The organism is Mesorhizobium sp. M0136 (assembly GCF_040322515.1).
In the GTDB taxonomy this organism is placed as follows: Bacteria; Pseudomonadota; Alphaproteobacteria; order Rhizobiales; family Rhizobiaceae; genus Mesorhizobium.
In genome coordinates, this window is the sequence record NZ_JAMYTP010000013.1 from 110806 (window position 1) to 167326 (window position 56521).

51 protein-coding genes and 11 pseudogenes (2 of these 62 running past the window's edge) are annotated in these 56521 nt (G+C 59.7%); 30 read left to right on the plus strand and 32 right to left on the minus strand.

Translation table 11 applies throughout. The features are described from left to right. Nucleotides 1-238: the 5' portion of a LysR substrate-binding domain-containing protein gene (locus tag NKJ35_RS17475; protein WP_352648771.1), read on the minus strand. The gene continues 758 nt to the left of window position 1, outside the view; 238 of the gene's 996 nt are visible here — the first part of the coding sequence; it begins with the start codon at nucleotides 236-238; its stop codon lies off the left edge, out of view. A 104-nt stretch (nucleotides 239-342) separates the two neighbouring features. On the opposite strand from NKJ35_RS17475, the gene NKJ35_RS17480 reads away from it, so the two are divergent. The 8 genes and pseudogenes from NKJ35_RS17480 to NKJ35_RS17515 all read left to right on the plus strand — a co-directional run bounded on the left by NKJ35_RS17480 (nucleotide 343) and on the right by NKJ35_RS17515 (nucleotide 9529). Next, nucleotides 343-1875: an ATP-binding cassette domain-containing protein gene (locus NKJ35_RS17480; RefSeq protein WP_352648773.1), complete on the plus strand. Its 1533-nt coding sequence runs from the start codon at nucleotides 343-345 to the stop codon at nucleotides 1873-1875. Further along, nucleotides 1872-2876 (plus strand): ABC transporter permease, encoded by a 1005-nt coding sequence (locus NKJ35_RS17485; RefSeq protein ID WP_352648775.1) that lies wholly within the window; start codon nucleotides 1872-1874, stop codon nucleotides 2874-2876. The genes NKJ35_RS17480 and NKJ35_RS17485 overlap by 4 nt, the downstream gene beginning before the upstream one ends. A gap of 52 nt (nucleotides 2877-2928) precedes the next feature. Beyond that, entirely contained in the window at nucleotides 2929-3861 is a 933-nt protein-coding gene (locus tag NKJ35_RS17490) for a substrate-binding domain-containing protein (RefSeq protein WP_502904649.1), read from the plus strand. A 132-nt stretch (nucleotides 3862-3993) separates the two neighbouring features. Beyond that, a pseudogene (locus NKJ35_RS17495) lies at nucleotides 3994-4804 on the plus strand (amidohydrolase family protein). 35 nt (nucleotides 4805-4839) lie between these two features. Then, complete coding sequence (locus tag NKJ35_RS17500; protein WP_352648779.1) at nucleotides 4840-5592, plus strand: SDR family NAD(P)-dependent oxidoreductase; 753 nt, start codon at nucleotides 4840-4842, stop codon at nucleotides 5590-5592. Nucleotides 5593-5611: 19 nt separating this feature from the next. Next, nucleotides 5612-6451, plus strand: coding sequence for a transketolase (locus tag NKJ35_RS17505; RefSeq protein ID WP_502904306.1), 840 nt, complete (start codon nucleotides 5612-5614; stop codon nucleotides 6449-6451). Beyond that, nucleotides 6448-7473, plus strand: coding sequence for a transketolase family protein (locus NKJ35_RS17510; protein WP_502900079.1), 1026 nt, complete (start codon nucleotides 6448-6450; stop codon nucleotides 7471-7473). The genes NKJ35_RS17505 and NKJ35_RS17510 overlap by 4 nt, the downstream gene beginning before the upstream one ends. Nucleotides 7474-9193: 1720 nt before the next feature. Further along, nucleotides 9194-9529 carry a hypothetical protein gene (locus NKJ35_RS17515; protein ID WP_352648781.1) on the plus strand — a complete coding sequence of 112 codons (336 nt, stop codon included), beginning with the start codon at nucleotides 9194-9196 and terminating at the stop codon, nucleotides 9527-9529. A 12-nt stretch (nucleotides 9530-9541) separates the two neighbouring features. Here NKJ35_RS17515 and NKJ35_RS17520 read toward each other — a convergent pair whose 3' ends face one another. After that, nucleotides 9542-9820, minus strand: a complete 279-nt coding sequence (locus NKJ35_RS17520; protein ID WP_023722441.1) for a hypothetical protein — start codon at nucleotides 9818-9820, stop codon at nucleotides 9542-9544. A 313-nt stretch (nucleotides 9821-10133) separates the two neighbouring features. Between NKJ35_RS17520 and NKJ35_RS17525 the strand changes: the two genes are divergently transcribed. Then, on the plus strand, nucleotides 10134-10415 hold the full coding sequence (locus tag NKJ35_RS17525) for a hypothetical protein (protein ID WP_023722439.1): 282 nt from the start codon (nucleotides 10134-10136) through the stop codon (nucleotides 10413-10415). A 179-nt stretch (nucleotides 10416-10594) separates the two neighbouring features. Next, entirely contained in the window at nucleotides 10595-10783 is a 189-nt protein-coding gene (locus tag NKJ35_RS17530; protein WP_023722438.1) for a hypothetical protein, read from the plus strand. Between the two features lie 7 nt (nucleotides 10784-10790). Here NKJ35_RS17530 and NKJ35_RS17535 read toward each other — a convergent pair whose 3' ends face one another. The 10 genes and pseudogenes from NKJ35_RS17535 to NKJ35_RS17575 all read right to left on the minus strand — a co-directional run bounded on the left by NKJ35_RS17535 (nucleotide 10791) and on the right by NKJ35_RS17575 (nucleotide 15983). Next, on the minus strand, nucleotides 10791-10934 hold the full coding sequence (locus tag NKJ35_RS17535) for a hypothetical protein (protein WP_352648783.1): 144 nt from the start codon (nucleotides 10932-10934) through the stop codon (nucleotides 10791-10793). Between the two features lie 117 nt (nucleotides 10935-11051). Continuing rightward, nucleotides 11052-11744, minus strand: coding sequence for a hypothetical protein (locus tag NKJ35_RS17540; RefSeq protein WP_352648785.1), 693 nt, complete (start codon nucleotides 11742-11744; stop codon nucleotides 11052-11054). Beyond that, complete coding sequence (locus NKJ35_RS17545; protein ID WP_352648787.1) at nucleotides 11647-12417, minus strand: hypothetical protein; 771 nt, start codon at nucleotides 12415-12417, stop codon at nucleotides 11647-11649. The genes NKJ35_RS17540 and NKJ35_RS17545 overlap by 98 nt, the downstream gene beginning before the upstream one ends. Nucleotides 12418-12812: 395 nt before the next feature. Continuing rightward, nucleotides 12813-12992, minus strand: coding sequence for a hypothetical protein (locus NKJ35_RS17550; protein WP_031195317.1), 180 nt, complete (start codon nucleotides 12990-12992; stop codon nucleotides 12813-12815). Nucleotides 12993-13233: 241 nt separating this feature from the next. Then, entirely contained in the window at nucleotides 13234-13791 is a 558-nt protein-coding gene (locus NKJ35_RS17555) for a hypothetical protein (RefSeq protein WP_352648789.1), read from the minus strand. A 76-nt stretch (nucleotides 13792-13867) separates the two neighbouring features. Then, nucleotides 13868-14095 (minus strand): hypothetical protein, encoded by a 228-nt coding sequence (locus tag NKJ35_RS17560; RefSeq protein WP_352648791.1) that lies wholly within the window; start codon nucleotides 14093-14095, stop codon nucleotides 13868-13870. A 31-nt stretch (nucleotides 14096-14126) separates the two neighbouring features. Then, nucleotides 14127-14333, minus strand: coding sequence for a helix-turn-helix transcriptional regulator (locus NKJ35_RS17565; RefSeq protein ID WP_352648793.1), 207 nt, complete (start codon nucleotides 14331-14333; stop codon nucleotides 14127-14129). A 296-nt stretch (nucleotides 14334-14629) separates the two neighbouring features. Continuing rightward, a complete protein-coding gene (locus NKJ35_RS17570) occupies nucleotides 14630-15091 on the minus strand; it encodes a tyrosine-type recombinase/integrase (RefSeq protein WP_352595194.1) in 462 nt (153 codons plus the stop codon). Further along, nucleotides 14982-15323 (minus strand): annotated as a pseudogene (locus tag NKJ35_RS30920) (phage integrase central domain-containing protein); the annotation flags it as partial. The pseudogene NKJ35_RS30920 and the gene NKJ35_RS17570, both read right to left, overlap by 110 nt. Nucleotides 15324-15716: 393 nt before the next feature. Continuing rightward, nucleotides 15717-15983 (minus strand): DNA -binding domain-containing protein, encoded by a 267-nt coding sequence (locus NKJ35_RS17575; protein WP_031195313.1) that lies wholly within the window; start codon nucleotides 15981-15983, stop codon nucleotides 15717-15719. A 649-nt stretch (nucleotides 15984-16632) separates the two neighbouring features. On the opposite strand from NKJ35_RS17575, the gene NKJ35_RS17580 reads away from it, so the two are divergent. Beyond that, nucleotides 16633-17103: a Ros/MucR family transcriptional regulator gene (locus NKJ35_RS17580; RefSeq protein WP_352648795.1), complete on the plus strand. Its 471-nt coding sequence runs from the start codon at nucleotides 16633-16635 to the stop codon at nucleotides 17101-17103. A gap of 235 nt (nucleotides 17104-17338) precedes the next feature. On the opposite strand, the gene NKJ35_RS17585 is transcribed toward NKJ35_RS17580, so the two are convergent. The 3 genes from NKJ35_RS17585 to NKJ35_RS17595 all read right to left on the minus strand — a co-directional run bounded on the left by NKJ35_RS17585 (nucleotide 17339) and on the right by NKJ35_RS17595 (nucleotide 19729). Then, nucleotides 17339-17551, minus strand: coding sequence for a cold-shock protein (locus tag NKJ35_RS17585; protein ID WP_352615685.1), 213 nt, complete (start codon nucleotides 17549-17551; stop codon nucleotides 17339-17341). A gap of 334 nt (nucleotides 17552-17885) precedes the next feature. Continuing rightward, on the minus strand, nucleotides 17886-18128 hold the full coding sequence (locus tag NKJ35_RS17590; RefSeq protein ID WP_352648797.1) for a hypothetical protein: 243 nt from the start codon (nucleotides 18126-18128) through the stop codon (nucleotides 17886-17888). A 1058-nt stretch (nucleotides 18129-19186) separates the two neighbouring features. After that, nucleotides 19187-19729 (minus strand): DUF309 domain-containing protein, encoded by a 543-nt coding sequence (locus NKJ35_RS17595; RefSeq protein WP_352648799.1) that lies wholly within the window; start codon nucleotides 19727-19729, stop codon nucleotides 19187-19189. Between the two features lie 546 nt (nucleotides 19730-20275). Between NKJ35_RS17595 and NKJ35_RS17600 the strand changes: the two are divergent. From NKJ35_RS17600 to NKJ35_RS17615, 4 genes and pseudogenes are all read left to right on the plus strand, one after another. Beyond that, a pseudogene (locus NKJ35_RS17600) lies at nucleotides 20276-20719 on the plus strand (transposase); the annotation flags it as partial. A 231-nt stretch (nucleotides 20720-20950) separates the two neighbouring features. Further along, nucleotides 20951-22210, plus strand: a complete 1260-nt coding sequence (gene tyrS, locus NKJ35_RS17605) for a tyrosine--tRNA ligase (protein WP_352648801.1) — start codon at nucleotides 20951-20953, stop codon at nucleotides 22208-22210. 80 nt (nucleotides 22211-22290) lie between these two features. After that, complete coding sequence (locus tag NKJ35_RS17610; protein ID WP_352648803.1) at nucleotides 22291-22737, plus strand: hypothetical protein; 447 nt, start codon at nucleotides 22291-22293, stop codon at nucleotides 22735-22737. A gap of 128 nt (nucleotides 22738-22865) precedes the next feature. Beyond that, the gene (locus NKJ35_RS17615; RefSeq protein WP_352648867.1) at nucleotides 22866-23963 is read left to right on the plus strand and encodes a hypothetical protein; all 1098 of its coding nucleotides are present in this window, start codon (nucleotides 22866-22868) and stop codon (nucleotides 23961-23963) included. 41 nt (nucleotides 23964-24004) lie between these two features. Here NKJ35_RS17615 and NKJ35_RS17620 read toward each other — a convergent pair. Continuing rightward, nucleotides 24005-24926, minus strand: a pseudogene (locus tag NKJ35_RS17620) (ISL3 family transposase); the annotation flags it as partial. Between the two features lie 298 nt (nucleotides 24927-25224). Here NKJ35_RS17620 and NKJ35_RS17625 point away from each other — a divergent pair. The 5 genes from NKJ35_RS17625 (at nucleotide 25225) to NKJ35_RS17645 (ending at nucleotide 32200) form a co-directional block, all read left to right on the plus strand. Next, nucleotides 25225-27741 (plus strand): ATP-binding protein, encoded by a 2517-nt coding sequence (locus NKJ35_RS17625; RefSeq protein ID WP_352648805.1) that lies wholly within the window; start codon nucleotides 25225-25227, stop codon nucleotides 27739-27741. Between the two features lie 3 nt (nucleotides 27742-27744). Further along, nucleotides 27745-29064, plus strand: a complete 1320-nt coding sequence (locus NKJ35_RS17630) for a hypothetical protein (protein ID WP_352648807.1) — start codon at nucleotides 27745-27747, stop codon at nucleotides 29062-29064. Between the two features lie 201 nt (nucleotides 29065-29265). Further along, nucleotides 29266-30531 (plus strand): DNA (cytosine-5-)-methyltransferase, encoded by a 1266-nt coding sequence (gene dcm, locus NKJ35_RS17635; protein WP_502904647.1) that lies wholly within the window; start codon nucleotides 29266-29268, stop codon nucleotides 30529-30531. After that, complete coding sequence (locus tag NKJ35_RS17640; protein ID WP_352648811.1) at nucleotides 30524-30979, plus strand: very short patch repair endonuclease; 456 nt, start codon at nucleotides 30524-30526, stop codon at nucleotides 30977-30979. The genes dcm and NKJ35_RS17640 overlap by 8 nt, the downstream gene beginning before the upstream one ends. Nucleotides 30980-30982: 3 nt before the next feature. Continuing rightward, entirely contained in the window at nucleotides 30983-32200 is a 1218-nt protein-coding gene (locus tag NKJ35_RS17645; RefSeq protein WP_352648813.1) for a type II restriction endonuclease, read from the plus strand. Between the two features lie 3 nt (nucleotides 32201-32203). Here the strand turns inward: NKJ35_RS17645 and NKJ35_RS17650 are convergent, their stop codons facing one another. From NKJ35_RS17650 to NKJ35_RS17670, 5 genes are all read right to left on the minus strand, one after another. Beyond that, nucleotides 32204-33064 carry an HNH endonuclease gene (locus NKJ35_RS17650; RefSeq protein ID WP_352648815.1) on the minus strand — a complete coding sequence of 287 codons (861 nt, stop codon included), beginning with the start codon at nucleotides 33062-33064 and terminating at the stop codon, nucleotides 32204-32206. After that, nucleotides 33054-34664 (minus strand): ATP-binding protein, encoded by a 1611-nt coding sequence (locus NKJ35_RS17655; protein WP_352648817.1) that lies wholly within the window; start codon nucleotides 34662-34664, stop codon nucleotides 33054-33056. Before NKJ35_RS17655 ends, NKJ35_RS17650 begins: the two co-directional genes overlap by 11 nt. Beyond that, the gene (locus NKJ35_RS17660; protein ID WP_352648819.1) at nucleotides 34661-35089 is read right to left on the minus strand and encodes an EcoRII N-terminal effector-binding domain-containing protein; all 429 of its coding nucleotides are present in this window, start codon (nucleotides 35087-35089) and stop codon (nucleotides 34661-34663) included. The genes NKJ35_RS17655 and NKJ35_RS17660 overlap by 4 nt, the downstream gene beginning before the upstream one ends. Before the next feature lie 10 nt (nucleotides 35090-35099). Further along, nucleotides 35100-36989 carry a DEAD/DEAH box helicase gene (locus tag NKJ35_RS17665; protein ID WP_352648821.1) on the minus strand — a complete coding sequence of 630 codons (1890 nt, stop codon included), beginning with the start codon at nucleotides 36987-36989 and terminating at the stop codon, nucleotides 35100-35102. Between the two features lie 314 nt (nucleotides 36990-37303). Continuing rightward, nucleotides 37304-38536, minus strand: coding sequence for an RHE_PE00001 family protein (locus NKJ35_RS17670; protein ID WP_352648823.1), 1233 nt, complete (start codon nucleotides 38534-38536; stop codon nucleotides 37304-37306). 257 nt (nucleotides 38537-38793) lie between these two features. Between NKJ35_RS17670 and NKJ35_RS17675 the strand changes: the two genes are divergently transcribed. Continuing rightward, nucleotides 38794-39726: a recombinase family protein gene (locus NKJ35_RS17675; RefSeq protein WP_352648825.1), complete on the plus strand. Its 933-nt coding sequence runs from the start codon at nucleotides 38794-38796 to the stop codon at nucleotides 39724-39726. A 314-nt stretch (nucleotides 39727-40040) separates the two neighbouring features. Here NKJ35_RS17675 and repC read toward each other — a convergent pair whose 3' ends face one another. The 4 genes and pseudogenes from repC to NKJ35_RS17695 form a co-directional block, all read right to left on the minus strand. Next, entirely contained in the window at nucleotides 40041-41384 is a 1344-nt protein-coding gene (repC, locus tag NKJ35_RS17680; protein ID WP_352648826.1) for a plasmid replication protein RepC, read from the minus strand. A 154-nt stretch (nucleotides 41385-41538) separates the two neighbouring features. Beyond that, entirely contained in the window at nucleotides 41539-42576 is a 1038-nt protein-coding gene (gene repB / locus NKJ35_RS17685) for a plasmid partitioning protein RepB (protein WP_352648827.1), read from the minus strand. After that, nucleotides 42573-43754, minus strand: coding sequence for a plasmid partitioning protein RepA (gene repA / locus NKJ35_RS17690; RefSeq protein ID WP_352648829.1), 1182 nt, complete (start codon nucleotides 43752-43754; stop codon nucleotides 42573-42575). The genes repB and repA overlap by 4 nt, the downstream gene beginning before the upstream one ends. Before the next feature lie 891 nt (nucleotides 43755-44645). After that, nucleotides 44646-45688: pseudogene (locus NKJ35_RS17695) on the minus strand (site-specific integrase). Between the two features lie 309 nt (nucleotides 45689-45997). Between NKJ35_RS17695 and NKJ35_RS17700 the strand changes: the two are divergent. The 4 genes and pseudogenes from NKJ35_RS17700 to scpB all read left to right on the plus strand — a co-directional run bounded on the left by NKJ35_RS17700 (nucleotide 45998) and on the right by scpB (nucleotide 48803). After that, complete coding sequence (locus NKJ35_RS17700; RefSeq protein ID WP_352648831.1) at nucleotides 45998-46294, plus strand: hypothetical protein; 297 nt, start codon at nucleotides 45998-46000, stop codon at nucleotides 46292-46294. Continuing rightward, complete coding sequence (locus tag NKJ35_RS17705; protein ID WP_352648859.1) at nucleotides 46281-46877, plus strand: type II toxin-antitoxin system VapC family toxin; 597 nt, start codon at nucleotides 46281-46283, stop codon at nucleotides 46875-46877. The genes NKJ35_RS17700 and NKJ35_RS17705 overlap by 14 nt, the downstream gene beginning before the upstream one ends. Before the next feature lie 246 nt (nucleotides 46878-47123). After that, nucleotides 47124-48078, plus strand: a pseudogene (locus NKJ35_RS17710) (DUF1403 family protein). 2 nt (nucleotides 48079-48080) lie between these two features. Beyond that, nucleotides 48081-48803: an SMC-Scp complex subunit ScpB gene (gene scpB, locus NKJ35_RS17715; protein ID WP_352648833.1), complete on the plus strand. Its 723-nt coding sequence runs from the start codon at nucleotides 48081-48083 to the stop codon at nucleotides 48801-48803. Between the two features lie 38 nt (nucleotides 48804-48841). Here the strand turns inward: scpB and NKJ35_RS17720 are convergent, their stop codons facing one another. The 3 genes and pseudogenes from NKJ35_RS17720 to NKJ35_RS17730 all read right to left on the minus strand — a co-directional run bounded on the left by NKJ35_RS17720 (nucleotide 48842) and on the right by NKJ35_RS17730 (nucleotide 50455). Then, on the minus strand, nucleotides 48842-49366 hold the full coding sequence (locus NKJ35_RS17720) for an RES family NAD+ phosphorylase (RefSeq protein ID WP_352648835.1): 525 nt from the start codon (nucleotides 49364-49366) through the stop codon (nucleotides 48842-48844). Beyond that, nucleotides 49363-49749, minus strand: coding sequence for a hypothetical protein (locus tag NKJ35_RS17725; protein ID WP_352648837.1), 387 nt, complete (start codon nucleotides 49747-49749; stop codon nucleotides 49363-49365). Before NKJ35_RS17725 ends, NKJ35_RS17720 begins: the two co-directional genes overlap by 4 nt. Before the next feature lie 245 nt (nucleotides 49750-49994). Then, a pseudogene (locus NKJ35_RS17730) lies at nucleotides 49995-50455 on the minus strand (cupin domain-containing protein). Nucleotides 50456-50944: 489 nt separating this feature from the next. Between NKJ35_RS17730 and NKJ35_RS17735 the strand changes: the two are divergent. The 4 genes from NKJ35_RS17735 (at nucleotide 50945) to NKJ35_RS17755 (ending at nucleotide 53007) form a co-directional block, all read left to right on the plus strand. Next, nucleotides 50945-51541, plus strand: coding sequence for a hypothetical protein (locus NKJ35_RS17735; RefSeq protein ID WP_352648869.1), 597 nt, complete (start codon nucleotides 50945-50947; stop codon nucleotides 51539-51541). 471 nt (nucleotides 51542-52012) lie between these two features. Continuing rightward, on the plus strand, nucleotides 52013-52135 hold the full coding sequence (locus tag NKJ35_RS17745; RefSeq protein WP_292654615.1) for a hypothetical protein: 123 nt from the start codon (nucleotides 52013-52015) through the stop codon (nucleotides 52133-52135). A gap of 138 nt (nucleotides 52136-52273) precedes the next feature. Further along, nucleotides 52274-52474, plus strand: coding sequence for a DUF2905 domain-containing protein (locus tag NKJ35_RS17750; RefSeq protein WP_352648839.1), 201 nt, complete (start codon nucleotides 52274-52276; stop codon nucleotides 52472-52474). 407 nt (nucleotides 52475-52881) lie between these two features. Continuing rightward, nucleotides 52882-53007, plus strand: coding sequence for a hypothetical protein (locus NKJ35_RS17755; RefSeq protein WP_023722793.1), 126 nt, complete (start codon nucleotides 52882-52884; stop codon nucleotides 53005-53007). Between the two features lie 48 nt (nucleotides 53008-53055). On the opposite strand, the gene NKJ35_RS30925 is transcribed toward NKJ35_RS17755, so the two are convergent. From NKJ35_RS30925 to NKJ35_RS17770, 4 genes and pseudogenes are all read right to left on the minus strand, one after another. Further along, nucleotides 53056-53247: a hypothetical protein gene (locus NKJ35_RS30925; protein WP_352846168.1), complete on the minus strand. Its 192-nt coding sequence runs from the start codon at nucleotides 53245-53247 to the stop codon at nucleotides 53056-53058. Between the two features lie 190 nt (nucleotides 53248-53437). Further along, nucleotides 53438-53719: pseudogene (locus NKJ35_RS30930) on the minus strand (NADH dehydrogenase ubiquinone Fe-S protein 4); the annotation flags it as partial. Nucleotides 53720-53792: 73 nt separating this feature from the next. After that, a pseudogene (locus NKJ35_RS17765) lies at nucleotides 53793-54158 on the minus strand (Hsp20/alpha crystallin family protein); the annotation flags it as partial. Between the two features lie 84 nt (nucleotides 54159-54242). Next, nucleotides 54243-54419: pseudogene (locus NKJ35_RS17770) on the minus strand (thermonuclease family protein); the annotation flags it as partial. A gap of 1369 nt (nucleotides 54420-55788) precedes the next feature. Between NKJ35_RS17770 and NKJ35_RS17775 the strand changes: the two are divergent. After that, nucleotides 55789-56521: pseudogene (locus tag NKJ35_RS17775) on the plus strand (IS110 family RNA-guided transposase) (its annotated part continues 236 nt past the right edge of the window); the annotation flags it as partial.

Genomic DNA, 56521 nt, shown 5'->3' on the forward strand with positions numbered 1-56521 from the left:
CGCGTATGGATTCGAAAGCCTGGGTGGTGGTCTGGAAGAGCCGCTCACCGTCGATCGTGAGCGAGAGATGGCGCTTTTCGCGCTGAAAAAGCCGCACCCCGAGTTGGTGTTCGAGCAGCCGCAGCTGCTGGCTAACCGCCGAAGGTGTCACCTGCAATTCCTGCGCGGCCTTTGCCACACCGCCGAGCCGCGCGACCGCCTCGAAATGCGTCATCGAATTGAACTTGATGTCTGACATCGTCCTCGTCGGTTAAGCTCAGCTACACAGAATGTTTAAGAAACGAGAATTGAGCCGAATGTCAATCGGTCGCATCATCCTGTGGTCTCGGGAGGAGATACAGAATGGAACCGGGTGCAGCCCAAAGCTTGGGTAGTGCCGGCTATGTGCCGGCAGATGGACAGACGTTGAGCAGGAAGCCCCTGATCGAGGCTTCCAATGTCGAGAAGAACTACGGCGCAACGCGGGTCCTTCGGGGCGTGAGCTTTCAGGTCCGGCCTGGCGAAATCCACGCGCTCCTGGGCGGCAACGGCGCCGGCAAAAGCACTCTGATCCGCATCATCACCGGGCTGATCTCACGCGATGCCGGCGATATTAGCTTCGCCTCGTCGAAGGCCTGCCACACCAGCCCGATCATCGCGGTGGTGCATCAGGAGCTGGCGCTATTGCCCGAGCTGTCGGTCGCGGAAAATATCGGCATCGTGCATGCAAAGGCGGGCTGGTTCCAGATCAGCCGTCGCTGCATGCGGGAAATCGCGCTCGGAGCGCTCCGGCTGATCGACCCAGCGATCGGCGAAGAGATCATCGATCTGCCGGCACGCAAATTGTCCCTCCACGAAGGCCAGATCGTGGAGATTGCCCGCGCACTTTCGACTGGAGCGGAAGTGCTGCTTCTCGATGAGCCTACCGCGAACCTGACAGCCGCCGAGACGGTCAAACTCTTCTCGGTGCTAAAGCGGCTTGTGCGAGAAGAAGGCATTGGTATCGTCTTTGTTTCTCACCGTATGCGCGAAATCCGCGCGCTCTGCGATGTCTGCACGATCTTGCGCGATGGCGTCACGATCGCGAATGCCACGCCCCTGACCTCGCTCAGCGACGCGGACATCATCCAGCAGATGGGCCAACACGCGCAGCGTCCAGCAACCCACCGCAAACCGCAAAGGGGCCTCCCCCAGAGCCCACCGATCGAGCTGCTGGGCCCAAACAACGTCAGGATCGCAATTTTGTCCGGGACCATTTTGGGACTGGCCGGCGCACCGGCGGGCCCGACCGGCCTCATTGCTCCCCTTGTAGGTGCCGGACCCGGAGCTGGCTGGCGCCTTTCGGGCGGGGGTTTTGGGGACCGTTTCTCGTCCCCAGCGGCAGCGGCGCGGGCCGGTATCGGCTTTGTTTCGGGCGACCGCGCAACCAAGGGGGTCCTTTCGCAACTGCCCATCGTCGATGACGTGCTTGCAGCACGCAGGGTTCGCGAAAGGCGGCGGATCGTGGCCGCAGCCGAGCGGCAGGAATGTCACGATCTCATTTCAGCGCTGAAGTTGAAAGCCAGCTCGATCTGGGATCTGCCGGCCTCGTTGTCCGGCGGCAACCAGCAGAAGCTTCTCGTCGCACGGTGGCTTGGACTGCCGCTCCGGATGGTGGTGCTGGAAGAGCCGACGCGTGGCGTCGACATCGGCACCAAGCATGACATTTACGGTTTGATCCGGGAGATGGCCGACGCTGGCGCGATCATCATCTGGTGGTCGACCGAGAACGTCGAACTGCTCGAGCTTTGCGACGCCATTTTCGCCTTTGACACCGATGGGCGGCCAAAGGGCTTTCTGCCTGAAGAGCACTTCACCGAGGAGGGGCTCGCCGAACTGACGGGGATGGCGGCATGACCGACGCAACCGACGGCACCACCACAACGAAAAAATTTCGGACCACCACGTCGCGCGTCCCAGTAGTTCTTTTGTCCTACCGCACGGAAGTCGCGATTGCCGCTGCGATCGTCGTCCTGCTGCTGGCCGTCGGCATGTTGGTGCCCGCAGCACTCAGCATGGGCAATGTGCAAAACATCATCCAGGCCGCCGCGCCTCTCATAATCATGTCGCTCGGTGTTTTGCTGGTCGTCATTACCGGCGGAATCGATCTTTCGGTCGGTTCAGTCTTTTCCTTGACCGGTATGGTGACCGCGCTGGCGATGGCCAGTGGCGCCGACGGACTGACCGCCAGTGCTGCCGGCCTGGCCGTCGGCCTTGTCTTCGGCTCGATCAATGGTCTTCTGGTCACGGTCGTTGGGCTCGCGCCTTTCGTCGTCACGCTCATCACCTACGCGGTGGCGGGCAGTCTGGCCTTCATCGTCACGAATGGTCGTTCGATGCCGATCGGCGCGCCGGATTTCTGGCTCCTGAATTCGGGCGAGATTATCCCGGGCGTCCCCAACCATCTTCTGTTCTGCATCATATTGATGATCGCGCTGGAATACATCCTGCGCAAGGTCGTGGTGGGACGCTGGTTCTATGCCGTCGGCTCGTCGGCAGTTGCAGCCCGGCTGCTCGGCATCCCGGTGCTGCGCATCAAGTTCGCGGCCTATGTCGTATCGAGCCTGCTTGCTTCTTTCGCCGGGCTGTTGACCGTCAGCTACATCCTCAACGCCGAAGCGATGGCAGGGGCCAGCCTTATGCTGCAGGCCATTGCCGCCGTCGTCATCGGCGGGGCCAGCCTCTTTGGCGGAACAGGCAGTGCCATTGGCGCTGTGCTGGGCGCTCTGATGATCACCTGCATCCAGAACGGCGTGAATCTCATCGGCGTGAACAGCTTCTGGCAAGGCTCCGTCACAGGCGCCGCAATCCTGCTCGCGGTTCTGATCGACCGCTTCAGCAACAAGAACCGCATCTAGATCATCAACGGGAGGAACCAAGATGAAGTTGAAGACCATCCTGCTTGCGGCAATGGCCGCGGCCGCACTAACCAGCGCGTCATACTCTGAAGACAAGAAGACCGTAGCCTACATCGCCCCATCGCTGGACATCTCCTACTGGCAATGGGTCGGCTACGGCGTGAAGGAGAAGGCCAAGGAACTTGGCATGGACTATGTCGAGTACACTTCGGAAAACTCACCCGCCAAGCAGATGGACAATGCTCGGATCGCCGTGACCAAAGGCGTCGCGGCCATCGTGATCGGCCCCGTCAGCTCGACCTCGACACCGCCGCTGCTCGACTATCTGGCGAAGCAGAAAGTGCCGATCGCCTTCGCCGGCATCGGGCCGCAGCCGGGCCTCACCAACTATACGTCCTCGGTCACCGCGAACAACTATGAGACCGGCAAGGCGCAGGGGAAATTCACCTGCGAGCTTGCCAAGGAGCGTGGCGGCAACAAGGTTGGCATGCTGTCGCTGCCGCAGGACCGGGAGAATGCCCAGAAGTACCTCAAGGGCGCCAAGGAGGCGTTTGCCGCCGACGGCTGCGACCTCGTCCAGATGCTGGAAACGCGGGGTCTGACCATAAACGAGGCCGTCACCCAGGCAAACGACCTGTTGACCGCCAATCCCGACATCAAGGCCATCTACGGCATGTATGACGAAGCCGGCACCGGCGCCGCCAAGGTGGTCGAGACCCGGGGCCTCACCGGCAAGATCGGCATCACCGTGGCCGACGGCTCGCCGACCACGATCGCGCTGCTCAAGAAGGGAGCGCTCCAGGGCATCTTCTTCCAGGAGGCAGTAGGCCAAGGCATCGACGGAACTCAACAGGTCTACAACGCACTGACGGGCGCGGCGGTGACCCAGGATCTGGCCTTGGTCATGCCTCTTGTTACGGCCGACAAGGTTGATAGTCCCGAGGCCAAGAAGGTCATCGCCCGCGTCTTTCCCCCGAGCAACTGACCGCCACCCAATGGACCCGCCGGCTTGGCCGGCGGTCCAGACCTCAAGCAAGGAATCCCGACCGTGGCCGAGCTGCCGTTCATCGATCCGCACCATCATCTGTGGGATCTGGAGACCAATTTTTATCCGTGGCTGACCGACGGGGTTAAGCCGTCAGCCTTCGGTGACTACGAGGCGATCCGAAAAAGTTACCTTCTCGAGGACTATCTTGAGGATGGCAAGAACCAGAACCTGGTGAAATCGGTGCACCTGGATGTGGGGTTCGATCCCAGCGATCCGGTTGGGGAGACGCGCTGGCTGCAGGAGATCGCCGACAAGCGGGGGTTTCCGCATGGCATCGTCGGCTATGCCGACCTGTCTAGACCCGATGTTGGCGAGCTCCTCGACCGCCACATGGAACATCAGAACTTCCGCGGCATTCGGCAGTCGATGAACTACCATCCCGACGCCGCTAAGACATATCAGGCGCGGCCGGAGGTGAGCCGGACACCCGAATGGCGGCGTGGTTTCCGGGAGCTGGCGAAGCGACGGCTGAGCTTCGACCTGCAGCTCTACTATCCCCAGATGGGCGAGTTCCTCGAACTCGCGCGCGACTTTCCCGACGTCCAGATCATTCTCAATCACACCGGCATGCAGGTCGACGGCGCCGAGCATTTTGGCGCCTGGAAAAAAGGCATGCACCAGTTGGCGCAAGCGCCGAACGTCGCCTGCAAGATATCGGGCCTGGGCATGGGCGACTGGAAATGGACCGCGGCGACGATCCGTCCCTATGTCGAGGTTCGGCGTCGGCCGCTCGATGTTCGCGACGAACTTCCCCGTCGACAAGCTGTTCTCGAGCTTCGACGCCATTTTGAACGCCTTCAAGGAAATTACGATCGCCTACCCGCACGAGGAGCGGCTCGCGCTGTTCCATGACAACGCTGCCCGGTTCTACCGACTTTAGATCACCGGCAAACAGAAATAGCAGGAGAGTTCGACATGTTGCTGAAGGGCAAGGCCGTGGTGATTTCAGGGGCCGCGAGCCCTCGGGGGATAGGCCGCTCCACGGCAACGCTGATGGCGGAGCACGGGGCGCGCATTGCTATTCTTGACCTCGATGAGCAACAGGCCCGTGACGCCGCCGAGTCGCTTGGGCCCGAGCACATTGGCCTCGCCTGTAACGTCGCCGACCTCGATGCGTGCAAGAGGGCTGCTGCCGAAGTGGCCGAAGCCTTCGGCAAGGTCGACGTGCTGTGCAACATTGCCGGGATCACGCAGCCCGCAAAGACACTGGATATCGGCGCGGCTGACTGGGACCGCATCCTCGATGTCAACCTACGCGGCGTGCTCCATCTCAGCCAGGCATTCATCCCGAACATGCGCGAAAATGGCGGCGGCTCGATCATCTGCATGTCGTCGGTTTCGGCCCAGCGCGGCGGCGGCATCTTCGGTGGCCCGCACTATTCGGCTGCCAAGGCGGGTGTTCTGGGGCTTGCCAAGGCCATGGCGCGCGAATTCGGGTCCGACCGCATCCGCGTCAACTGTGTCACACCGGGCCTGATCCAGACCGACATCACCGGCGGCAAACTGACCGACGCCATGCGCGCCGACATCATCAAGGGAATCCCGCTCAGCCGGCTGGGCGACGCACGCGACGTCGCCGGCGCCTATCTCTTTCTGGCGTCCGATCTGGCCAGCTACATCACCGGCGCCGTGATCGACGTCAACGGTGGGATGCTGATCCATGGCTGAGAGGACACCGGATCTTGAGATGCCTCGCGCTGGCAGCAATGTCAGCCTGGCCGAACGAGCCTATCGTATCCGCCGACATGCCGTCCGGATGGGTCAAGTCCAGGGCCAAGGTTACGTCGGACAGGCGCTGGGTATCGCCGACGTGCTTGCCGTCGCCTATTTCCATGCGCTTCACTACCGGCCGGACGACACGCTGTGGGAGGGACGCGACCGCTTCCTGCTGTCGATCGGACACTACGCCATCGCGCTCTACGCGGCGCTGATCGAAGCGGGCGTGCTACCGGAGGAAGAGCTCGAGACCTATGGCAGCGACGATAGCCGCATGCCGATGTCCGGCATGGCGGCATACACGCCCGGCATGGAGATCACCGGCGGCTCGCTCGGTCACGGCCTTGGCATCGCTGTCGGTATGTGCATGGGGCTGAGGCGCAAGCAGAGCGACAGTTTCGTCTATAACCTCCTGTCCGACGGCGAACTCGGCGAGGGTTCGACCTGGGAAGCCGCGATGTCGGCCGCCCACCACAAGCTCGACAATCTCATTGCCATTGTCGACTTCAATAATCAGCAGGCCGATGGTCCGTCGACGGCCATGCTCTCCTCCGAACCGGTGACCGACAAGTTCGAGGCGTTCGGCTGGCATGCGCAGCGCGTCGACGGCAACGACATCGAGGCGGTCCGCAAGGCCTTCGACATGGCGCGCGGCCTGAAGGAACCTCGTCCGCGTGTGATCGTTTGCGATACGCGCATGGCCAAGGGTGTGCCATTCCTGGAAACCCGCGACATCACGCATTTCATCCGCGTCGAACCGCACGAATGGACGTTAGCGCTCGAAGCTTTGGAAAAGGGACGTCCGCGTTGAGGTTGTCAAAGTTCGCGCCGCGCCACGCCGCCAATGCGGGCGAGCGCAAGACCACATCGGCGATGATCGCGTCGATCGCGCCCGATGGCGTACCGACACGCAATGCGCCGTTCGGGCACACACTGGCCAGACTGGCGCACCAGCGGCCCGGGATAGTTGGCCTGACGGCGGACCTCGCGAAATACACCGATCTCCATGTCTTCGCACAGGAGCATCCGGACCGCTTCTATCAGATGGGCATGGCGGAGCAGGTGCTGATGAGCGCCGCCGCCGGCTTGGCGCGGGAGGGTTTTACGCCCTTCGCCACCACCTACGCCGTCTTCGCATCGCGACGTGCCTACGATTTCATCTGCATGGCGATCGCCGAGGAGAGACTCAATGTGAAGATCGTCTGCGCCTTACCGGGGCTGACGACCGGCTACGGCCCCAGCCACCAGGCGACGGAGGACATCGCGATCTTCCGCGGGATGCCGAACCTGACGATCATCGACCCTTGCGACGCGCTCGACATCGAACAGGCGACGGAAGCAATCGCGGACTACAACGGGCCGGTCTACATGCGGCTGTTGCGCGGCAAGGTCCCTGTCGTGCTCGACGAGTACGATTACACATTCCAAATCGGCAAGGCACGCCTGTTGCGCGAGGGTGAGGATGTGCTGTTCATTTCAAGCGGCCTGATGACCATGCGCGCGCTGGAGGCGGCGAAGGCGCTTGAAGCCGACAGGATCGGCTGCGCCGTTCTGCACGTTCCGACGATCAAGCCTCTGGACACGGAGACGATACTTGCCGCGGCGCGCCGTCCGGGACGGCTAATGATAGTGACCGAGAACCACACCATCATCGGTGGGCTGGGCGAAGGTGTCGCCGCGCTGCTGATGCGGGAGGGAGTGGCCCCAGTCTTTCGGCAGATCGCCCTGCCGGACGAGTTCCTCGACGCTGGCGCGCTGCCGACGCTTCACGATCGCTACGGGATCTCAACTTCCGAGCTCGTGCGCCGCGTCCGCACTTGGAGCGAGAAGTAAGAGCTCTCCCCATGCAACAGTTGAGCCATCGACTTGAACTGTGAGCTGGCTAACCCCGCCGCGGTTGTCGCGCTCGTCACAGCGTTGTGGACTAAGGACCTGGGCTTCCCTGATGCCTGTCAATCGGGCACATCCTGCGCGGCACTGATTGAGCACCGGCCTCCTGTTCAGATGCGGCTGGACGAGCTGTCTTCCAGTGGTAAGGAGAGAACTTCCTAGGATCTTGAACACACATCGAGGGCATTCGAGGACTTGGTGTCAGGCCCCCTGGTGCCGGTCTCCCGCGAGTTCGACGTAAGCAAGTTTCGGGATGTTGGCTCGTCTGTCCTTCGCGGCATATGGACCGGCGCGCGGCTCGCCTGTTCTCGGAACGGGTGTCACGGCACCGGTTTGGTCGAAGGTTGGTGGCGCGAAGCGAAAGAAGCTGGCCGCAACTACCTCGCCCGCCAGCAGGGCGACGCCGTCCTGGCCGCCGCCGGCTACAACTTCTCGCTCCTGCTCCGGTAGCGGAAGGCTCTTTTGGGGCTACTCATCGCCGCCCTCAAAAGTCAGCCGAAGGAACTCGAAGCCTGACGGCCGATTACGGACATCTGCTGTTCGAGCAGGCAATCCCGAGCGACAACGGTGTCGTTGACGAACTGCGGCCTCATTTCGAGTCCGCCCATCTCGACGCACGGGAAGTGTATCATCGTACATCAGGATCGACTTCCATCCTGCGCCAACGGGCCCAGACTCCGGTATCATGCAGAGGTGGAAAGCTCATCTTCGATCTGGCTCGCGATCCGGCTCGCGTTCGTGAGGTTTCCCTGCGCCACCGGTCGCCGGGCTGAAGCGTCAGGATATCGGCGAAGACGCGGCATTCTTGAGCGTCCAGCTTGGGCGCGAGCCAAAGAGTAAATTCGGATCGCAGCAATGTTACGATCGCAAGCGGTGACACTCGGTCCGTAGGCCCAACTTTGATCAATCGCGGCCGGGCGCCAATCTTTCACCGCAGGTCCCCGAGCGCGCGCATGCAGTGCCTCCCAGCATTTGTCGGCCGGCGAGCAACGAATTTGCCCTGCAGTGGATGACATTTAGCTGGCCAATCTGCTTGCGGTGATCGATGCGGGGGCAGCATTGTTGGGGTTTGCACGAAATCCGCGTCGCACTGAGCCGGCATCAGCCGCCCCGATCTCGCCAAGCAACAAGGACAGGCCGCACCTAACCCAAGGCCACCGAAGCGGCACGGACGTTCAGTCGATGTTTACCATTCGCTATTATCTTTCGCGAAGCGGCAAGGTTCTGAGTACCGCGCAAGTCAAAGGGCCTGCTCCAGACAATGGGGCGGGCCTTTTTGCGTCACTTAGGAGAACGGACTCCAACGAATTGCCGGTTAGCTGAAAAATAGGCCCCAGGCTGTGAAACGTCCAACGTGGCCGGGTTGTTGGTGCATCCGCAATCGGTTGGAAGGCAGGCCCCATTCTCGCGATACTCTGCCAGCGTCAGGGCTGGGCCAGCGGTAGGTTAGGGCGTCACGACCCGCAACATGGCGGCTTCATAGACGAACGAAACACGATTTCGTCCATGTTGTTTCGCTTCAAAAAGGCACCGTCCGGCAGTGCGAAGGACGTCCTGAGCATCTGGGAGAGATTTCCGCGCCTCCAATGCTGACAGTCACTTTCACGCCATGAGAGCGCGTTTAATTAAGTTGGGGTCAATTCGTGGCAGCAGGGTTCGTGCTATGAAGAAGGGACCGGTTCCCAACCGCGGCGAGGCACTTGCCTTCATCAGTGCCAGTCTCAAAGAACTGCAGGCACTGCGCGGCGGGTCTCGTGTATTGTCGCGTCGACTGACCAGTGCGCTTGATGCGCATGGTGGATGCGGTGGGTTCACTTGGGTGACCGCGAGCCCCATCGATGTTTCCTGGTCCAGGGAACCAAAACCTTTAACCGGTGCGAAGAAAAGGCATGACGTCGGCGCGAAAAAACAGCCGGACGGTCACTCCCCTCCGCCAGATGCCGTTGATTCCATTGAACCTTTTGTCGGTATCTTCTTGCGGCCCCAATTTCGGCCCTAACGGACAGACTCGTCAGTGAGTCGTGGGGCTCGGGAACAGGAACTTGTACCCTTCCTTGAGAATCCACCGGGCGCGGGCGAGATGAGTTTCCCAGGCTCGGTGCGCCCGCTTCGGTTCCTTCTCGGGATCGATATGCAGCACAGTCCTGGCAACCACGCGCCAATCCTCGTCGTCATAGGCGGCGTCCAGCAGCCACATATACATGGCGACGCGTTTATTGTCGTATGGGGTGAGGTAGGGCTCGCTTGGCGCTTCGTCCGCGACCTCGGGATCCGGAAGCGGGCTGACCACTACGCCGCCTTCTTCGGGTCGCCGATGACGCGCGCCGGCAGATACGCTGGAGCCGGGGGCGGCAGCAAAAAATTGTTGTCAGCTGCAGTGCTCATGGGCGCAATATACATTGCGAATAGTGCCCATTCAACGCTGCGATCAAGATGGACGCGGCACGAGTCTTGCATGGCGCTCAGCACGGCGAAGACCAAAGAAAACCGCGTGCGCTCCCTCGGCCATATCAATCGATTTTGTCCGACGTGTCACATCCGCGTGATCTAGCGACACCTAATGAAAGCGGCTAAGGGGGACCGTGGTTTGGGGAAAAATTCTTATGAACAGCCAAAAAGACGCAGAGCGTATCCGTGCCGAAATGTCGATCGCACAGGCGATTTACGACGCCATTTGCGAGATGAACGGATCTTCGTACAGGCAAGACAAAGTACCTTTGCGGTGGGATACTTCGTCAGGCACACCGTTGAGCCTGATGAGTATTGACGGCTTTTTCGAATTGCGGGAACTGGCCCGGCGGATAGCGTCGAAGATCGACACGCCTGCGCTCATCAGTCTCAAAAGCCACACCGCGCAGCCGTCGAAAAAGATTGACTTCCACTAGGGTAGATTTGCGATCGCCGTGAAAAGGTTGCTCGAGATCACGTCGAGGATGGCATCCACCTGGCCCGTGGCGCGGTTGTCGCGCTGGTCGACGCCATCCGCGCCTGCGAGGTCGGTGACGCTTGCGCCGGCCCAAGCACGCGCGCATTCTGCCCCGAACCAAAAACTGGGGAGGGCCGAATGTTCGAAATCGGAAGAGATTACCGCATCACCATGATTGTAGCGGTTCCGGGCGACTGGAGCGACGAAACTGGCGTCTGGACGGTCGCGGAAGTTGATGGGACGCTAGTGAAACTCACCAATCCCTACACCCCGGACACGATCATTAACACGGCGTCATGGCATTTCGTCCGCGCCGAGATTGTCTAGGCGCAACTTAGAAGTTGTCGAACAGCCCCGCCGCCATCATGCCGCCGATCAGGTCCTGTCCAAGATTGTTGGGGTGAGTTCCGTCTCCAGGACCCATCCAATGAACGTAGTTGAACTGGTTGATGATGCAGCGGCGGTACAGATCGACCACTGGCACCCTGTTTAGGGCGCAGACCTCAAGCATGGCGTTGGTAGTCGATCAGCTGGCTTCCGGCCCCTCCCGCAGTGCCGTCCAGCGTCCGCCATATCGGCGTCGTGAAGATGAGCTTCAGGTTCGGCGGGCGGTCATGATCGTCTGGATGCCGTAGTTGATGGCTCCCTTGAAGGTCGCCCCGGTTATGTCCGCATTGGTGCCGATGGGGCACGTCGGGCCGGCGCCGGTGAAGTCGTTGGTGCCGAACGAGGGGATCAGGTAATCCAGCAGGCTGTAATCCACCGATGCCATGCGCGCTGCAATCGCTGGAAAGGTGCCTCCGATGACCGTTGCTGCGGCTATCTGTTGGGAAAAATCACCGGAGGCAATGGCATCGGCCAGCCCGTAAAACGAGAACTTGTCATAGTTCGCAGCATGGTTGGCCATGCGGGTACCGCCGCCGCAGTTGGTGATCGTCATGCCGGTGCGCTGGGCAATCTTGGCGGTCGGCGTGATGCCCGGCCAGATGACACTTTCGATGATGCTATCGCCGAAGTGCGCACCGATCTTGCCGGCGAACTGCGAGGCCGGCACGTAGGCAACGTCCTTGGCCAGTTTGTCAAACCGGCCATGGTTATCGATCACCCGGCCCGGTGCCTTCTGGATGGCCCAGCCGAGAAGGTAGGCATCCGCGGCCAAGGCCCCTGTCGGAAGAATGCGGAGCTGGTGATTAAGGCCGTAGGTAACGTCGTTCTGGGTGACCACGATGGGCAGCGAAATATACGTCAGGCCATTGACCGTTTTGGTTATCTGAGCGGTCTGGGTCACCCCGGACGACGCCGGAATGTAGTGGATGAACTGGATGGACTGGGCACTCCCCGCCATGAAGGCGAAGATACACCAGACAGTTTCTCCCACCGTCAACCCTGCTTCGGCTACGGGCGTCTTGATGTCGTGCAGCGTGGCCGGCCGGCAGCTTGATGGCCTTGGTGCCGAAGGGCGAGCCTGCCGGCGCGTTGACCAGAACAGGAGGAAACCCGCCAGCCGATGCTCCGATCAGGGGGTTGCCAGCATAGTCGTTGGTGACGCCGCTGGCCGCAATGCGGAAGAACGGGTCGATGTTAAGCTTCGGGTGCGCATCCTCCGCCACCATGGCCGCAGATTGGAGAGCCCCGCCGATGTAGGTCAGGCGTGACTTGGCCTTCTGGACAGCCCAGCCGAGCACGAACAGGCCATTCGCACCGACGCCGGCAGCGATGTTGAGCCGAACCAGCAGGCTCGTGCCAAACGTGACATCGTTCTGGGTCGGCGTGACGGTCACCCCAACGCTCATGTAGCCCAGCCCGCCCGCCACTGCCGGGTTGACCGTGTTGCTCTCGTTGTGCGCCACCCCGGATGACACCGCGATGCTGCCGATGATCTGAAGGCTTTGTGCGGCGATCAGATCAACGATGATTTCAACGGGTTCACCAACCCGCAGGCCGAGGTCGGCAGCGGACACTTTGAGTCCAAAAGCTGGGCAGCGCTATGCAGGCATCCAACGAACGTGGATCTGGATTCTTCCCTCTTGGCCTGCCGTCCTTTCGGCTCCGGTCGACATGCAGTCCCGCGTCAGTGGGCAGGTTGTCGTTGGCGGCCTGCGGAAGGCGCTCTCGAACGATGAGCCACAATGCGGCGGCCCCCTTCCCGTCGTGCTTTTTCAGCCAATTCCAAGCTGGCCGACCGCCACGAAAACGAATCCGTACAGCGGTGCGCTTCTCCGCCGGGTTGGCCTTCAGGAAGGCGTCTGTTGCTTCTAGTATTTTCCTTGCGGGTGGTCTTTGTCATGGGTGGTCATCCCAATTCGAGAAACCGGCCAGGCCGGTAGTCCGTTTCCGCAATGCGCGGGACGGGTAGTCAGTCGTCATCCTTTAAATCTTCGGCTTCGTCCTTGAGCTTCTGCCAGTCAGCGCCGTGCTTCCGCAATAATGTGCGCGCCTGTTTGGCCGATAGGTCCGTGACTTCGGTAAGGTGCTCTACCTCAAGTTCTGCGCCCTTCTTAACGCGGCTATCGTCGCTCTTTTTCTTCACGGCCATGTCTCCGCGCTCCTCGCCCATCGATCAGAGGCAACGAGCGCTAGTGAGCATTGTTCCGGACCTGTGGAACTATCTGCCCGCCGCATTGGTTTCTCCATTGAAAGGAGGACGATCATGCTAAAATTTTTACTTGGTCTTGGCGCGCTCATGCGGTGTTCCAAATCGGCCGAGACTTACAACGACAATCCTCCTAAGTCCCGCTTCAAGATGACCTGGTTTGACGACATTGCTGATAGCCGCCCTAAGAACTTTCTCTCAAGGGCGTCTCTCTCTCTCTCTCGATGTAAATAATCCCGGCCGTGTCGGCGTCACATTCTGGAATGTTGTCGACCACAACGCACCAGCGGAGGGCCTCACTGATATCTGCAGGTTCGTTGTCGGATCGCGGCTGTAACAGTTCGCGCTTGAACGTGTAGTGGTCCCAGGCCACGTCTTCCGGCGCAACCATGATCGATCCGCCTGTCCTGGCCATATTGCCGTAGTGAAAACTGGCCAGCCTCTCTGCGTCGCCATTGTTGATAAGGTCGAGGAACGTTTCTGCTTCAGTGTGGGTGCGGTCATTCGGCGTCGGCTCCATGAGCGCGGCAACAGCGGCGCTGGCAATTTCGGCAACAAGAGAACGAGAAAACGTGACGACGCGCCCACCATGAGCGTTCGGCGCGAAAACGGCGAAGCCGCCATCGGGTCGCTTGGACACCTTCAGATAATAGATTTTCACGGCATCATTCAGTGCTACGTCGACGCGCGCAATGACGTTGCCGCAGCCTGGCGGTTCCGGTCGGGCATCAAGGATTTTCAAGGGGAGCGGTCCAGTCTTGGAGTGCCGCCGTTGGTCGGCGGTGTTTTTTGAAGAAACGCGCGGCCCGTCAGTGTGCTCACTCTCGAGCGATGCGCATTGCTGTCATTTCAATCAATTCGCCAAGGAAGCGGATGCCGACTAAGCCCTGCGCTTCTCGATCTTTGTCTGTTCGGTCGATGGGCCACTCCTCTTGCAGTAGGTGCAAGCCGGTTGCGAACTTTTCCCTATTGAAGTCCGGAACATCCTCTATCAAGCGGATCAGAAGATGCTGCAGGAACGCCTTCTCGGTAGCCTTCCAAAGCATAAACATTTCGCAACAGTTTCGGCATTGTGGCTCATGCTGCCGCGCTCGCGGCGATACGCTTATCAATCCACTCTTCGACCTCGGCACGCATATATGCACTAGGTCGTTCGGATAGCGAAACGGGCTTCGGGAACCCCCCGGCTTCGGCCATCAAAATCAATAGTGTACGAGAAAGAGACGTGGCTGCCGCCGCGTCTTTTGGTGCGATCAGGCGCGGTCGGTTGTCGTTTGCTGTCATCGGAATCCCCATTGCAACCCGGCGCAAAAAGAGCGTGCGGAAAATCCAACGTGCGAAGGGGCACGTTCAAAATCTGAATCTTTAGAGAGGGATTCGGGTCGCCGTTAACTTAGGCGAGGTAAGCCAAGGTAAAGAACAATATGCGTTTTCGCCTGTAATGTCAATATGGTCAACGGGCTTTATTTTCACAATACTGTGCCAGTCTACCATCAAGCCGCGTCTTTTTTGCGACGCGGTGCCACGTCTGTATGCGGCTTCGGTCTTGTCCTTGAGCACATGAGCCAAGGCCGCCGCGGCTACATCGCGCGGGTAATCGGTCTATCGCCAGCCCAATCACGGAACGATGAGCGCAGACCATGCAAGGTCGCATCGCCCGCACCAGCGGCCCTAAGCGCCTTCGTCATCGCTGTGTCGCTGATTGGCCTTCCGTCGCGTCCACCTTCGAACACCAGATCGCTGGTCGACTGCTGCTGTGTAGCGCGGAGGATTGTCACGGCGCGCTCGGAAAGCGGAACCTCATGGTCGCGCGCAGCCTTCATCTTTGCGGCGGGTACCGTCCACAAGGCCGCATCAAGGTCGATCTCCGGCCACACTGCGCCGCGAACCTCACTGGAACGCGCTGCGGTCAATGCGGCGAACTCCACAGCCCTAGCTGACACGCCAGCGGCGGCTCGTAGGCGCTTGATGATGGCAGGCAGTTCCTTGTAGCCGACTGCTGCGTGATGGCCGCGCGTGAGCTTCTGTCGAGCCGGAAGCATATCCTTCAGGCCTCTCCGCCAGTCGGCAGGGTTGTCGCCGACATAAAAGCCGCCTCGCCTTCGCGTGATCCATTACTGCTGCAATGCACATGCGGAGGCGGTCAGCAGTCTCTGGTATCTTCTCCCAGATCGGCTTCAGCGTCTCGACCACGTCGTCGCGCGCGATCTCGGCGATCGGCCTCTTGTGCAGCGGCTTGGCATATTCACGCAACGTCATCGACCACTGCGCCTTGTGCTTCCCATTGCGGAAGACTTCTCCTTCACCGCTATCTTCATCGGAAAGCGAGCCGGGAAAGTGTCTCGCTTGACGATTCGAAAGACCCGCTGTTTATAGCTTTTTCATCGGCTACTTTCGTTATCGTTGGCGTCGGAATTGTCCTGCCTGCATGGTTGGGTTTTCATGTTGGCGGTTCGGGTTTGGTTGGCCTCGTGTTGCTGTCGTCCAGCGTGGCGGGTCTGGTGCTCGCACCGGTCGCCGGCCATCTGGTCGATCGTCATGATGGAGCAAAGAACTGAGGTCTTTCAATTTGAACCTAATTCCCGCAGCCCCGACCGTGAGACCGCTCTTTTCGCGGACGCCGTAACCACATCTGAACAGGCGGAGCGTGTCGCCGCCTGTTCGCCCTCATCCGGCGAACAATTCCTTGTAACCGGTCGTCACCATCCAGTTCGCCCGATCGAGATGGCTTCGCACGGTTTTCCGGGCCCGCTCCGGCTCTTGCACCGGATCGATGCCGAGGATGACCTGCGCCATCTCCTCATAGCTTGCCTCGTCGGCACCTGCATCCAGGAGCCTCAGGTAGGTCGTGAAGTGCTGACGGTCGTAGCTGGTCAGGCTGTCAGACCAGGGCACTTCTTCTTTAAGACCTGGTTTAACGTCTGGATATTTCATCATGATATCGGGCTCCGGAAGTAAGTGATCGAAGAGCGATTGTTTCTTTTCGACAGCCTAACCAAGCGGATGGGAAACATCGTAGCTAAGACAACATCGCGATCATGACCCGCAACCGCCCGCTCGAGGCGATATGCGCATCTTCTGAGCGGTTCGACCCAGGTTAGGGATGAATTGCAAAAAGCTCAAGACCGTGCGGCGCGCACATCGGGTTTCGCATTGTTGGCCATCAAGGTCGTTTGTGACCACAGGATTAACAGGCAAAGCTCGTGTTGAATTACCGTGATGCTCAGCATCGGTTCAACCACCGTATTCGAGTTCGTAGCGCCTGCCGAGGGCGCGCTGGCCGGGGCGCAGATCAAATCGAAAGTCAAGAACCGAAGCCTAGCCACCGCAGCCGTGAGGGCTTCATGAGCTGCGAAAGGACAACTTTGGGGCTTCATGGGTGGCGCAAAGCATCTTTGGCGCTTCCGTGTTGCCCGCCCGCCAGCGCGCAGATCAACACGCCCACGACGGCGGATGCAGCGCTATGGTCCTCGGTGCCGACGAGCATCGCGATAGTCCTGCCGAGCTGTATTTGCTTTCAGCGACAACCGCCACTATGAAGCGACGCTTCGCCGACTGTGTTTCACGCCGCCTGGAGAATTTCATGACAGAAGAAGCCGAAAAAAACATCGACACCCTCATCGAGCTCACCGCCGATGTCGTCTCAGCCTATGTCTCCAACAATCCGGTCCCGGTGGGGGATCTCCCTGCCTTGATCGGCCAAGTGCACGCGGCGCTGAAAGGCACGGCCGCAGGCGTCACCGCACAAAAGCCGGTTGCGCTTACGCCTGCTGTCGCAATCAGGAAGTCGGTGACACCGGACTACATCATCTCCCTTGAGGACGGCAAGAAATTCAAATCGCTAAAGCGCCATCTGTCGACCCACTATGGGCTGACGCCAGATGAATATCGCGCCAAATGGGGCCTGCCGGCAGATTATCCCATGGTCGCGCCGAATTACGCTGCCGCACGCTCGACGTTGGCCAAGACGATGGGGCTCGGCCGCAAACCGAAAGAGCCGGAAACGCCGGAGCCGGCAGTGGCGAAGCGGACCCGCAAGAAGGTCGCAGCTTGATTTCAGCGTTCGAGGTTCGTTCTGGAGCGCGCAGCTGCGGTCGGCATCTGCGCAGAATACGAGAAGGCGGGGACAGCCCGCCTTCAACTGCAAACATCCTTGTTTCACAAGAAGCGCGTCCGCTTGCAGCAATCTGCTGCGCCGAGCCCTATTCTCGCCCGCTCTTGTCGAGCGGCCGTCAGTACATCCGGACTTGCCGCGTACTTCCGGCTCTTGCCGGGGGGCAGGAGAAAAATCAGCCAGCTTTGCTGAGGCTGCCAGCGGAGGATTTGCCAGTGCGGCGGTCCTGCTCGATCTCAAAGTTGATCTTCTGGCCGTCAGCGAGGGTCGAGAGGCCCGCGCGTTCGACAGCGGAAATGTGGACGAAAACATCCTGACCGCCATTGTCGGGCTGGATAAATCCAAATCCCTTGGTGCTGTTGAACCACTTCACGGTTCCAGTCGCCATATGCGTATTCCTTGTAAAGTTTGCAACACGTTCTGGTTCGGCGGTCATGCCGGGCCGGTTCATAGTATAACGCAGCAAATGCGAAAGACTGCAAGGCCCGGAGCGACACGCCGTGGTAGGCGCATCGTGCAGCCAGTGGACTGGCCGCGACCAAGCGGCAGTCGCAAAGGCAGACGAAACTTAACGCACCACGTGGTGAACCTTGCAATGAAGAGGCGGGGGCCGGCACCTCGTACGATCGCCATCGTCAAGAGGAGTCGAAGCATTAATCACTCCGGCCAGTGCGGATGCGATCGATCAGGCGAGCGTTTTGCTGGATCAGTTCAAAGGTGAGTCAGGAACAACCGCCCAAGCGACCGACGACTTCCTGCTTGATCTGATGACCCTGGTGGTTGTTGTATAAAACACCCGCAAGAGGCTCTACAATCTGGCAGGCGCGCGTGAGATTGACCAGGATCAGGCTTGTTCTAGGCTGATTAGAGCGCCCACTCTCGCGAAGAAGGGGGCCGATCTGATCATCGACAAAATCGAGCGCAGCAAAGCTGACCTGTGGGTGATCGCTGCTGCGCTTCCTCATGCGCCACCCAGCGTCTGGATCAACGACAACGAGGGCTGCGGAACAAGCCTCGTCAGCGCCACCTCTTGCGACTTCTCAACCCACTCTAAGGGTTGATCGGTGGAGGGAAGCCGATGCGATGTGCACCAAGTGCAGCTTTGGGATTGCCGAGCGCTTGCGAGTGCAATCCGTGCCCGGCCACCCATGACATCCGGCATGCGTACCATCAGCGGCATAATCAGTCGCAGGTGACCGATTTCAAAAATGCGTTGGACGGGTCGATTTACTCGGGAACATGCGAGCATGGAAAAGGTGGCGGCCATCCTCATTGCATTTTGAGTATTTTGCGGCTTCGCGATGGGCCTAATAAAGGCGACTGCGTGGGCGATATGGCCGTTATGGCGGTCAGGCTGACAGCAAGACAACAGATTGGGGGCCTGGGCCTAGGCTCCGGCGGTGAGCCGCTTTAGTCGTGGCTTGGACGATAGCAACGTCTTCGAAAACCGTTGGAAAATGCGTGGGGGCGGGTGGACGAAGCGTGCGATCGGCCTAGACGACATTCGCACTCCCCCAAATCCGCCGAGAGCACTATGAAGCAGCAGCGACCTTTTGTTGTCGAAATCAAACAGAAGCGTGGGCTCATGAAGCGGCCACAGTCAATCTGGGGCGGCATCGACCTGGCCGCCATCGCGAACGATATCGCGGAAGCGAAGACTGAAGGTGAGATCGCTGAAGTGCCGATTCTTCCTTGTGAAGATATCCGTTCTCGGCCCATGGCCGCCGTCGGTGAAGGGGTCCCCGATGCTAAGGACGTGACCATTCCCGACGGATCGCTTCCTAAGCAGCCGACGGTTGAGAAACCGCCGGTTCCGAAGGCATCGAACCCACCGACTGAAGACAGACGGACCCGCCAGAAAAAGCGGTGGCAGAAAGATGTTGCTTTGCCGAGAGGTGACCGATGGAAGCGGCGCCTGCCATGGGTGCTCCGCCAGCGCCGGGCTGTGCCGTTGGTCAACCGCACCAGGATTGAAGCTGCCCTTGTCGAACTGTCCATGACGGGCCGGCAGTGCACTTGCCTATCAGACGCCCTCGGATTTAGGGGCGAGAATGAAATCGAAAACGGGCTCAGGCTGGCCAGGCATCGGCTCTCTCAAAACAGCCGGGAAAGTTGTGGCCGTTTCGGCGTGTACCGCGAGCGCGGCAGGTGTCATTCCGAGTGCGGCCTCAAAGGGCCGGCTCGGCAGAGGCGCCACCCGACGAAAAAGCGCTGCAGCTCTCGCCGCATGGCGCGCGGCAGCGACCCGCTTTCCCTCGCGGATCTTCACCCCGGCCGCCGCCAACAGGATCAATCCCTTGAACAAAAGGCGATGCTGAGTGCTTTGTTTCGCAGCGTGCCAAAGAGGCTCCCAAGCCTCATGGGCTTCCCAGTAATAACCGTGATTGAACAGGTCGATACCCCATCGGAACCCGTTTGAGCTGAGTGATTCCTCGACGGCAACAACGGTCACCGGGTCGCTTTGGTAACTGTGACCCAGCGGGTCGCGAACCGGATGCGGATGTTTGCCAGGCAGGTATGCGTAGCCCGGGAAATTCTTTTCGGGTAGCAAGCGACGACGTGACATAGACCCCAGCAATCATGAAAGCACGTCGATGACAATCATGTCATATGGAATCTGATGGGACACCGCCCTGCACTGGCTGCTGGTTCCTTCCATCCCTGAGATTTCAGCCTCCGCCGTACACGCACGACGCCGGTGGCAGGGGCCTACGCACTTGACCGTCTTGAAGCCCGACTACTCGCGGACCGAAGACTGACGCGCTCTGCGAGCAGCAAGCCCGGTCGCAGGGCCGAAGGCGATGCCAAGGTAGTTCGGATCGACCTCCGCCCGGAGCCAGTCGCGCCGGCGTTCAACGTGAGCAGTTTGATGACGGGAACGAAGCCGGGTCTCACTGCGGAGCGGCTGCTGCTGGCGGGGATTCGCGCGCCTGGTGCCTCATCGCCGCCGCGCCATCTGCTTAGCCCGCAAGGTAGGAAGCGGCGCTCAGCCGGCTAGAACCGGGCGAAGTGACCTGAGCTCCGAAGCTTGGCGAGCAGGATGATGGCCGTTCCGCGGTGGTCAACCCTCGCTTGCTCACTCAGCGGAGACGCATACCAGGCAGCCAATTCCAAGCTGGTCAGCGAGTGCGGCACGGACCTCTTGGCTTGGCCGACCTCCAAGCACTTCACCTCCTGGCTGAGCCTAGCGCCGCACAACAAGATCTCCGGGGGCAAGGTGCTGTCGTCGCGCACGCGCCGCTCCTGCAGTCGAGTGGCGGCCCTGCTGCGGCTGGCGGCGACGGCGGTGGGGCGCACTCAGACGGCGTTGGGCGCCTTCTATCGCCGCTTGGCCTCCCGCATTGGCAAGGCCAAGGCTGTCACCGCGACGGCGCGCAAGATCGCCGTTCTCATCTACAACGCCCTTCGCCATCGCATGAACTACACTGACCCAGGAGCCTCTTATCACGAAGAAGGCTACCGGCAGCGGGTTCTCAGCAACGTGCGGCGTCGTGCCAAATCGCTTGGATACGCACTGCAGAGGATGGAGCCCACCCCTGCTGCGGCTGTTTCTTAGGAACCCGGACAACTCGTCTGCTTACGACATAGCCATTTCAGATTGCTTGCAGGTGCGGATAAAGTCCTTTATGCATCGGGCACATGATCAAGTCCGCGCCCATCGCTGCAATCTATTATGCGACGCTTCCATAAGGAGCGGCGCGTTTCGATCATGCCTTGAAACAAGCCGCCGTCAGGCGGCTTTGTTCATTGAGAGGACCCCCTGGCGGCAATACCAGGAGGATTCCCTATGGCACTTCCCGATTTACCAACCGGTCATTCCAAACCATATTCGGCGGCTTTGAAGACGCTCATTGAGCGCGGCTATGTAAATCAAGGGACCGACCTGCCGGGTGTCGATGCCGCCTTTGAAGCAGGCATCGTACCCGCTTACGCTGGTTTCGATGCGACGGCTGACAGTCTTCATGTCGGCCATCTTTTTCTGATCATGGCGCTTCGTCATCTTCAGCAGACTGGCCATAAACCCATCGTTCTCATTGGGGGTGGGACCACCCGCATCGGCGATCCCAGCTTCCGTTCGGACGCGCGGCCGATGCTGACGGACGAGCGGATCGCCGCCAACATTGAAGGGATCAGAAAGGTCTTTGGCCGTCTCCTTGTCTTCGGAGACGGCCCGACTGATGCCGTGATGGTGAACAATGCCGACTGGCTGGACAGCATTCGTTGGATCGACATGCTGAGAGACGTCGGCAGGCATTTCTCCGTCAATCGGATGCTCTCTTTCGACAGTGTGAAGTCGCGGCTGGAAAAGCAGGAGAATCTGAGCTTCTTAGAATTCAACTACATGATCCTCCAAGCGTTCGACTTCCTTGAGCTAACCCGCCGGACCGGTTGCCGTTTGCAGATGGGTGGAGCCGACCAGTGGGGGAACATCATCAATGGCATCGACTTGATACGGCGGACGGATGGAAAGGAAGTCTTCGGAGTGACTACGCCGCTTCTGAAGACTCCTTCAGGTGTCAAGATGGGTAAGACGGCTGCCGGAGCTGTGTGGCTCAACGAAGATCGCCTTTCGCCATACGATTACTGGCAATTCTGGCGTAACACGGAAGACGCTGATGTCGTTCGGTTCCTCAAGCTTTTCACCGATCTGCCGATGAACGAGATCGAGCGATTTGGACAGGCTGAAGGAACCGAGCTAAACGCCGTCAAAGAACGTCTCGCCAACGAAGCTACGGCCCTGGCACATGGAACTAACGCCGCCAAACAGGCGGAGGCCACGGCTAGCCAAGCATTTGGGCAGGGCGAAGCCGCAGAGGGGCTACCGACGCTTCATCTAAATGACGCCGAGGGTTTGGCCGGAGTAGCCCTTGTGGATTTGCTGGTACGCGCCGGATTGACCTCCTCCAAAGGGGAAGCGCGAAGGGCGATCTCGGGACGAGGTGTGCGGATCAACGGCAACGTCGTCGAGGTTGATACAATGATATCGTCCCAAGACCTCCCGATCCGGCTTTCGCTCGGCCGGAAGCGCCACACTGTTGTAAAGTAGGGTTTCAGCAAATGCTGTCGCAGAAATTCCGCCCGCTTAGCGGATATTGCAGACATTCGCGTCGAGTTCCCTGAGGAATCTTGAGAGACATTCCTCAGCCAATCCCACAGATCATCGAGGGCGCCGGCAATGTCGTTAAAGACATTGCCGTCATCCGCCCGATCGGCGGCGTCACCGACCTGATGCTCTGTATTGCCGCAGCCCAGCGGGGAATGGCCGGGTGGCATGTCCGTTATGATCAGATCTTGCAGGATCCTGTCGCGCTGGGCGCCCAGAATGCCGTTCCTGTCAGTGGCGACGATTCGCATCAGGATGGCCATGGCGAAGTCCCAATTACCGTCATCGTCGGTCAGCGGGCGGGTGACGTGGCAGGGCATGCCGTCGCCGGTGCCCATCTGCCCCGTCACGGTCACCTGCGACACCAGATGTTGGACCTGAAGTTGCAGGCAGGCTGGATCGAGATTGAAGGTCACCGAGAACTGGACGTCCGACAGTTTCGCGATCGCCTCGACTCGCGCGCAGCGTAGTCCGAAGGTCGTGGCAAAGATGCATTGATCTCGACATTTTAGAGTGGGGCGTTGACGTCGTCCTGACGCCGCTTGGCCATCCGGGCGAGCGAGTCCCACTGCGCAAGCGGTTTAGGCTTAGAAGCGGAATGACTGCCAACCAGGTCATCGAGCCGGAAACTGACCGGCCGGTCGGCCCAAAAATGACATTCAGTTGCCTCCAGCCTTTCGACACGAGCCACTTCACGATCTCGCGATTGCCAGCTAGCGGCTTGTTGCTCGAGCTGCGCGATCCCCGTCTGTGGTCGCTATGCCTCAGCAAGAAGAGTCCGGTTCCTAGCCGGGCGGAGGCGCAACGAGATAGCCAGCTCAGGACAAGGAGAGCAAGCCATGGTCGCTTTTACCCTCAATGGCGAGGCGCGAACACTCGACGTCGATCCAGAGATGCCGCTGCTCTGGGCGCCGCGACGGGAGTGAAGGGTGTTGTAATTCTTGGCGACTACAACGTCGTTCCCGCCCTGATCTATGACGTTCTGCCCTCGGACCTGAGGGACAGACTCTCGGCGAGATCCGATCCTGACCGCTTCGTCGTCTGGAGCGACCAGCGATATGGCGATGCTGACGGAGACGGTCTCGGGGAATTGCCGGTGTCGCGAATCCCCGACTGTTCGAGCGCGGCCTTCCTGCTCGGTTGCCTCGCGGCCGAAGACAACCGCACCACACTGGCCAAGTTCGCGTCGCGGAATGCCGAGCGGCCGTTCGCGGACAAGGTTTTCGGTAGGATTGGCGGACAGGGTCAAAGGTTGGTCAGCGGCCCTGACGACTTCGGAAAAGTTCGTACCGGACATTTGGATGCGCGGCAGCTCTATTTTATGCTACACGGGTCCGACATCGACGGGACCCGTTTTTGGGGCGAAGACGATGCGGGGAGCGGTCGAGGCGGTGAACCTCACCAATCTTGCCGGTACCATCAAGGCCCATGGAGCCACCGTGCTCACCGGCTGCTGCCGGGGCGCCCTGACAGTGCTCACTGGACGGTCACGCCGAGGACCGCCGCTTCGTCGTTGGCATTGCGCTTTTTGGAACTGGGAGCACTCGCCTATGTAGGCTGTACCGGTGCCCACTATTCGCCGCTGGACGGTCAGCTGAACTTCTTCGGGGAACCCATTCACCGCAATTTCTGGGCGGCTTTCGCCGCGGGGCGGCGCCGGCGCAGGCTTTGTTCCAGGCGAAGCAGGCCTATATAAGGGATATGCCTCACGGCCGTGTAACCGCCCCGGAATGGGCGATAGCCGGTCCGCCGGGCGATCTCGCCGTAATAGACCCTCTTCGCGCAAGGCATGGAGCTTCTCGAATATTTCCTGGCGAGATTGCCTATGCGCGAGGCGGGCGCGACGGCGGCGTGTCGCAGCGCCAACGATTGCGTCCTCCGATAGGCTCGCCCTGCCGGTGACACGGCCGGAAAGGCTCATCTGTTCTTCGATCGCCGAGCGAAGATTCTGGACCAGGTGAAACCGATCGGCGACCTGTCGTGCCTGCGGTGCGCCCTCGCGAACAGCCTGCGCATAGAGGCCACAGCGGTCCCGGCTGACGACCTCGACGGAAGGATGGCTCCGCAGCCACCTGGCTGCACTATCGACACTCCGATCATCGAGAATATCAACAACCGAGCGGCGCTCGAGATCGACCATGACGGTCCCATAGCGTGTCGCCCGCCGCCAACCCCAGTCATCGATGCCAATCACCCGGATCTCGGTATCGCGGTGAGCGACCGTGGCATCCCGCTTCAACTGCCGCAGGATGGTGTCGTCGCTGACCGGCATGCCGAGCCGTTGCATCAAGCGCTCGCCAGGACGGCCGCCAGTGCTGTGGCCAAGCAGGCCAACAATCTCCCCGACCCTTCTCGTCCGGCGCGCATAGGGAGCAGCGATCATCGGCAGCCGGTCGGTGAACGTTTGTCGCTCACATTTGCGATATGAGCATCGCCAGCGGCTCAGCAGGAGCTTCACTGTTACCGGCTTGCCCTGGACTGGTAGATCTTGGAGGTGACGGTTGGACCTGCCATGCCGACTTCGGCTTCGCCGACCACAATCGGGGCAAATGCCGATCGCGGATCCGGCAGCGGAAACAACCCACCCGTCATCAACAGTGAGCGCGACACCCAGAACCCTAACCCCTGGGCCGGGCGACCATTTCGTTTTCGTTCGCATGCCCGTCCATAGCGACAGCGCCACTAACAGCAGATGAACCACACAAAGTGAGGAAGACCCCGGTTAAGTGCCAAGCGACAGCCCCTTCCAAGCCGATTCCACGATTACGGACTAAGAATCCGAGCGCTGAACGGGATGGACCGAAGTTTACTCAATTCATCAGTTTGTTGTCCAAAATCATTCTTGCAAGCGCGGAATGATCCTGCAAGAAACTTGAGCATTCTATCGCAAGACAGGACTTTGGTGAGCGGCGGCGCACCTTCGGCCTCATAATCCCAAGAGGGTCAAGGATTCGAGCGTGGCTTCAGCTGGGTGGACGTCCGTTTTTGAGAATTTCGGCCTTAAGGCCGTGTCGCGAACCGACAAAGAAAAACAGGCCTATTTGCCAAATGAAGAGCAGCGCGCGGCATTGGCTGCAGCGGGCTATTTGCCAAGCTCAGGACCGTCCGCTGATCTCATCAACATAGAGGTGCTTGGAGAGGTCCGTGCGCCTCTGCCGACCTCATATTACAGGTCCTTGCGCGTAGGTTCCGGTCGTGAGCCGGAAACGCGTATGGGGCGTGGGTTGATCACATGGGCTGAAGAAGGAGATCAGCTCGTTATTGGCAACATCGGCAGTCGTGTGTACGTCGTGAAGGCAAACGAATACACGCCGGAAATGGCTAAATTGTCCATACAGAGACGTGTCACGCAGGCATTCAAGCCGCGCGCGCGATTGCTGCAACTGCTTGGCGATCAGCTGATCGGATCTTCAAAACTGGCGGTCTTCGAACTCGTGAAGAATGCCTATGATGCGGACGCCAGCGAGGTAACAATCACTCTCGGTGATTTGTCCACTGAGACCCCGTGGATACGGGTGCAGGACAATGGACAGGGGATGTCACTCGATACTATCCGGGACGTTTGGCTGGTCCCGGGAGACGATCACCGTGAAAGGGATCGCGAGCACGACCGAAGGTCTCCGAGGTATCGACGTCTACCGCTTGGCGAAAAGGGAGTAGGACGTTTCGCAGTGCACAAGCTCGGCGGGAAGGTGCGGATGACAACCCGAGCAGCCGGCAACCGCGAATGCTTCGTGTCCATCGATTGGTCCGAATTGATGTCGGCGCGGTTTCTGGAGGATGCGCCTGTCACTGTAACCGAGCGCGAAGCCAAAATCTTCACCGGTGAGAAAACGGGCACCAGAATCCGTATAGATAACCTCAGCCAGACAGAGTGGTCGCGAGGAGAGGTCAGAGACCTTTACCGCCAGGTCACGTCCATATCGTCCCCCTTTTCTGCGAAGGACGATAATTTTGTAATTAATTTCAAGGTTCCAGGAGTTGAGCGCTGGATTGCGGAACTACCGGACGCCTCAGAGCTTGTCGAGCGAGCACCATGGCGCTTCGAGTTTGAGTTCGACGGCACAACATTCAGCTACACCTACGAGTTTCGGGGCATCCCCGGAGTTCGGGTAGAGCCTCGCACAGTTCTGCAAAACGAACCGTTGCAGATAAACGCGGAACGGGAGCCAGACGATCTGGACGCTGCAGCGGGGCCAAGGCCCAAGCGTTCCATCAGCATTCTCGCGGATAATTCGACCATCAACGGCATAGGGCGCCTCAAAGGCACCCTGTACGTGTTCGATCGAGATCGTGAGATCATGTCGAAATATGCACAGTCGCGCCTGATCGAGCGCTTCCTTGATCAGAATGGTGGCGTGCGGGTCTATCGCGACGATATCCGTATCTACAATTACGGGGAGCCAGGAGACGATTGGCTCGGGCTCGACCTCCGACGGGTCAACAGCCCTTCGAGGAATCTCAGCCGAAACATAGTGTTGGGCTTTGTTGACCTTGACCTTGAGGCGAGTATCCAGCTCAAGGAGAAGACCAACAGGGAGGGTTTTGTCGAGAACGGGGCCTATCGCAGGCTGCGCCAACTTGTCCTCGGAGCGATTAGCGTTTTTGAGACCGAACGGCGCCTTGACAAGCAGCGGATCCGTGCTGTGACCGGAAAGGCTCCCAGTGCAGATCGGGATGTTGCAGGACCAATCGGCGATGTGCGCAAGGTTGCTCGCTCCAAGGGATTTCTGCCTGACATCGATCCTTCACTTAAGCGGGTTGAACAGGAGTTCTACCAGCTCAGAGAGGATTTTCTGCGTGCCGGCATTTCACAGGTCGGTCTTGCCGTCGTTTTCCATGAAGTCGAGCGCGGCATAGGCGCTCTCGCAACGGCATTGGCCGATGGCGCGAATATAGCTGATCTGAGAACACAGGTCGGCCAACTTCAGGGTGTTCTCGAAACTTCGACCCAGTTGCTGCGAAAGGGCGACAAAAAATCGTATTCCCTCAGGCAGCTCGCGCGAAGAGCTCGGGACATCACACTGGTCCGCTTCCGCATTCACAAGGTCCAACTTGTTTGCCCTGCTCTGGAGGAAGAGGCAGAAGACGCAAGCTCCGTATTCGCATTCGGACTGGCGCTCGGCGCTGTCACCAACATCATCGATAACGCCATCCATTGGCTAAAGGTGAGCGTGCCCGACAGCACGACATCTGGCGCCCGGCGGATTTTCATGAACGTTGTTCCCGACTACAAGGGGCGCCCTGCGCTGGTGATTGCTGATAACGGCCCCGGTTTCAGGGATCCTCCCGAGCAGCTTGTCGAGCCATTTTTTTCTCGTCGTCCCGATGGCATGGGACTCGGCTTGTACTACGCCAATCTCGCGATGAGCTTAAACGATGGGGAGCTTCTGTTCCCCACGATGGACGACTTCGACGTTCCGGAAGATTTCAATGGCGCCGTGGTGGCGTTGGTATTCAAGGGGGATAGATAGCCTGTGTTCACTCCAGCACGATACGTCATCGTCGATGACAATCCTGACGAACTGAAACAACTCTCCGACTGCATGCAGAAGATCGGTGCGCCGTGCCTGCCGTTGAGATACGATCAGGCAGAAGGGATCGAAACGAAGCATCTGGGCGGCGTGAGACTTCTCTTTCTTGACCTTCATCTGACGACCGGAGCTCAATCCGGGAGTATCGCACAGACAGCAGGTCTGATCGTGTCGATGCTTGAAGAGGGGATTGTCGCCACCGCAGGGCCGTATGTGATCATTCTCTGGACCAAGCACCAGGAACAGAAGGCTGATTTTGAAACTTACGTGATGGAGAACCTCGAACCTCTGAAGCGACCTCTCGCTATCCTAAGTCTGGACAAGAACAATTATCTGGCGGGCGACGCGGGGGAAAAGCTGACCAACGACGTGGGTCAGATTATAGAGACAGATCCACGGTTAAGAGCCTTGCTTGATTGGGAGCGAGAGGTTCTACGAGCGGCCGGTTCGACCCTGTCTGAGATTGGAACACTCGTCGCGAAAGAAGACCGGACTGCCGCACGGTTCTCTGAGAGGCTTGACGAAACACTCAGCCTGCTGGCGTTCGAGGCAGTGGGAGACGCAAACGCCAAGGCAGATCCGTATAGCGCCATTAACGCTGCCCTTATGCCGATCCTGACAGATCGCATAGCCAACCAGCGCACTGACCCAAAGAGCAACGCCATCTGGCAAGCCGCAGTGACCAAGATTGCGGCAGTCCCTCAGCCGTCGCCCGGGGATGCGGCCAAGCTGAATTCCATGCTGCACGTGGCCAGAGCTTCCACGGAGGCGCTTAAGCCAGAGGCGTGGGGTGCTGTGACCTTGCTACCGAACGCGGAACTGGGTGACATTCCGATGTTGAAACGGTTCGACTTGCCCGCCAAGCCGATGCTTTCGGGCACGTTTTGTCTAAAGGAAAAGGCCGATCGAGATATCAGTCGGCTTTGCGTCTTGCGCGTTGGCGCAAGTTGCGACTATGCCCAAAGTCGCAAGGGCCCGATTCCTTTCGTTCTGGGAGCAATCGTTCCCGCCGATGCCAAACGGCGCGATGGCAGTCTTCCGAAGGCTGAGATTGTAACACCACCTCTGATCGTTGAGGGTTTTGAGGGACCGGTCAGAATGATCTTTAACACTCACCTCCAGATAACAATGGTGCCGGCGGAATTCGGCGCATGGGCCCCGTTATGCAGGTTGCGTGAGCCCCTTCTCATGCAAATAACAACGCACGGAGCGCGACATGCGACCCGGCCCGCAATCATCAGCTTCGGATCCCACGGAGGATAGGTCTCTCGGGCGAAGGGATGGGGAGCAAGTCCCCTGACATGTTTTCCGCCGCGCGCAGCTTCTCACCCCCACCATCGCAGCCCCAAAAAACTGTGACAAGCCAAAAATGGAATAGGAACAAATAGCGAACATTCATTGTTTGTAAGGACAAATAATGTCATCCTGACAAAAATTGACCCAGAGGATGATTCGAGCCATATCATGCGGACCAGAAAGCGGACGGAATTCAGCAGGCTAAGGGACCAAGCAGGGCTTACGCTGGAGCAAGCGGAAGCCCTTCTGGAGGTTTCGCCACGCACTGCCTATCGCTACGAAGACGGGACGTCCCGGGTTCCCCGGCTCGCTATGAAGATGCTCAAGGATGCGGCCGACCGGCGGCTGAAACGCAACGCCGGCCAAGCTGATTTCCGCTTTATCGATCTCTTCGCCGGAATAGGCGGTCTCCGCCTGGGATTCGAGAGCATCGGCGGACGGTGCGTATTCACCTCCGAATGGGACCCGCACAGTCAGCAGACCTATTCCCTGAACTTCCCCGACAACCATCGGATCAACGGGGACGTGCGCGAATTTTCGAAGAATCCGGACCTGATCCCAGAACACGACGTTCTGCTTGCCGGATTTCCGTGCCAGCCGTTTTCGCTGGCGGGAGTTTCCAAGAAAAACTCACTTGGCCGGCCTCACGGCTTCCTTTGCGACACGCAGGGAACGCTATTTTTCGATACGGCCCAGATCATCGCCCATCATCGACCGGCCGCGTTCGTTCTGGAGAACGTCAAGAACCTCGAAAGCCACGATCAGGGGCGCACGTTTGCGACCATCATGAACGTCCTGCAGAACGAGCTTGGCTACCATGTCCAGCATAGGGTGATCAGCTCTGAACCATGGGTGCCGCAGAAGCGGGAACGCGTGTTCATCGTGGGCTTCCGCGAGCTGTCGCAGTTCGACTTCAAAGGACTGAAACTTCCACCTTCGAAAAGTGGCCCTAAGCTCGGGACCATTCTCCAGCCGCATGACGAGGTTGATCCGAAATACACGCTCACCCCCCGTCTGTGGGAGTACCTGCAAGCCTACAAGGAAAAGCATCAGGCGAAGGGTAACGGGTTCGGATATAGCCTGTTTGGTCCCGACGATGTGGCCCGTACCCTGTCGGCCCGGTACTACAAGGATGGGTCCGAAGTGCTGATCGACCAACCGGGAAAACGCCCTCGCCGGCTCACGCCGCTTGAATGCGCCCGGTTGATGGGCTTCGATCGGGGTGACAGACGTTTCCGGATCGAGGTTTCCGATACCCAGGCCTATCGTCAGTTCGGCAATGCCGTTGTGGTTCCGGTCGTTGAGTTAGTTGCGGAGGCGATGAAGTCTCACATCGAGACTGCGCTTGCTGCAAGCCAGGAATACCCGGCGCTGTCAGGTCCGCCTCTTGCGGTAACACGTCCCGGCCGACCCGTGGCAGCAATTCATGCCTGACATCGTTACCCCGGAGGTGCGAAGCCGGATGATGGCTGGTATCCGGGGTAAAAACACCAAACCCGAGCTGATGCTGAGACGTGGTTTGCATGCGGCCGGTTTCCGGTTCCGGCTGCATGATCGTACCTTGCCGGGCAACCCTGATATCGTGTTTCCAAAATACAAGGCTGTTCTTTTCGCACACGGATGCTTCTGGCACGGGCACGATTGCCATCTGTTCAAATGGCCTTCCAGCAGGCCGGACTTCTGGCGGGCGAAGATTCACCGGAACCGGGAGGTCGATTCTCTTGCCTCGGCGGCCTTGCAGAAAGCAGAATGGCGACAGGGAATCGTCTGGGAGTGTGCACTGAAAGGCAAGTCACGGTTGCCGATCGAGACCGTACTTGGCGAGTGTGCATCTTGGCTGCTGTCCGATATTCCGTTTTTCGAACTCGGGGGAAGCGCATAGGCCATGCGGCGGGGGCTGCTTTCAGATTATTTTGACGGGGTCGCTGTCAAGCGGTTGAGTGCTGTAGAGGCGAACATCCTTCGTTCAAACCAGCACGAATTCAACAGCTCCAAGCAGCTCAAGAGCCTGCTCGGAACGCCTGATCGGGTGAAGTACCACGCGATATTCATCTGGATCGGGGGTGAGCAGGACGCGCTGTCTGAAGAAGGTTTCCTGACCTGGTATCAATCCCGGAAACCTCCGAGACGTGAGCACAGGCTCTATTTTCCGACAAATGCAGTGTGCGAGATGGCATCTGAAGGCGATGTCCTGTTTATCGCGCGACGCACCGATAATACGCTCATGGCTATTATTGTCCCCCGAGAGAGCACTATCCAGAACCAGTTGCTGTGGCTGTTCGGGCTTGAAGAGCAGCCGGCCTTGCAGTTTGAATCGCTGGAGATCCGTAAGGACAATGCTGCCGAACTGGACTTTACTGCGCGATATATTCTCGACGAGCTCGGGATCGAGGTTGAGGAACCGGAAGCCGAGCGCCTTGATACGCTGATCGAAAAATTCGGCCTGGTGTTTCCGCCTACCCGCGTCCTGTCGGAACTCGCCCGGACTTCACTTCCCCAAGTTTCTGCTGCCGATGATCCGGATGGGGCCCTGATGGCCTGGATTGACAGGGAAGAGCAACTGTTCCGCCGTCTGGAAAGGCACGTGGTGGCGGACCGCATCAAAAACGGCTTTCATTCCGACGAAGGCACGGACGTTGATGGCTTTATGGGATTTTCGAAAAGCGTCCAGAACCGGCGCAAGAAGCGTGCAGGGCTGGCGCTTGAACATCACCTCGAGGCAGTCTTTTCAGCCCAAAAGGTGCGGTTTGACCGTGAGGTCGAGACGGAGAACCGCAACAAGCCGGACTTTCTGTTCCCTAGTCAGGAGGAGTACCGGAATCCGGCATTCCCGGCTACGGGCCTCACCATGCTCGGGTCCAAATCGACGCTGAAGGACCGCTGGCGTCAGGTGCTCTCCGAGGCCGAGAGGATCAGGGAAAAGCATTTGCTGACGCTGGAGCCCGGTATCTCGGAAAACCAGACCAACGAAATGCGCGCAAAGCGACTTCAGCTGGTCCTTCCGCAATCGCTTCACTCGACATACCGCGAGAGCCAACGCGGATGGCTTATGACGCTTGGCAGCTTTGTGAAACTGGTGAAGGAGCGCCAGCAGGTGGAATAACTGTCAGTTCTCATGTGCCGAGGCAAGCATTTCGCGGAGGTCATCAACGGAATAAGGCGGGTTCCGGCGATGGGCGACCGAATGGCAGTTAGGACAAAGCGGTGTCAGATCTGTTCTCGGATCGATGATGTAATCAGCCCCGAGTTGCGAGACCGGCGTCACATGGTGAACCTCTATCAGACCAGCAGCAGAGGAGCCGTAGCGCTCACCCAGATCCAGCTTGCAGGCTTTGCAGGAATAGCCATGAATTGCGAGAGCGGCGGCGCGGTTTCGGCGATCTCTTTCGTAGCGGTTGACCTCGATGCGTGTTCTTGCACCTTCAGGAAGTCCCGCGATTTCAGGTGAAGCGTCAGGTCCGCCCTCCTCAGTCTCCACCGGCAAAAGCGCCAGAATCGCCGCGGCTACCCTAGAGGTCCAGAGTCCAACCTGTCGCGTGTCTTCCTCAGCGTTGCCCTCGTTGATAGCCAGCATGCCCCGGCGCACATCAAGGCCGAAGCTGCGCCACTGCGTTTCCCAGATCGCTGAATCGTCCGGGAGATATGTTGTCCCATTGATGGTGAGAGTGATTTCGGCATCAGCATCACGACACATGTCCAGTACCGCCCGGAAGGTACGACGGCCGGTCTCGTCCGCCGAGCCCATGGCGTTCATGAGATCGCCGGCGAAATTGCCGGGCCGGAAATGCACATCCAGCCGCCGCCATCCTATCACGGTGCGTAGCGTAAAAGTTTGACCCGAAGGATAGTCAGCCGGCTGGAGTTCAAGCCAGCGCGTACCGTCGCTGTCTCGTCCCTCCCGGCCGGAGAACTCCAAGCCGGTTTCAGCGGAGATCCGCTCCGCGAGCGAACGTGGATCAGGCGACATCCTTATCCACTTCAGGCTCAGGTAGCGCTTCTACAAGCTTCTCAAGGATGCGCGACACCTCAAAGCGCATGTCGCGGAACATCGAGGCCGTGTGATCCTGCACCGTCGAGAGTTCTGCGACGGCCAGCGCCCACATCAAGGAATCAAGACCCTGCATCGTCACGCTACGATTGAGGTTCGGAATGTAAACCTTCTGATAATAGGGATGGCTTGTGTTGATTCGGATACCCTTGTGCCCCTCGATCAGCGCTGGTTCGAACAGGAGACCGTTGTTGATCCCCTCCACAGGCTGCACGAATACCTCACCTGGTCGCTTTGACGACGTTATCGTCAGCTTCAGCCGGGTCGTGCCATGTTTGTTTTCAACGATGGCCTCGCCGGTGTTCGGGTCCGCGATATTGACCTTGGGGCCGCCAGCGGCGGCCTCGCGATTGCGAATATTATTGTTGGACGTGTCGTGCGCACCCTCGCCCTTTTTGGACAGCAGCTTCTGCTGTCCCTCGCGCGACCGGTTATTTGCCTCGCGGCGTGGTGCAGTCAGGAATTCGCTTTGCAGCCAGCTTGCCAGATCATCGTTAAGGATGATCTGCGATTTCTTGATATCCAGATGAAAGGCATCGTCTAGCTTATGGTCGAACGAAAATTCGACACGCAGGCCCGTCAGATGCGGCTCTTTCTGGTAGAGACCCAGCCAGTCCGCATCGTGGATCAGACGGTTCTCGCGATAAATGTATATTCCTTGCCGGTCATTTGAAAGCTTCGCAGCCGATGCGGCGGCGTCATTCGGGAACTCTTCACGCCTGGGCAGGATGTAAGCCCGCGCCGTGAAAGACGCCATCCGTTGATCGGGCAGCTCTGTCTCAATGGTTTCATTGGCAACCAGCTCAGAAAACTTTGATTGGAACGGATCCCATGCCGCAACGGGTTTTCCGTTGAGCTCCATCACGACGTTCGTAGCTCGATCATCTTCCGGGTCAAGGAAGCGCTGGTAGACCATGGAAAGATGCTCTCGCAGACCATCTTCCTTTGCCTTCAGAGCCTTTCGCGCTGGAGCACCTGATTTGTCCTGATAATCCTTGATCAGGCGATCAACATCCTCCCACAAGACAACGGTGCCTGCGTGACCGGCAGCCACGGCATCAAGAGTTTCGAGCGCTTCTGGGTCGCATTCGTCGTTCAGGAGAAGCGCCCATTTGTTTACCTTGGCAACATGGTAGAGATCCCATGTCGCCATGAGCGCCGGCGTATTGCCGTCCGGCTGTGAAATTACCGACAACTTCTTGCAGAATGCCGTCGAGGCAGTTTTCAGGCCAAGACCGTATTTGCCGAGGCTGGCAGCGCTGGCACGGGCTTTCGAGCCATATTGCATGGCATTGATCAGCCCATCGCGGTTCATGCCGTCGCCGTTGTCGGCGATCATCAGACGGATATTGCCGCGCAGATCGGCCGCCAACCAGAGCTGGACGTGGGTCGCATTCGCAGCAATGGAGTTGTCCACGATATCAGCCACGGCGGTGTCGAACTCGTAGCCGGTGTCACGCAGGCCAACGATAACCCGTTCGGGGTCCGGTGGTAGTTCGATTTCCTGAATGCTGCTCATCTTCCCCCCTGAATTTCTATTATGCGCCAGCCCGTCCCGAGCTTAAGAACACCCTTGGTTCGTTCTGCCTGCTGCTTGCGTTTGTGAGTGATGCGATATCGATCGTCGTCATCTCTCGCCAAGATGATTTCGTCCCCGGGGCCCAGATTTGCCTGACGGATGTATTTGGTCATTCTTGTCAATCTGTACTCGTTACGCGTGCCATCGAAAAACTTGTTGTTATAGTAGATGAAGGCAAAATCCCAGAAAGTGCCACCGTCATCAACAAAGTTCAGGTGACACCGTGGGTTGTACTGGCTCGGGTCTAGCCGAGGAAAGAACGAAAGTAACCGTTCCTCTCTGGGCACCAGAATGCCGGCCTGATGTCCCCCTGTTTCCCCCGTATCGTTGGCGCTCAGCACCTTTGCAATTGTTTGCTCTGCCATATCCTGCCCGTTAAGCCCTCTTTGATGGCGATCGCATCAGCGCTGCGACGATATCACCGTAGTCATCTTCTCTGCCTTCGAGGCCTACCACCGCGGTGCCGGAAATTGTTCTCTTGCGGGTCAGACGTTCATCCACCACGTCCTCAACGGTATCGGCAACGAGAAGTCTGTGGACTGTTACGGGCAGCCGCTGACCGCGCCGGTGAGCCCGGGCAGATGCCTGGTCCTCGAGCGCCGGATTCCATTCCGGATTATAGTGGATGACATGATTCGCCGCTGTAATGTTGAGGCCGGCTCCCCCTGCCTTTGGGTTCAGCACGAGCGCGGCGCCGCCATCGACAGCGCTGAAGCGGTCAATAAGGGGCTGGCGGTCGTCGATTGGCAGGCGGCCGTCGATAACGCCAGCAAAAGCTCCGAAGCGGCTCTTGAGGTGCCGCGCGATCATATCGGCCATGGCTGTGAATGATGTGAAGATAATCACCTTCTCGCCACGTGCAAAAATCTCTTCAACAATCTCGTCCATGCGTCGGAACTTCGAGAAGGACATGGGATCGGCCATGGCAGCATTGCCGCTCATAAGGTCCGGATGAGCGCAGAAGCGGCGCAACGATGTCAAGGCGACGAGGGTGGCGGCCGCGCCGTATTCCGCATAGATGCGTTCCCGTTCAGCCTCGTAGGCGGCTATCTCGCCTTCATCCAGTTCGACCACCTGCGGAATATCAATCCGGCCGGGCAGGTCCTGCGCCACCTCGGCAACGCGCCGGCGCAGCATGAGCGGCGAGACCAGCGGCTCCAGCTTTGCTGCGCCATCGACATCATCGGAATATTCCGCTTCAAACGCTTTGGCGTCACCAAGGTGACCGGGCAGGACGAAATCCACGATCGACCACAGATCGAGCAGGCGGTTTTCGACGGGCGTGCCGGTCACGGCGAGACCCGCCTCGCGCTGAAGCCGCTTTACAGCCCGGGTCCGCTGAGCGTCGGGGTTTCGGATGAATTGTGCCTCGTCCAGCACGATCACCTTCCAGACGATCATGTTGAGCAGGCTGTTATCGCGCACCGCATTGTCATAGGAGGTCACGATGACATCATAATCCTTCAGCTCCGAAGGTCGGCCTGTGCGCAGGGCTCCATGGTGCTTCAGCACCTTGAGATGCGGCGCAAACTTCGTGATTTCCCGTCGCCAGTTCTCCAGCAACGAGCCGGGAGCAACGATCAATGCCGGCCGAAGCGGCGCGGCACCGGAATCACTCAGGGCGCTGATGATCTGCAAGGTTTTGCCGAGACCCATTTCGTCGGCAAGAAGGCCGCCGACTCCTTCAGCGAGGAGGAACGTCAGCCAGCGCCAGCCAGAAACCTGATATGGGTACAGCGTTGCCTGAACGCCGGCCGGCACCTCATCCCTGGCTGGCGCAAAAGCCAGCGGCGAAACTACCTGATCAGCTGTGCGGTCCTCGATGGAGGTTCCTGGTCCCGCAGCCTTGCGGATGGCAAGAAAAGCCTTGAGAGAGATCGCTGTCCCCAGGCTGACGCCTGTGCTTTGGATCAATTCTCGAATTTCTGCACTGGCGGCAGGTTCGATCGGATACCAAACACCTTCGGCCACCTTGTGACCGCGTTCAAGGTCCGCCATGTCAAGAGCGACTTCTATGCCCCGGCTGTTGGATACGATGCCGTAGGAAGGCGCTTCATTATTGCTTCCTTCCGAGATAGTCAGGGTGGGTACGAGAGGATAGCGGGAGGCGCGCAGACCGTTGACGCTCGTTGGTATCCAATCAGCCGGCGGCCGCTTTTCAACGAGGGCGCTGTAGATCTCATTTGCCGACAGAAGACGGGCGTCTCCTGCCTCGTCGATGAGAGAGAGCTCACTTCCCTGAACTTCCCAGCCCGGCTGTTTCATCGTCCTACCGAATTCCAGATAGAATCATCTGAGTGGAATATCATCTCTAGCGTGCATTCCCATCAGTTTTGAAGGTGGTTTCGGTTTCATGCCAAGCTGGGGGGTTATTGTTCAGACATTGTCAAAGTAACGCCGCCAAATTCCTTGCACCAGAATGCGACTACGTCACGCCGGTGAGCGAAAGCTTAGACAACCAACCGGCGTTACGACAACAGCAGCGTCGCAATGTTCTCTTCGGTTTGCACTTCTGGGGCATTCCAATGTCCTTCAATGGCTCGAGAGCCTGCCTCAGGGGCGGCGGCTTCCGGCGTTCGTTAGACAAATCCCCACGCCCTATAGCGCCCCCGCCCGGTCACCTCGCGGATGGCGAGTTCCGCGACGAGGCCGAGCGCAGCGCGCTGGCTGATTTTCAGCTCGGTCGCGATCAGTCCGGCCGACACCACCGGCCGCGCCAGCACCAGTTCGATCAGCGCCGGCAGGCTCGAGTTTTTGCGCCGGTTCCTCAGCCGGCGTTCCATCTGGCCTTTGGCCAGCGCCAGCCGGTCGAGTTGCTTCAGTCCAGCTGAGGCCGCCTCGGCAAAGGCGTCAAGGACGGCCAGCAGCCTTGTGGTCCGGACCCCGCTTTTGCGCCGCTCCCGCGGAATAACCCGCAGACCGGCATTGAGGCAAAAAAGATGCGAAGCGACCTTGCCGCGTTCCCTTAGTAGGGCGGCGACCAGCAGATTGCCGAGCCAATGCTGGTGCTGTAGCGGTTCGATGTCTTGCCAGGCATCCCAGGCGATCGCCGCGGCCAGCACGGCCGGCATGTTTTCGCCGCCCAGCTCGTCGACGACGGCGAGCCAGTCGGCCAGCCGCTGGTCCTCGTCCCAGTCGAGATCGCGGATCAGCGGCCCGAGGCTGTCTAACGAAGCCGCGTCCCGCGACCTGGCCCCCTGCCCTGCTGTGTCGACATCCGGGCTGTCCGCCACGCGCGGCGCGAAATTTTCGCCGGCCAGCAGCCGGCTGGAGCGGGCCAGCACGGCGTCGATCTCCGCCAGCTCCTCGGCAAGAGCATCCTCCTGGTCGGTGCCTTCAGCAAGGCTTTCGCCGGCGTCGTCGTCCGCCCCGGCGGCCGCCGTCGCGGCAGCGGGCTCCGAGCCAGCCCGCCCCGCGCTCAACCCATAACCGCCCTGCCCTTCGCGGCCGCGCAACGCCAAAATGCCAACGCTAGAAAGCGCCCAGGCGGGTGGGTGCGAAAGAATGCGGCGGCGGCTGCGCAGCACGGCGTGCGCCCGGGTGAGTTCGTGGGTCGGGGTGCGGATGTCCATGTGGACGTCGTGCAGGACGAGGTCTTCGACATGGACGAGCTCGCCGTCGAGCCACAGCGCGGCGGCCGCGTCGGCGAAGTGGCAGCGTTCGACAAAACCCTCGCGCACCGGGCTTTTGGCCACGCGCTCGTCGAGGCGGGCCAGAAGGTCTTCGGCGCGGGCGAGCGGCCCGATCAGGGTCTTTAGAGGCAGATCGGTGAATTGGTAAGCCATTGATTTGTTTGTAGCCGATTCGCGCAACCGAAGCTATCTTGCTGCTGGCTTCCGTCACAGGCGATTTCCTCCGGCGCAAATAACACTATCGATAATGACCTCATATCGGGACTGTACAGCACGATGCCCTCGGACGCTCAGGAGGCCGGAAAACGTTGATTTACCGGCTCACCGAGGCCGTAGGGCCGATGCAAAGGGTGCCTAAAGACGTTTACAACCGATCGTTTCTTGATATCTTCGGTGTTTGTACAAACGCCCCTTTCCTATGCTGAGAGACGCCGCAAATGGCCCGTGAAGCGCAAGATCGACGATCCGGACGACCAAAGGGCCGACAAATCGGCTACGCGCGCGTGTCGACGGACGAACAAGCGACGGAAGCGCAGGAAATTGAGCTGCGAGCGGCCGGCTGCGACGTCGTCGTTCAGGAACATGGATCCGGTGCGTCGAGAGCTCGCCCTGCCCTACTGCGGTTGATGAGCGAAATCGGCGCCGGCGATGTCCTGGTCGTCGTGCGTCTCGATCGCCTTGCGCGCTCGGTCAGCCATCTTCTTCAGGTGATCGAGGATCTGACTGAGAAGGGCGCGCATTTCCGATCTCTGCGAGATCCGATCGACACGTCCACGCCACAGGGCATGTTTTCGCTACAGGTACTCGGCGCCGTTGCCCAGCTCGAGCGTGCGCTGATTTCGGAGCGGACCAAGGCCGGCATCATCGCTGCACGATCCAAGGGGCGGCTGCCGGGCAATCCTGGTATCCGGGAGCGCAAGCCCGAGGCCCTGGCGAAGATGACTGCGGTGCAAAAGGCAGCCTATGGCCGACGGCTACAATCAACGATGAACCAGTGGCTTCCGACAGTCCGCCGGATGCGACCAGATCACAACTGGGACGATATCGCTCGGGTCCTGAAGCAGCGCGGCCTCGATTGGACGCCTGAACGACTGCGGCGGGCAGTGAGGTGGCTCGTCACCGAGCACCTGGCCGAATCCACTCTGCTAAAGAGGGCGTCTCCTCAGCCTCCCGAAGATCGCCTGATGACCCTTGTGGCAGGGATTTCGCAGTCCAACCCAGACCTATCGCTACGCGACATCGCTGGCCAGCTCGAGCGCCTGCATGAGCGAACCTCACGAGGGAGCGCAAAATGGTCGGCCTCATCAGTCAAGAATCTGCTTGATCGAGCCCGCCGGCTTGGTCTCGTCGCTGAACTACCCGCGAGCTGACCGAGGGACAAGGACGTCATCCCGCTACAGAATGGTCCTCAGTTTACGGTCCGTGGCTGACGCTCAAGATCCCCGAGCCGCTTGTACACGGCCCAGGCATCAGCTGGAAAAGCGCTGCCGGCCCGCGCCAGCCAAGTCGCACGATCAAATTCGGCAAGTGAGTTCCACCACACCATTCCGGCGGTTTCATCGGGCGTCGGTCTCCCAGTCGTGTTCGTTTTTCATGCCTTCGATGCTCTCATAAGACGCTCGTCCCGACAAGCGCTGCAGCGATCGTTCAAGCTCATAGAGCGGATCAAAACCCGCCCTCCTCATCATGATCCGCGCCCCGGTCTGTCGAGGCTGCGTCGCAAGGCATCGCTGATTTCCAACCGGGATTCGGTGCGCACAACCTTGCCCGCAGTCTCCAAATCGACAGCAGCGGCTTCAGCTCCGGTTCCGGTCGTCTTCGACGCGTCAAGCTTGGCCCGCAACAAGGCCATCACCATCGGCCAGACCGAGAACTTTCCGACCTTTGCTCGATCTGTCAGGCTGCGCAAATAACCGCCGGCGCTGTTGATCTGGTCCTGCCGCTGGTAGATCGCGGCAATGGTAATCGCCGCCTGCTGCTCACCCATTGCCGTTCGCGCTTCCTCCCAGGCGCTCGGGCTGACGCCCATGGACGGTCGGGCAACATCGGCCGCGGCCAGAAATTCACGCCAGTTGCGGATTCCGCCGCCGCCCTTCACGAGCCAAAGCATGTTCGGGCAGGCATCCAGCACGATCCCTAGCGGCAGTTCGCGCTTCGGTAGGCTCCGTACGTTGTCGGTATCCGCAACGTTGCCGCCCGCTTCCTCTTTATTTCCTGAGCCGCTTTCAGATTCAAATTTAGAGTCTGGTTTTGAATTCTGTATGTGGCGCCCATTTTGGGACTCATTGGCGTCCATTTTCTGTGTTTTTACAAATGATTCCAATGCTTCACGCACTTCAGCCCAAAGGCCTTCAAGTTCTTCGGCAATAGCCTCGAGAGTCTGCCTAGGTGCAGTGCGTGGTATCTGACCAACAATCGCCTGGTAGGCCTGCTGGACCCTGCCCCAGTTCGCCGGCACGCCTTCCTCAATCCCCGCGTCGATCATCTTGACGATGTCACGGCGGCATATGGTCAGCCGCTCCTTAACGAGACGAAAGGCCTTCTTCTCAGATCTGACCGCTTCCGCAAGATCCTTGAACTCCTCAGCGCGCGCCACGATCGGCGAGATGTCAAAGCCATAGGCTTGCTCGATCTCGCCCGCCTGCCCTTTCCGGGCGAAGCGCTTGCCGTTTGGGCTGTCCCGACGGATGATCAATCCACACTCGACCAGAACGGCCAGGTGTCGCCGTAAGGTCGTTGGGGGCATGCCATTGGCGCGGCGGATCAGCTGCTCGTTGGATGGCCATACAACCAGTTCACTGTCGCCATAAAGTGCCGTGTCCGGATGGAACGACAACAGCGCGTCGAGAATAGCCAAAGCGCGATCAGTGGCGCCCAGAGCGATCCTGGCATCCTTGATATCTTGGAAGACATGCCATTTGTGGACGATCGCGTCCTTCGGCACGGCCCTTGCGGTGACTTGGCTTGAAATCATGCCAAGCGTCATCGGCCGCCGCCCAAAGGGCGTCGTCGCAATATTCGTCTCCATTTTCTTTCACCCTCGATTAGGCAAAAGAAACCTGCTCGCCAAAACGACGCCAATGACTCTTGACAGTGATTCGTGGAGATGCGATTCTCAGAGTGCTTAGTTCAGAGAGAGGCTTCCACGGCTTGCCGTTCGGGGGCCTTTTTCTTTTGCGGTTTCAGACTCCTTGTTTCGTGATGGACTTCCGAAAGGCCTCAAACAGGTCGTCCAGTTGTCCGGCGATAAACGCTGCGAAACGCGATCCTTCAGCCTCTCCCACGGCAATCATGGTAGTTTTTCCGTTGTCTTTGAGGCTGACGCTGACTGTTTTGTCTGGAGCAGCCCAGGATTTCATAGCAATCTTGGGCTTTGATGGCTTGGCCGCACCCGCAGGTTCTTTGATCGCATGATGATCCGATGGAAGCGTCTCAAGCAGAATAATGAATCTGTCGTCGGACGTTGCCTCGCGGAATTTGTTTTTGCGAATAAGATCGAAAGCTTTTGCGGGTGAGCCGTCTATGGAATAGCGGTTCGAGAATTCCTGCCATCGTCCTCGACCAATCCCGGGAGCTTTACCAATCGATTGCAGTATCTCCTTGTCGACCGATGAGGCGATTTTGATCATCTCGGAGACATGCGATTTTCCTGTCGACAGCGAAGCGCAGATGGTGTCCCGTTTGTATCCCGCTTCCTGCTGCGCAAGCGCAAAAGCGCACTTCTCAATGTATGAAAGATCCTCTCGAGCGGTGTTTTCTTCGCCTTGGAAAATGACTGCTTGTTCATCAGTTAACTCGCGGACGGCCGCTTTGAATCCGATCCCAAGCTGCTTAGCTGCCGCTAATCTTCTGCGACCATAGACGATTTGAAACTCGCCATCCTTGCCTTGTACTGGCCGAACCAATCCAGGCACAATTTGACCGCGCTCCCGCATGGATTCAGTGATCTCAGCAATGGCGGAAATCTCGTAGGCGTCATCATATCGATCGGTGATAGACGACGGCCGTATTTTGTCGGGATCGAGTTCAATGATCTGTTCGCCTGACTTCAGTAACTTGTCGGCGATATCGCTACGCTCTTGCATTTGGCGAACACCAGCCGCCACCTTCATCAGGTGCGGCGATGACGTGCGGCGGCTGACGCCCTCCTCCGAATTGTCCTCCTCCCCGAGTTGCCCCAAAACAGCAGCAAACATGCCCTTAGAATCTTTACGGCTCACTGTTCACGCCTCCATGCCATTGTGATGAGGCTTTCTATTTCCGCGTTCGCGGCATTGATCGATTCGATTGCACGATCATAAGTTTTAGGTGCCGAAAACCTCGATCGTTGCACTTCATAGAGGCTCTGCTTCCAAGTGAGAGCGTCCGCAACCGCAGTGGATTTGGAGACTGAATTCAGAAGTAAATCCTCGCCAAACACTTGGCGCATTAGGGCCTGCATGTTGGCTTGCGGGTGGTCGTTGGCCTCAAACTTTGTGATGAGGAATTTGGCGAAATCCCAACGTGCGCCTGCACCAGCCTCATCCAGGATTTGCATATAAGATGCGGCCAGCTCCAAAAACTTCCCTGTGGAGTCGACATCGAGCATGTGCGCCGGAACCGGGATTAGGACTCCGGTAGCGGCAGTGAGCGACGAAAGTGTCAGGAAATTGAGTGACGGCGCACAGTCGAGAAGAACGATGTCGTAGCTATCGACGATCTGTTCGAGGGCCTGTGACACTCGAAGCAGAAAACTGGTTCCACCGCTCTTGCGCATCTCAAGGGTAACGGCCGTTTCGAATTCTGTCAGCTCAAGACCGGCGCAGATGACGTCGAATCCGATGATATGCGTCTGATGAATAATCTTTTCCGTTGGCACCGGATCATCAAACCGAATCGCTGAGTAAAGGGTGTCACCTTCTCGGTAGTCAAATCCGGCTAACGCTCCTTGCAGACTTGTTAACGACGCCTGGGGATCCATGTCGACTGCGAGAACGCGATATCCACGTAGTGCCAACCAATGACCCAAGTGAATAGTGGTCGCTGTCTTGGACGATCCACCTTTGAAGTTCGTGATCGCGATGATCTGGCAATCCTCGCCTTTAACACGACGAGGATTGATCCATTTCTTCCGTGCCTTTTCCGCCAGGTGCATCCGAAGGTCCAGCACCTGCTCCACAGAATATAGGCGCTTTCCGGTGGTCGTTGTCTCTGGCTCAGGTCCCTGCCCTTTTAAGGAGACCTGCCGTATGTAAGCTTCAGTCACTCCTAGCAATGCTGCCACTTCCGTCGAAGTGAATTTGCGCATCGTACGAATCGCATCAGGAGGATACTGAGCCAGCGAAAGATTGTTGAGTGCCTTCTCGAGTTTCGTCGAAAAGGTATTCATGAACTGAAGGCTACTTAGATGCCGCGTCACCCAGATTCTCCTCTTGCACCCAGCGCCTATTGATAGCGACTGTGGTTAACAAGCTGTTAACGCCACGCCAACTACGCCAACTTTTCGAATTACGCGGTTTTTCCGTTACTGGAGGTATGCCCGATTCGGAGAATTCGAGCAAATGGACACAGGGCAGTTCCCAGCTGGGAACTTTTCGTTATCGCTGGCGCCTGTGCCGTCAAAGTTGCGCGTCAGGCATTGAAAAAGACCGCTATGAAGTTGGTTACGCAACATGGGGCACGGGCGAGCCCCGTTGCCCGTTTTGTTCTCGTAGATAGTCGACGTTGGTGTACCGGTTGGCCTCTGGCTTCCGCGTACGGCGGCGAGCGACCTACAGAAGCGCAGGTAGGTTTCGGCGCATGGAGCGATTGCAGCCATGCCGCGCCGCTTCCGATGCCACTTCGGTGATCGCCGCCCCAGGCTGGCAATTTAGACTAGACGCCCCACGGCCCCTACCCTGCAACGAGGCATTCCTTCCGGGCCGAGCGACCCTCGCGAATGGCAACTCAGCGGCTCGGACCTGTCGCCAGGCGTCCCACGCGATTTGACAGCAATCAGCACCGTTTGGCACGTAGGCTCCTGTCCACGCGCACTTTCCTCCAGCGTCGGGCAAGAGGCTCCTGCAGTCGCCAGGCAACTTCCCTCGGGGGCCAGTCCAAGTGTGGGGGAAGGATCGTGGAGAACTCATCGAGAAGCAAACTTCTCCCACAACCCGTACTTTGAGTTCCCAGCTGGGAACAGCTCTTCAAGTTGGAGGCTTGCGACCGCACCAATAAACCTTGGAAACCCATCAACATGATGGTTGGATCTGTGGCGCCGGGGTGGATTGGCGCATCCAGAGTCACCTGCGGCTGGGGGGCGTACCGCACTCTACAATCCTGACGCCTTAGTTAGATTGACGCGGAAGCGATCGCGCCGGCGCTGGTATTTGCGTGTCATCTCTGCCGAGGCGTGACCAAGCTGCTTCTGCACGTAGCGCTCGTCAACCTCGGCAGAGGACGCGAGGCCGGCACGCAGCGAGTGGCCCGAAAACTTTTGGCCGCGCTCGCCCTCGGAAAGATCACCGCGCACGCCGGCGGCCAAGGCCGCGCGTTTGACCAGCCGCGCCACCTCCTGATCGTTGAGCCGCTCGGCGCCCACAGCTTTGCCCTGCCCCGTGACGCGGCGGAAGAGGGGCCATGCGCGATGCGGGCCAGCTTCAGCCAGGTCTGCAGGGCGACGACCGGGCAGGTGGCATCGGACGAGCCGCGGCCAATCTCGACCTCGCGCCAGCCGGTCTTGCCTCGCAGCGTAACCAGCACGCCCTTGTCCGGGAAAAATTCAATCCAGCCGCACCCGTCCTCGGTTTGATCGCGCGCAACATCGAGGCCCACGATTTCGGAGCGGCGCAAGCCGCCGGCGAAGCCCAAAAGCAACATGGCGCGGCCGCGCAGACCGCGCAGCGTGCCACGATCGAGCGTTTCCAGCATGGCGACAAGATCGTCGCGCAGGATGGCTTCCTTTTGACGGGGAGGGGAGGCGTGTTTATTGCGGATACCGGCGAGCACGGTGGCGATATGCCGGTCATTCCGGTCGAGCGGTTGACCGCGTTGCGTATAGTTCCAGGTCAGCGACGACAGGCGGCGCTCAATGGTCGACACAGACTTTTTGTCCCGTTCCGATCCTGAGGCCTGGGCCGTGATGTAGAGGCCCACGACTTGTGGAGCTGGCGGCTGCTTCCAGTCGGCGGCATAGGCGCGACGGGTGTTTGCCGAACTCGCCGCCTCGACGATTTTTGCGCCTGGTGCCGGCGCCAGGCCTTTGACGTAATCGCGCGCGCGGTCGGCCAGCTTTTCGAGATGGGCAGGCAGTGATGCTTGTCGCGAGTCGAGGACCTGCGTGGGAGGGGAGGGAGCCTCATCCGCGTGGTCCATTTCCACATGAAATTACGGGGACTGCCCATCGAAACTCTCGATCATTTGAATGTCACAGTGGTGCGATTCTGAGAGCCCCAACGTGCGACCAAAGCGCCCAATTGTCCACCGCGAGGTGCTTGACCAATAGCTCCCGAGATTTGCGTCGGTCGCGTACGATCACACGGATCGGCACTGAGAAAGAGGGCCCTAGGAGGGTCAACACTCGATCGGACATGGTCCGTCGCCCGGTCATGCTATAGCACGACCCAGCGGTCCTTGCCTTCATGTTCAACATCCCTTATGTTTCGTTCAACAGGAGAATCCAGGATGAGCGTACGTGGCGCAACGGCAGCCGAAAGCGAGGAGCGGATCGCCCACACCCGGAACCGTCTGGTGCTTGAGCAGGCGAGGGCGGTCGGCCTTCTCGGCGCGGCCAAGAACACACGTCTTTCCGGCAGGGTGCCGTCGGAATTGATCGAGGCGGCAAAGAAGCGCGCTTATGTGACCTCCGACACTGAGCTGCTGGAGCTCGCCTTGTCGCGGCTGGCCCTCGAGGACGATTTTGGCGCCCGGCTCGTCCGCCGCAAGGGCAGCATCTCCGCAGACATTGATCTTAGTGTTTGATCTCGGGAGCGCACTGCGTTCCCTCAAACCACAGCGGCGTGCCGGCGGGCTGGAACGGCGGCCGGATTCCGCTCTGTCCTGGGCAGGGGACCAGGCGCCTGTCGGCGGTGCATTGCTTCTCGACACGAGCGTCTATCTGGATGTCCTTCAGGGCCGCACGCCCAAAGTGGTCGATGACCTTCTGACCTATCGGCTCTGTCAGCACTCGGCCGTCTGCCTTGCCGAGCTCAGCCACCTGTTCGGCCGGCTCGACCCAGCGCACCCCACGACGAAGTCGGTCCTGAAAGTGGTTGCAGGCACGATTGAAGACATTCCAGTGCACCGGCTGCATGCACCCGACGCCACCGCCTGGGGACGCGCCGGCATGCTTGCCGGCCCGCTGTTCCGGCTGAGCCGTCTGCCGAAAGGGGAGGGGCATGAACGCCGCTTCCTCAACGATGCGCTGATCTTTCACCAGGCCGGTCTGCTGGGCGCGACGGTCCTGACCGGCAATGTTCGGGATTTCGATTACCTCAACCAGCTTGTTCCGTCGGTGCGTGTGATCTTCTACGGGCCGGTGACAGACTTGCGCCCGCAGGGTTGAAAGCGTCTGTGGCAGATATGCCCGTGCACCGTGTTCGTCCAACCTCCTTTAATGACCACCAGTCTTCAAAAAGGGTCGCTGAAACTCTCCTGCGACCCTTGAAACGCGGGCGACAACGGCCATTTCTAACGTAAGGACAAAAACGAACGATAAGGCATTATCATTCGTTTTGTCACATCGACAGGCTGTGCGTTTTGCCGTGAAAACCGTAGCGCAAAGCGCACGGGCGCTCTACCCACCAAGACCATGATTCGCCTCGATCCCGCGACCGCCAGTCCCGCCTCGCCGCCGACCGTCCCGGCCTGGGCGCTTGCCGCCGGCGGCGGGCCGAGCGACGCCGACGCCGCCTTCCAGGCCGGCGCTGCCTTGGGCGCGCTCGACAGCCTCGCACGGGCGCCGCAGCCTTCCTGGGCCGGCGCCTGGCGGCAGCGGCTGGCGCTTCGCTGTGCCGCCCCCGGCATGCGGCTCGCCGGCCGCTCAGAGGACGAGGCCGCGCTGCGCGACGCTTGGTACCTGCGCCCGGCCGGCGCCGGTCCCGGCCCCGCCGGCGCGGTTCTTGGCGCCTGGCGGCAGTTGGCCATGCAGCCGTCGGTCGCAACCCACGACCGGCTCGAAAGGATCGTCGACCAGCTCGGAATCCATTGGGACGACGCGGCGCTCGCCAACCTCTGCACGGAGATCGAAAAACTGGCGGGGTTGCAGCGGCCGGCGCCGTTCGCCGCCGCGGCGATCGCCGCTCATGTCGTCACCATGCGCCGATGCCGAGCTTTTCGCCTGGTGGCTGGCCGACCTGGTGCTGGCGCAAAGCCTGCGCTGGCCGCGACCGGTGCCGCTCATGATGGCACAGGCCTTTGGCCCGGCCTTCCGCGCCGAGTCCGGCGGCAAGCGCATCCGACCCGGCGAAAAAAGATTTGAGCGCGCGGTCTGCGTAGCGCTGGTTCAAGCTGCGGCCGAGGCCTGCCGGCTGGCCGCCGATTTGTCGCGTCGTGCCGAAAAACTGCTGGCCGTGGCGCCGAAACTGCGCGCCAAGGGCGCCGGCGACGTGATCTTTTTGCTGCTCAACGAAGACGCCGTCTCCGGCTCGCTGACGACGAAAAACCTGTCCCGTTTTGCCACGCGACGCCTGTTCGAGCGGCTGCAGCAACTCGAGGCCGTGCGGGAGCTGTCGGGCCGCACCACCTTTCGGATGTTTGGGCTGTAGCGATGAGCGAAGCGTCCGCCCGCCGCAAGCCGAACGAACAGCCGGCGTTGCTCGATACCGAGCTGGAACATCTGCCGGCGGAGCTGCGCTGGCGCGAATGGATGGGCCGCGTGGAAGCAGTGGTCTTTGCGGCCAGCGAACCGGTACCGCGCGAGGTGCTGGCGCGCGTCGTCGGCAAAAGCTGCAATCTCGAGCTGGTCATCGACGACATCCGCGCCGAGCTCGCCGGCCGCCCCTATGAGCTGGTCGCGGTCGCCGGCGGCTGGCAGCATCGGACCAAAAAGGTTTTTGGCGACGCCATTCACGCCGCCTTCGGCACGGCAGCGGCCGAGGGGGGAAAAGAACTGTCGCAGGCCGAGGCGCTCGTATTGATGTGCATTGCCTACTTCCAGCCGATCACCCGCGGCGAACTGTCTTCCTTCTTCGGCAAGGAGGTGTCACGCGGCCTGATCGGCGTGCTGCGCGCGCAGGAGCTGATCGCCTCGGGGCCGCGCAGTCCGCAGCCGGGAGCGCCCTACACCTTTGTGACGACCAAGACTTTTCTCTCGCAGTTCGGGCTCGACACGCTGCGCCAGCTGCCGGATTTCGAGGCGCTCGAGGACGCAGGGCTACTGTCGAAGGAGAGGCTGCTGGCCGGCAATATACCGGCCGGTCTTGGCTGGGAGGAAGGCGACGGCGAAGAGGGCGAGCCAACGCAAAGCGTCGTTGAGGATGAGGCGCTCTGAACTGATCGGAAATCGGGTTGCTTACGACAGCAAGCAACTCAGGGCCACGACGACTGGTCGTGCGGCAGACGGTGATCGGGATCGTGAACCGCGACATGATCGCCGTCGACAAGATTGGCCGGAAAGATCACCAGATTTGTACCGCCGATGTGACGCAGCGACGGGAACAGGATGCCGCGAAGCCCGGTCGTGATGATCAGGTCCGCGAGCCTCCACGATGGCGGGATTTTCTTGTCGATGCGAGCGATCTGGCGCCAGGCGCAATCCCAGTCCTGCCAAGCGCCGTCCCAGATGTCCGGGTCGAATCCCTGCGAAAGATCGGCTACCTCGGTGAGCGTGATCTTGTAGGCGGCAAGGGTGGCTGGCGGGGTGATACTGGCACCCTGCTTGTATTCCTCGAGCGCCGTCTGAGCCGAACGTGAAAGATAAAGCGCTTCGACGCCGGGCCGATTGAAGCGTCCGCCGTCGATCGCCGCGCCTGCACCACTGGTGGGCAGGAAAGCCCATTTGGGTGTCAGATAGCGATGGAAGATTTCGTCTGGAGCGATGCGGGTGACCTTCACCCGCGCGCGCCGTTCTCGAGATCCCGGATAAAGGCCAGAACCGCCTCGACCTGGCCGTTCGCGACGAGCTCGGCTGCGGTACGATGGCCATAGTCGGCAATCGGTTCATTGCGGTACCAGTAGATCGCCTTGTCAATATCGCCGGTGAGTTCCGTCGCCGCCGAGATCACTTTCACCATTTCGCGCATCCGGCCCTGCAGGCGCTCCGATGAGGGGTTGCGGAGCGTGTTGCGGTGGACACCGGTCAGCTGGGCCAAGTTGGCCACCTTCACGCCCAGCGCCTGCGACAGGCGCTTCGGCGAGATATATGGCGTGCGCGGCTCCTGCAGGCTATCGACAAAGCCTGAAATCACCGTGGAATGTGCGAGCTGTGCGTGGGCCATGACAAATCTCCGACCTCTCATATGCACAATATATGCACATTCCGATGCATAGCAAGTGGACGGAGGCCCTACTCCTTCCACCAGACTACTTGCCCTTCTTCATTCCGTAGCGTTTGTTAGCTAGCGGCGGCAATGCGCCCAACCTCGGTCGTTTATTGCGGCCCTGCACGCCCCCCGAAAGCGGGCATCGCTGGTGCCGACGCCATGAGCGGTGCTGCGCCATGACCCGATATTGCAAATCGAGCTTAGGCTCTTGTCGTCAGGGTAGAGAGCTGGTCAGTGTCGTAACGGTTTCGCAAGTCTGCAAGCGCTTTCGGATCCGGAGGGCCGTGCGCAGCGAGCCTGGCAAGCTCTTCAAAATAGTGCTCGTGTCCGGGCGGAGAGACGGTCATCAGCACCCGCGCCGGCTCTTCGCTGACATTGGTGATGTTGTGCGGAACGCCCGGTGGAATGAGCAGGTAGGTGCCCGGGTCGCGCGGATCGTCTTGTCCCCAACATGCAAGACGCATTCGCCCTCAAGCACGTAGAAGGTTTCCTCCTGTACGCGATGAACATGGAACCCGGTTGCGAAGCCAGCAGGGATCGTCCAGTCGAACATGCTCGTGTGTTTAGTATCCTTGCCGGTGACAAGGAACGCCATCGGAGAGCCACGCAACCTGACTCCATTGTTCTCGCCGGGCATGCGAATGACGGGAGCGACGCTCATCTGATCCTCCATTGGCTGGGTGCTACTTCCGCTAGCACGCGGACAAGATGCGCTCCCGTTTCCGCGAGTCGTGAAGCCGTTCCGAAATCGTTGCGAAGAATTCACAAACGATATCTTCTTTGGGAATGGCGACAATCCTCGCGTTTGGTCCATTTCGCCTCGACACCGATGCTGGAATTCTATTCCACGGCGTAGAGCCGACGTCGCTCGGACAGCGGGCGGTCGCGCTGCTTGCGCTGCTTGTGGAACGGGCGGGCGCACCGGTTCCGAAGGCAGTTCTGATCGAGGCGGCGTGGCCCCGGACATCCCATTGAGGACAGCAACCTGACGGTCCAGATCGCGGCAGTTCGGCGGCTCTTTGAGGAACTGGCGGCTGGCGCATGCTGGATCGAAACGCTGCCGCGACGCGGCTATCGCTATGTGGGGCCGGCGGTCGCAGCCGGTAACCGTGATCCGACACCCGGGGGCGCAGCAACGGCAACGCTGACATTGCCGGACAAACCGTCTGTCGCGGTTTTGCCATTTTCGAACCTAAGCGGCGATCCGGAGCAGGACTATTTCGCCGACGGGATGGTTGACGGTATCATCACCGGCCTGGCGCGCATCAAGTGGCTGCTCGTCATCGCGCGAAATTCGACGTTTACCTACAAGGGTCGTGCCGTGGACGTGAAGCAGATCGGCCGCGAGCTTGGCGTACGATATGTGCTCGAAGGCAGCGTGCGGAGAGCCTGCGGCCACGTGCGCGTGTCCGGCCAGATGATCGATGCATCGACCGGCGCTCATGTGTGGGCCGAGCGGTATGACCGCAGCTCTGACGATTTCTTCGGGCTTCAGGATGCGATCGCCATGTCGGGTATCGGCGCAATCGCACCGAGTCTGCGGCGTGCAGAAATCGAGAGGGTCAAGCGCAGGCGCTCCGACAATCTCGATGCTTACGACCTTGTGCTGCGGGCCCAACTCGACGTCGATTCCGGCATGCCTGAGCGAGTGAGGCGAGCGCTCGTGCTGCTCGAACGTGCCATCGAACTCGATCCGGCTTACGCGCAAGGCATGCCGTCCCTTGCTGTCATCATGTGCTACTCGTAGATCCGCCTCTTGCGCCTGCCAGCGCTGGATGCGCCGCGCGGCAGTCTTTCCCGGCACGAACCAGCTTTTGCGCTCGTAACTCCACCTGGCGCGCGGAAATGCCTGTCGAAACCGCTCAACCGCCGCTCGATCGTACGGAAAGCGCGCTTCGGCTCCAGGAGCTGGCTGCGGTGCAGCAGGGGCGTCGGATTTTTCCATCAGATTGCGAAGCATAGCACTGCTCGCAAACAACGCGGTGCAGCTCATTCGGGTCCAAGAACACCAGAACGTATGGTCAGAGCCGCAAGGGGAAGCCAAGGAGGCGATCGGTGAAACTGCTCAACGAGCTAGCGTGGCGAAACCTTCGCCGCGCCAGACCGTTTATTCTGCTCCAGGAGAGGTCCATTCATGCCCAGACGAGATGCAAAAAACCCAGCGGCCAGACGGCCAACGAGCCCTCGTTCGCGTCCCCTGAAAAGCGAGGAGACGGAAGTGAACCACATCGTCGAAACGCAAAGTGTATCGCCAGCCCAGGCGCGAGAGCTTGTGCGGCGCCACGGAAACGATTGGCGTAAGATCGATGAAGCCGCCAAGTCTTATAAGGACGACAGCTAAGCACTTCCAAGTCGGGGGAAAGGGAGCTTTGTCACGGCAATCCGCGGAGTTGCAAATTGAGCGGATCGGCTTGAGGCGACGAATGACCACTATCGCAACGTTCATGGTCAGCCACTATATTCCCGGCCGGATGCCGCCATGTCCAGAACTCTGATTGTCATTGGTCTGATTATAGTTGCCATAGGCCTATTGTGGCCCTGGTTGTCGCGGGTCGGTCCGGGCAGATTGCCCGGTGACATCGTGATCCAACGTGAGAACTTCACGTTTTACGCTCCGATCGGCACCGGGATTCTGATCAGCATCGTGCTTTCGTTTGTTCTGTGGCTACTCAACCGATAGCGAGGACGGCGAGCCCACGTCGCCGGAGGAAGAACGACGTGGGCCGATCGGAGCTATCCGATCTGGCAGCAAAAATATGAGGGAAAGAGTTTGCTGCGTGGGCAGAACTTTCCCTACGCGCCGGTGTTCCATCGCGTGAGTGAAAAAGCCCGCCGCACAGTTTGATGCGGCGGGCCGATCAAGCGCTGTTGCACCCGGCGGGGGCTCGGGTCGGGCATGCCCGGTGCGCGCGGATCACAGGGATTTTAGATGCATCAGCTGCAATACGTCCACCGATCGACGGTTGGACAACACGAGGCTTGATTCCGAGCTCTTTCTCTCAGTGCCGAAGGGACAAGATAGTTGCAGGAACTCAGCCTTGGCGCGGCACGTTGCTAAGTCGTTGACCATCGCAAAGGATGTATCCAATGGCGAAAGACATATCTCGCGAGGAAGAGCAACGCGGCACCGAAAAAGTTCTCTTCTGGGGCGCTGCGATCGCTCTTGTCCTTTTTGTGTCTCTGCTGACCATCGCCCTCGTCGGGACGTCCTAATCTTTTTAGACAGCAGGATTGGACCGGCGGGCGCGAGGTCTTGTGAGCTTAGGGGCGGATGCCGCGCTGCTGCACAAGCGCGAGCAGGGCCAATTCCACTTCGTCGAGCCGCGTCGGACGCGCGTTTTCCGGCATCCCCTCGGCCGTCGCGAGATCGACCAGATACTCGTTCCACGCCCAGTTTCGCACGATGGCGCGTTTCTCGTCGGCTGTCAGACGAGGATCGACGACCACGTCCATCGGCGATGCATAAAACGCCTCCGCGTCCGTCAGCGCCGGTCCATAATGTGGCGCCTGCGAAACCCCGCCGTACGCCGGCCTGCAGCCGCTTGTCCGCATCGGAAGATTCGACACTGGACTTTTCGGCCGCCGGGCTTCCTTGAACCGCGTAGGCAAGCCCCTGGCGTTCGGCATAGTCGATGGCCGCCTGAGCCGTCGGAAAATCGAGTTCCACCTGGGTCAGCGTGTCTGCGCCTCCGGTGTAACCCATCAGGGGCTCGATGACGGGCGCGGTACGCCTCTCGAACACCAGCCGCCAGCCCTTCGGCTGCGCACGGCCCGAGGTCATGACTGAGCGGCAAGGCTTGTAAATCCGTGCGACCGCATCACGCGGGAACTCGGATCGGCCGAACAACGGCGCTCGCCCGCATTTGTCGTTTGCCGGTCCGATATTTTCTACGGCTGGTGTGACTTCGCTTTCTTGCTTCTGCATCACTCATCCCTCCCATTTTTGGCGAAGGATGCGCCGGAGGCAGCGGCCTGCCGCCTCCGACGTGGTCCATGCGTCAGTGGGTGATCGGGATGCGCTTCACCTTCGACTGCGCGTTCGGGTTCTTCGGTAGCGTCAGGGTCAGGACGCCATTGGCAAAGGACGCCTTGACCTTGTCGTCCTCGACCTCGTAGCCGAGGGGTATGCGCCGCTCGAAGCGACCATAGAAGCGCTCGGAGTAGTCCTTCTCGTCGGTCTCCGACCGCGTCTCGCCACGCAGGGTCAGCACGTCCTCGTCAAGCAGGACTTCGATATCCTTCTCTTCCATACCGGGGACTCCGGCGGTGACGCGAAGCTCATTATCCGACTCCGAAATCTCCACCTTCGGCCAGCCGCTATCGAAAGGCGAAAGCTGCCCCGCAGTAGGCAAGCGCGTCTCGAAGCGAGCCGCGGCGCACCTGTTCCCAAATCAGCTCGTGCGATGAAGCAAGTTGGTACCTAGCCAACTGCTCTTGGGCCGCAAGCTAGACCGCGACAAAGACTTGTCCAAGGCTTGGGCAGCGCGGCGCCCGCATGGGTAGTCAAAGCCCTTGGCGTCGTCGCAGTGCTGACGGCTCTCGGGCGCGTCGATGCCATTGAAACGAATCCTTTGGCCTGCAATCTCTACTGTGTCGCCATCGATCACCGAGGCGCGGCCTTCCATGTGGCCAGGCAATGGTTCTGTCCAGTTTGTTATCGTGCTCTGTTGGCCGGCGGTGCTCTGGATCGCGAATTGGGTGACTGCGGCGGCAAGCGTGCCGGCGCCGAGGAAGATCAGCCCTAAGAGGGGTCGCGGCAGCCGCCGTGACGGCATTCTTCTGCCGGCGCGCCTTCGCCAGCGGTCAGCCTGATTGGCGCCTTGATAACGGTGGCCTTGCCCACGCCCGCTCTCCCGGAAGAGAGAATGCCGCCATTCCGGGCGAGAGTCCAGAAGCTGCACTAGCCGGTCGGCAACTGGTCAACGCGGGGGGCACCGGCTCAGCCTTTCAACCGTCTCAACTATGGCCTTCGCAAGCGGGCATCAAGGTCCGCGTGAAGCACCTCCGGGGCGAGGAAGACCTTCGGCACGCCTCGCTGCAGGATTTTTGGGATGAAGACTAGAACGCCGTTTGTGTCTCCAAGACGCGACAACGCAAAGTTCACCGGCCCGGCCAAGCGCCGACTATTTGACAAGCGCGCAAATGGCGTATGCTGTCAGCGTCCAAGCTGTTGGGGACGTAGCGGCTACATGCGCTTGTGCTACCCACCCTGGAGCTGGGGAAGTAACCGGCAAGCTCCTAGAAATTAGAGCATTTGAATTTGACGCGCTGGCACCGCCACCTATGACGACTTTTGGCTTGGGACACCAAGCCTGTGCGGATTTGTCTGGGCTTGTATCACTCGCGCTTGCATACTGGGTGATTTCCCAACCGCCGACGCCGTCCTTCCCCGCCGGACCCTCAGCCCCCATTGCACCTCTAGGTCCCTGCTTGCCGGGAAGACCTTGTGGACCGACAGGCCCTTGGGGCCCTGGGGGGCCTGCCGTTGTGCAACCTGCAAGGAGGGCGACGCATGCTAGAGCGGTAATAATTCTCATGACCACCTCCCCGGTTTCCCGGTGAGTTGACGACAAAAAACATTCGCCAAATCAACCGAATGTACCACCACGCGATTGTCGTGGATAGGAACGCGATCGGCGGCTAACGGAACGTCGCATATGCGCCGTGACGACGGGCGGCCAGCAATCGTAGCGTAGAGTGTTGACGCGCCTTCCTTGCCGTTGAAGCTCTCGATGAAGCCGTATCCGGCATGATGTTCTTGGTGCCATCGTTTGTTCGGTCGTCAGGTTCGTTAAGCTTGGCGCATCCGGGCATCCGGGCCACGGGGCACCGGGAGCACGCAAGTGCGGGCAGGCCGTCGTATGCAGATGAACTGCGAGTTCGATCACATTATCTGGCCGCCCCTACGACTCGCTCGGATGCGCTGCGAGTGCGGATCCGTATTTGTCGTGTTGCCCGCTCGCTCCCTGTTCGTGACCAACGATGGACGGAACCGTGCGTATTATCGGCATGGACATACACCGCGTAACCGCCGAGGTCGTGTCGTTGCTTGATGGCGAGATCGTCAAGCTCGGCCGCGTTCAAATGCTGCGCAATAAGCTCGAGGAGTTCGCCAGGAAGGAACTCACCCACGATGATCATGTGGTGATCGAGGCGACAGGCAATGCTGCTGCCGTCGCTGAAGTGCTGTCGCCCTACGTCGATCGGATCGTGATCGCCAATCCCAAGCAGGTGCACATGATCGCGCACGCGAAGGTGAAGACTGAACACGATCGACGCCACTGTCCTTGCGAAGCTCTACGCCTCGGGCTTTCTGCCGGAGGTCTGGGTTCCGGATCCGGGGACCCTTGCCCTCCGAAGACAGGTCACCAGGCGGACACAGCTGGTTCGCCAGCGCTCGCGGCTGAAGAACCTGATCCAGTCAATTCTCCACGCCCACATGATCCCGCCGTGTCCGCATGGGAACCTCGCCGGGATCAGCGGGCGCAAATGGCTGACGAGGCAAATATTGCCTGCGGATGAGCGCGCCGCCATCGAGCGCCACCTCGGCTTGATTAACCAGATCAACGAGGCGCTGACGGTGGTCGAGGCGGATATCGCCGTACATGCCCTCCAGGATCCGACAATCCGCCGCCTGATGACGTTGCGCGGGACGTCACCGTGGCTGCGAGCGTTGCCGCGGCAATCGGCGACATACGGCGCTTCAGCGATCCACAGAAGCTCGTTG

Bases quoted from the DNA above. Each gene is read 5' to 3' on its own strand.
- NKJ35_RS17480 (WP_352648773.1), top strand. From the start codon at position 343: ATGGAACCGGGTGCAGCCCAAAGCTTGGGTAGTGCCGGCTATGTGCCG.
- NKJ35_RS17485 (WP_352648775.1), top strand. From the start codon at position 1,872: ATGACCGACGCAACCGACGGCACCACCACAACGAAAAAATTTCGGACC.
- NKJ35_RS17490 (WP_502904649.1), top strand. From the start codon at position 2,929: ATGGCCGCGGCCGCACTAACCAGCGCGTCATACTCTGAAGACAAGAAG.
- NKJ35_RS17500 (WP_352648779.1), top strand. From the start codon at position 4,840: ATGTTGCTGAAGGGCAAGGCCGTGGTGATTTCAGGGGCCGCGAGCCCT.
- NKJ35_RS17505 (WP_502904306.1), top strand. From the start codon at position 5,612: ATGCCTCGCGCTGGCAGCAATGTCAGCCTGGCCGAACGAGCCTATCGT.
- NKJ35_RS17515 (WP_352648781.1), top strand. From the start codon at position 9,194: ATGAAGAAGGGACCGGTTCCCAACCGCGGCGAGGCACTTGCCTTCATC.
- NKJ35_RS17525 (WP_023722439.1), top strand. From the start codon at position 10,134: ATGAACAGCCAAAAAGACGCAGAGCGTATCCGTGCCGAAATGTCGATC.
- NKJ35_RS17530 (WP_023722438.1), top strand. From the start codon at position 10,595: ATGTTCGAAATCGGAAGAGATTACCGCATCACCATGATTGTAGCGGTT.
- NKJ35_RS17550 (WP_031195317.1), bottom strand. From the start codon at position 12,992: ATGGCCGTGAAGAAAAAGAGCGACGATAGCCGCGTTAAGAAGGGCGCA.
- NKJ35_RS17560 (WP_352648791.1), bottom strand. From the start codon at position 14,095: ATGCTTTGGAAGGCTACCGAGAAGGCGTTCCTGCAGCATCTTCTGATC.
- NKJ35_RS17565 (WP_352648793.1), bottom strand. From the start codon at position 14,333: ATGACAGCAAACGACAACCGACCGCGCCTGATCGCACCAAAAGACGCG.
- NKJ35_RS17570 (WP_352595194.1), bottom strand. From the start codon at position 15,091: ATGCTTCCGGCTCGACAGAAGCTCACGCGCGGCCATCACGCAGCAGTC.
- NKJ35_RS17575 (WP_031195313.1), bottom strand. From the start codon at position 15,983: ATGAAATATCCAGACGTTAAACCAGGTCTTAAAGAAGAAGTGCCCTGG.
- NKJ35_RS17580 (WP_352648795.1), top strand. From the start codon at position 16,633: ATGACAGAAGAAGCCGAAAAAAACATCGACACCCTCATCGAGCTCACC.
- NKJ35_RS17585 (WP_352615685.1), bottom strand. From the start codon at position 17,551: ATGGCGACTGGAACCGTGAAGTGGTTCAACAGCACCAAGGGATTTGGA.
- NKJ35_RS17590 (WP_352648797.1), bottom strand. From the start codon at position 18,128: ATGAGGAAGCGCAGCAGCGATCACCCACAGGTCAGCTTTGCTGCGCTC.
- NKJ35_RS17595 (WP_352648799.1), bottom strand. From the start codon at position 19,729: ATGTCACGTCGTCGCTTGCTACCCGAAAAGAATTTCCCGGGCTACGCA.
- tyrS (WP_352648801.1), top strand. From the start codon at position 20,951: ATGGCACTTCCCGATTTACCAACCGGTCATTCCAAACCATATTCGGCG.
- NKJ35_RS17615 (WP_352648867.1), top strand. From the start codon at position 22,866: ATGACTGCCAACCAGGTCATCGAGCCGGAAACTGACCGGCCGGTCGGC.
- dcm (WP_502904647.1), top strand. From the start codon at position 29,266: ATGCGGACCAGAAAGCGGACGGAATTCAGCAGGCTAAGGGACCAAGCA.
- NKJ35_RS17640 (WP_352648811.1), top strand. From the start codon at position 30,524: ATGCCTGACATCGTTACCCCGGAGGTGCGAAGCCGGATGATGGCTGGT.
- NKJ35_RS17645 (WP_352648813.1), top strand. From the start codon at position 30,983: ATGCGGCGGGGGCTGCTTTCAGATTATTTTGACGGGGTCGCTGTCAAG.
- NKJ35_RS17650 (WP_352648815.1), bottom strand. From the start codon at position 33,064: ATGTCGCCTGATCCACGTTCGCTCGCGGAGCGGATCTCCGCTGAAACC.
- NKJ35_RS17655 (WP_352648817.1), bottom strand. From the start codon at position 34,664: ATGAGCAGCATTCAGGAAATCGAACTACCACCGGACCCCGAACGGGTT.
- NKJ35_RS17660 (WP_352648819.1), bottom strand. From the start codon at position 35,089: ATGGCAGAGCAAACAATTGCAAAGGTGCTGAGCGCCAACGATACGGGG.
- NKJ35_RS17665 (WP_352648821.1), bottom strand. From the start codon at position 36,989: ATGAAACAGCCGGGCTGGGAAGTTCAGGGAAGTGAGCTCTCTCTCATC.
- NKJ35_RS17675 (WP_352648825.1), top strand. From the start codon at position 38,794: ATGGCCCGTGAAGCGCAAGATCGACGATCCGGACGACCAAAGGGCCGA.
- repC (WP_352648826.1), bottom strand. From the start codon at position 41,384: ATGGAGACGAATATTGCGACGACGCCCTTTGGGCGGCGGCCGATGACG.
- NKJ35_RS17700 (WP_352648831.1), top strand. From the start codon at position 45,998: ATGAGCGTACGTGGCGCAACGGCAGCCGAAAGCGAGGAGCGGATCGCC.
- scpB (WP_352648833.1), top strand. From the start codon at position 48,081: ATGAGCGAAGCGTCCGCCCGCCGCAAGCCGAACGAACAGCCGGCGTTG.
- NKJ35_RS17725 (WP_352648837.1), bottom strand. From the start codon at position 49,749: ATGGCCCACGCACAGCTCGCACATTCCACGGTGATTTCAGGCTTTGTC.
- NKJ35_RS17750 (WP_352648839.1), top strand. From the start codon at position 52,274: ATGTCCAGAACTCTGATTGTCATTGGTCTGATTATAGTTGCCATAGGC.
- NKJ35_RS17755 (WP_023722793.1), top strand. From the start codon at position 52,882: ATGGCGAAAGACATATCTCGCGAGGAAGAGCAACGCGGCACCGAAAAA.
- NKJ35_RS30925 (WP_352846168.1), bottom strand. From the start codon at position 53,247: ATGGACGTGGTCGTCGATCCTCGTCTGACAGCCGACGAGAAACGCGCC.